We start from the raw sequence: 51,840 nt of genomic DNA on the forward strand, positions 1-51,840 counted from the left end.
GGAATCCGCGATGGGTGGCGGGGTTGCGGCGGGAGGAGGTCGCGATGTTGGCGTCGGTGAGTGTGGATCACTACACGCGGATGGAGCAGGGGCGGGTGGTGGTGGCGTCGGAGAACTTGCTGGCGGGGATTGCGCGGGCGCTGCGGCTCACGCGGGAAGAGCATGAGTATTTGCGGATGTTGGTGCAGCCGCGGCCGCGGTGTGGGCGGGGTGGGGAAGCGGAGGTCAGTGGGACGGTGCGGGATCTGCTCGCCGCGTTGACGGCTCCGGCGTTGGTGCTCGGGCCGTGCACCGAGGTGCTGGCGTGGAATGCGGGGGCGGCCGCGTTGTTCATGGATTTCGCGGAGATACCGGCGGCGCAGCGGGCGCTGGTGCGAATGGTGTTCCTGGAGCCTCGGATTCGCGGGTTGTTCGTGAATTGGGATCAGGTTGCCGCCGAAGCTGTTGACCGACTACGCATGGCCGCGGCGCGGACTCCGGGTGATCCGCGTCTGATGCAGTTGGTGGGGGAGTTGTCGGTGCACGACGCCGATTTCCGGCGCTGGTGGGCCGGGCACGGCGTGCGGACTCTCGCGGGCGGTCGCAAGCGCATGCGCCACCCCGTCGTGGGTGAGTTGGAGCTGGATTGGCAAGTGCTGCAGGTGCTTACGGCGAAGGATCAAACGCTGGTCACCTACACCGCGCCGGAGGGTTCACCGAGTCACGAGGCGCTGCGCATCCTGTGCTCCTGGAATTCCGATAACGCGGTGCGCTGGCCGGGGGCGGTCGAGCTCGATCACTGATTCGGGCAAATCACTACTACATCGTGTCGTTTTCGTCCTAGGATGGATCCATTGGGAGGATCCGCGTGAGCGAAGGGGACACAGCATGCGAGCCATCACCCGAATCTGGCACTACCTCAAGGCATTCCGCCGCGCCCGCCGCAATCAGACCGACCTGGCCGGTTGGCTCATCCGGCGGCCGCTACTGCTGATCAGCACGATGATCTACGAGACCATGCTGATGTTCTCCAACCGGCTGGACCCGCACCTCAAGGAGCTCGCCGAGCTCAAGACCGCCGCCCTGGTCAACTGCGAGTTCTGCCTGGACATCGGTTCGACGCTGGCGCACTTCGGCGGAGTCACCGAGGCGCAGGTCACCGAGCTGCCGAAGTATCGCGACAGCGATGCCTACAACGACCTGGAGAAGCTCGTCATCTCCTACGCCGAGGCCATCACCGTCACCCCGACGTCGCTGGACCTCGAGGACATCCGCACCCAGCTGCTCACCCGGATCAGCAAGGCCCAGCTGGCCGAGCTCGCCGCCGCCATCGCGTGGGAGAACCAGCGGGCGCGGGTGAATCAGGCACTGGGCGTACGCCCGACGGGCATGGCCGAGGGCATGGCCTGCGCCCTGCCCGAACCGCGGCGGGAGGACTGACGGATTTCCGGCGAGAATTGCGTTCGGGCAGCGGTGAATTCGGTGCGGTCGTACCGTCATTAGTGGTGTCCGCGTCGTTTACCGCTTGGAGTAGCCATGACCGCACCCGTCACCTCCGGAACCCTCGCCGTCCCGGACGGCACCATCTACTACGAGGTCCGCGGCAGCGGCCCGCTCATCTCCCTGATCGGCGCCCCGATGGAGTCGGGCCCGTTCGCGGCGGTGGCCGAGCTGCTCGCCACCGATTACACCGTGCTGTGCAGCGACCCGCGCGGGCACGGCCGCAGCATTCTCCATGACCCGAACCAGGATTCGACCCCCGAGCTGCGCGCCGACGATCTGGCCCGCGTCATCACCCACATCGGGCAGGGCCCCGCCACCGTGCTCGGCTCGAGCGGCGGCGCGATCACCGGCCTCGCGCTGGCCATCGCCCGCCCCGATCTGGTCCCCACCCTCATCGCCCACGAGCCGCCGCTGCGCGAACTGCTCGACGATCGCGACGAGATCCGCGCCCGGACCGAGGAGATCATCGCCGTCTACGAGACCGGCGACGTGCTCGGCGCGGTCCGCAAGTTCTTCGCCATGACCGGCCTGTTCATGCCCGAAGAAGTACTCCAGCAGATGTTCGGCGGTGAGCGCGACCCCCGCTCGATCGAATCCGACGACTTCTTCTACCGCCACGAACTGCGCACCACCTCCGGCTGGCAGCCCTCCCTCGACGCCCTGCGCAACACCCCGACGAACATCATCATCGGCATCGGCGACGAGTCCGCCGGCAAGTTCTGCGACCGCACCTCCCGTGCCCTCGGTCGCGAACTGAACATCGAGCCGACCCTGTTCCCCGGCGGCCACGCCGGCTTCCTGGAACAGCCGGACGCCTTCGCCAAGCGCCTGCGCGAGATCCTCGACTAGGGATTCGCTATTCGACCGGCGGGATTGCCCAGCGCGCGTAGGTGTTTTCCGGACTCACCGTGATGATGTCCGCGACTTGCACGATATCGTCGGGTATCCCGCCGCCGAAATGCGCGAGGCTGGGAATGATGACGGCATCGGCCTCGAGGCGGGAGAGCAGGGTGCGCACCCGCACATAGGGCCGATCGGTTTCGGGCCCGAAGACCAGCGTCTTGCACAGGTCATAGCCGAGCCGGCGAGCCAGATGCTGGATCTGAGCCTCGTCCCACTGCCGCTGTGCTCCCGATACGTCGTGCCGCAGGTATCCGATCGCTGCCGGTTGTGGCCGCATTGCCGTCGCTCTCTCGACTGTTCCGATTCGCGCCGATGTCAACGCTACGGCGAACGGGTCGCACGCATGGGCCGATCCGTCGAGAAACTGCTTGTCGCAAACGTGTCGCGATCCGGGTGTCCCACGTCACCACGGGCCCTGTCCGGCCGAAATTCCTTGGTATGCAATGCATTACCTAATTTCGGTGAGCCTTTCTTTGCTGGCGGGAATTCGTGTGAAGTATTACCGTTCCCCTGGTGAGGGACGATTTCGAGGGTTCGGTGGCCATTGCCCATCCGGCCGAACCGCATGCCGCAACGGGTTTGGCGACCCGTCTGAACTGGCTCCGCGCGGGAGTGCTGGGCGCCAATGATGGAATCGTCTCGGTGGCCGGCATTGTCGTGGGTGTGGCCGCCGCCACGAGCAATAGCACAGCCATCCTCACCGCGGGTGTGGCCGGTCTGGCCGCCGGCGCGGTCTCCATGGCCCTCGGCGAATACGTCTCGGTCAGCACCCAGCGCGACAGCGAACGCGCCCTGCTGGAAACCGAACGCCGCGAACTCGCCGAACAGCCCGAAGAAGAACTGGCCGAACTCGCGGCCATCTACCGTGCCAAGGGCCTGTCCGCCGCCACCGCCCAGGCGGTCGCCGAAGAACTCACCGCCCGAGACGCTTTCACCGCCCACGCCGAGGCCGAATTGGGCATCGACCCCGACGAACTGACAAACCCGCTGCACGCGGCCCTGTCCTCGGCCCTGTCGTTCACCCTCGGAGCCCTGCTCCCGCTGCTGGCGATCCTGACCCCGCACGCGCTCCGAGTCCCGCTGACCATGACCGCGGTCCTCGCGGCTCTGGCCCTCACCGGCGCGGTCGGCGCTCATCTGGGCCAGGCGCCCGTCGCCCGCGCCACCGTGCGCGTACTTGCAGGCGGTGCACTGGCCATGATCACCACCTATCTGATCGGTCACCTGGTGGGCATAGCCATCTGATCGAGAAACCGAAACGGGCCCGCGGCGCGAATTGCGCTGCGGGCCCGTCTCTCTGCCGATATCAGTGGGTGAGGCTGGCGGCGTTCTTTGCGAGGTCGAGCAGGGGTTGGGGGAAGATGCCGAGCACCAGGGTGGCCGCCGCGGTGATGGCGATGACCGTGCTCGTCATGGTGGGGTAGACGACCGTCGGCGGGGTTGCCGGCGGGTCGGTGAAGAACATCAGCACGATCACACGGATGTAGAAGAAGGCCGCGATGGCGCTCGAGATGACACCGACGATCACCAGCGTGGCCGCGTCACCGCCAGTGGCCGCGGCGAACACACCGAACTTGGCGATGAAGCCGCTGGTGAGCGGGATACCGGCAAAGGACAGCAGGAACAACGAGAAGATGGTCGCCAACCAGGGGGAGCGGCGACCCATTCCAGCCCAGTCGGGCAGAGCCGTTGCCTCGTCACCGTTTTCGTCCCGAACCAGGCTGACAACGGCGAAGGCGCCGAGCGTGCCCAGGCCGTAGACGGCGAGGTAGAACAGCGTGGACGAGACACCGGAGGTGGTGGCCGCCACGAGGGCGGTCAGGATGAAACCGGCGTGTGCGACAGAGGAATACGCGAGCATGCGCTTCATATCGGTCTGGGTGACCGCGAGGATCGCGCCCACGACCATGGTCGCGATGGCGACGGCGGCGAGCACCGGACGCCAATCGTTCTTCAGGTCCGGCACCGCGACATACAGCACGCGCAACATCGCACCCACTGCCGCAATCTTGGTGGCGGCGGCCATGAATGCGGTGATCGAGGTCGGCGCACCCTGGTAGACATCGGGAATCCAGGACTGGAACGGCACCGCGCCGATCTTGAAGAGCAGCCCGACCGCCAGCATCGCGACCCCGAGAGTGGCCAGGATGTGCGAGTTTCCGGCATCCCGGGTGACCGCTTCGGCGATCCCCTCCAGCCGGATGGTTCCGGCGTAGCCGTAGAGCAGCGCCATGCCGTAGAGGAAGAACGCCGACGAGAACGCGCCCAGCAGGAAGTACTTCAGCGCCGCTTCCTGCGAGAGCAGACGGCGACGCCGCGCCAGCCCGCACAGCAGATACAGCGGCAGCGAGAACACTTCCAGCGCCACGAACATGGTCAGCAGGTCGTTCGAGGCCGGGAAGAGCATGAGCCCGGCGATCGCGAACAACGTCAGCGGGAAGACCTCGGTGGTCGCGACTCCGGCCTTGGTGGCGGCGATTTCATCCGCACTGCCCGGCGTCGAGGCCGCCTGCGGGGTGAACCCGTCCACCCCGGCCCGCGAGGCGGTCAGACTCCAGGTGCCGGGCCCTTCGCGGCGCACCGGCATCCGGTCGGCCCGCCGCTCGGCGATGAACAGCAGCCCGAGAATGCCCACCACCAGAATCGTGCCCTGCAGGAACAGCGAAACCCCGTCGATGGCAACCGCTCCCACCACTGCGGTCTCCCGCACGTCACGCAGCCCGATCACCGCGCCCAGCGCCACGGCCAACCCGCCCAGCCCCAGCACCAGCTGGATGACGTACCGGAATCGCCGCGCCGCAAAGGCTTCCACCAGCACACCCGCGACCGCGACCCCGAACACGATCAGCATCGGGGACAGATCCCGGTACTCGATGCTCGGCGCGGGCACGGTCGCCGCGAGCAGTACACCTCCACTCATTTCTGGGCACCTCCGGTGTTCGTCTGGGCGGCTTCCGGCTGCACGGCCGGGGCCGGATTGTGCTGTCCGATGGTGGTGAGGGTCCGGGCGACGGCCGGATCGATCCGGTCCAGCGCCGGTTTCGGATACGCGCCCAGGAACAGCAGCGCGACGATCAGCGGCACCACGACGACCATCTCGCGCGGGAGCAGATCGTAGAGGCGCTCATTGCCCTCCTTGACCGGACCGGTCATCATCCGCTGGTACATCCACAGCACGTAGAGCGCGGCGAGCACCAGCGCCGAGGCCGCGAAGATCGCCGCCACCGGGTACCGGGTGAATGTGCCGATCAGGACCAGGAATTCACTGATGAACGGCGCGAGCCCGGGCAGCGAGAGCGTGGCCAGACCGGAGATGAAGAAGGTGCCCGCCAGAATCGGCGCGACCTTCTGCACTCCACCGAACGAGTCGATGAGCCGGGAACCCCGCCGCGACACCAGGAATCCGGCGATCAGGAACAGCGCCGCCGTCGAGATGCCGTGGTTGACCATGTACAGCGTCGCCCCGGTCCCGCCCTGTGTAGTGAGTGCGAAGATGCCGAGGATGATGAAACCGAAGTGCGAGATCGAGGTGTAGGCGATCAGCCGCATGACATCGGTCTGCCCGATGGCCAGCAAGGCCCCGTAGATGATCCCGATCACCGCGAGCACGCTGATCAACGGCGCGTAAGTCGATGTGGCCGAGGGGAACAGCAGCAGGCAGTACCGCAGCATGCCGAAGGTCCCGACCTTGTCGACCACCGCCATCATGAGCACCGCACTGGCGGGCGTCGCGGCGACCGCGGCATCGGGCAGCCAGGTGTGCAGCGGCCACAGCGGAGCCTTCACCGCGAACGCGAACATGAACCCGAGGAACAGCGCGTTCAAGACTCCCGGCGTCCCGCCGAGGTGACCGGAGTTGGCGGCCTCCATCACGGTCCGGAAGTCGAAGGTCCCGCCGCCCCCGCTGCCCAGCTTGTCCCGCGCGGTGATGACGTACAGCCCGATGACCGCCGCCAGCATGATGAGCCCGCCGAACAGGTTGTACAGCAGGAACTTCACCGCCGCGCGTGAGCGCTGCTGCCGCGCCGTCACATCCCCGGTCCGCGGGCCGAACCCGCCGATGAGGAAGTACATCGGGATGAGCATGACCTCGAAGAACACGTAGAACAGCAGAATGTCCAACGCGGTGAACGAGATCAGCACCATGGATTCGACGACCAGGGTGAGCGCCACATAGATGTGCGCGACCCGCGGCCCACTGCCGACTTCGCGCTCGTCCTGCCAGCCCGCGATGAGCAGCAGCGGCACCAGCCCGGCCGTCAGCAGAACCAGCACCAGCGCGATGCCGTCCATGCCCAGCGTGTAGCCCGCCCCGAAAGCCGGGATCCACTCGTGCTTTTCAACGAACTGGTACTGCTCGCCGCCGGTCTCGAACTGGGTGGCCAGCCAGATCCCGATGCCCAGGGTGCCGACCGATACCAACAATGCGAAACTCCGCACGCCGGTCCGCCACCCCGCCGGGAACATCAGCGACAGCGCCGCCCCGGCCAGAGGAACCGCCCACAATGTGGTGAGCCAAGGAAAGTCGCTCAAAACAACCTCACCGCCAGCAGGGCGGCGACCACCAGGGCCGCGCCGGTGAACATGGACAGGGCGTAGGAGCGCACGAATCCGGTCTGCACCCGCCGGATTCGGGCCGACAGTCCGCCGATAACGGCCGCGGTCGTATTGACCAGCCCGTCGATGCCGCGGTTGTCGACGAAGACCAGCGACCGGGTCAGGTGCTGGCCGGGACGCATGAACGCGGCCTCGTTGGCGGCATCGCCGTACAGGTCGCGGCGCGCGGCCTCCACGAGCGGCGTTGCGGCCGGGGCGGTTTCGGGGATCGGGCTGCTCGAGTACTGGTCGTAGGCCACCCAGATACCCGCCGCCACGACCGCCAGCGCGAAGAAGGTGATCGCCCAGGCCGGAATGAACGGCTCGCCGTGGTGCTCACCGACGACCGGGGCCAGCCAGTTGGTCAGCGACGACCCGTAGGCGAAGATCATGCCCGAGAACACCGATCCGAAGGCCAGCAGAATCATCGGCCCGGTCATCGAGGCGGGCGCCTCGTGCGGATGCGTGTCTTCCTTCCAGCGCTTCTCCCCGAAGAACGTGAAGATCATGACGCGGGTCATGTAGAACGCGGTGATACCCGCGCCGCACAGCGCCGCGATCCCGGTGACGATGCCGCCGAACCCGCCGTGCGCGAATGCCGCCTCGATGATCCGGTCCTTGGACCAGAATCCCGCGAACGGCGGAACACCGAGGATCGCAAGGTATCCGAGCCCGAAGGTGACGTAGGTGACCGGCAGCAGCTTGCGCAGCCCGCCGTAGCGCCGCATATCGGTCTCGTCGTTCATGGCGTGCATGACCGAGCCCGCGCCGAGGAACAGTCCGGCCTTGAAGAAGCCGTGGGTCAGCAGGTGCATGATCGCGGCCGCATAACCGACCGGCCCGAGTCCGGCGGCCAGCACCATGTACCCGATCTGGCTCATGGTCGAAGCGGCCAGGGCCTTCTTGATGTCATCCTTGGCGCAGCCGACGATCGCACCGAACAGCAATGTGACTGCACCGACTGCCATTACGGCAGCCTGTGCACCGGGCGCGAGATCGAAGATCGGATTGGACCGCGCGATCAGGTACACACCGGCGGTGACCATCGTTGCCGCGTGGATGAGCGCCGACACCGGGGTCGGACCCTCCATCGCGTCCCCGAGCCAGGACTGCAGCGGCACCTGAGCGGACTTACCGCACGCGCCCAACAGGAGCAGCAGCCCGATGGCCGTGAGGGTTCCGGTGCTCGCCTGTCCCGCAGCCCCGAAGACGGTCCCGAAGTCGATGGACCCGAAGGTGGCGAACATGATCATGAGCGCGATGGCCAGTCCCATGTCGCCGACCCGGTTCACCACGAACGCCTTCTTGGCCGCCGTTGCGGCGGAAGGCTTGTGGTACCAGAACCCGATCAGCAGGTAGGACGCCAGGCCGACGCCTTCCCAGCCCAGGTACAGCACCAGGTAGTTGCCCGCGAGGACCAGCACCAGCATGGCGGCCAGGAACAGGTTGAGGTAGGCGAAGAACCGCCGCCGCCCCGGATCGTGGGCCATGTACCCGATCGAATAGATGTGGATCAGCGACCCGACTCCGGTGATCAGCAGCGCGAAGCACATCGACAGCTGATCCAGTTGCAGCGCGAAGTCCACCTTCAACCCGGTGACCGGCACCCACTCGAACAGCGTGTAGTGCACGGCCCGTTCGGCATTCGACCGATCCAGCATCTCGCTGAACGCCCACACCGCCACCCCGAAGGAGCCCAGTGCCATCAGCGTTCCGACCGTATGCCCCCACTTGTCGCTGAACTTGCCGACCAGCAACAGGAACACGGCCCCGGCCAGCGGCAGCGCCGGCAGCAGCCACAGCATCATCTGCGCGGTATCCATATCAGTACCGCAGCAGGTTCGCGTCGTCGACCGAGGTCGAGCGGCGGGCACGGAAGATGCTCATGATGATGGCCAGTCCGACGACGACTTCGGCCGCGGCGACCACCATGGTGAAGAACGCGAACACCTGCCCGTCCAGATTGCCGTGCACCCGGGCGAAGGTGACGAAGGCCAGGTTCACCGCGTTGAGCATGAGCTCGATGCACATGAACACCACGATGGCGTTGCGCCGCACCAAGACTCCGGCCGCGCCGATGGTGAACAGCAGCGCCGAGAGATACAGATAGTTGTCCGGATTCACCGCAAGCCTTCCTCGTGGGAGTCGTTGCCGTTCGCGCCATTGCCGTTGTGGCCGTTGCCGTTCGGGGCCGGGTCGTCGCCGTTCCCGTTGCCGACGGTGAGCACCACGGCCTCGGTGTGGGCGCGATTGCGGCGGTGCCGCAGGATGGTGCTGACCGACAGCTCCTCGAACGACCCGTCCGGCAGCCGCGCGGGCGCGTCGACGGCATTGTGGCGGGCGTATACGCCGGGCGTAGGCAGCGGCGTGACCCGCGTGCCTTGCCGGAACCGTTCCTTCGACAATGTGCGCTGATCGGCAGGCGGCCCGAACTTTTCGCGGTGTGCCAGCACCATCGCGCCGATGGTCGCGGTGATGAGCAGCGACCCGGTCAGCTCGAACGCCCACACGTAGCGCACGAAGATGAGCTCGGCCAGCGCGCCGATGGTGTCGTTGCCGCCCAGGCCCGGCCCGGTCTCGGCGACGCTCTTGCCGGTCACCCCGCGCGCGATGCCGCCGATGAGCAGCATGCCGAATCCGATGCCCACGATGATCACCGCGAGCCGCTGCCCGCGCAGCGTCTCCCGCAGCGACTCGGCGGAATCCACGCCGACGAGCATGAGCACGAACAGGAACAGCATCATGACCGCGCCGGTGTAGACGACGATCTGCACGATCCCCAGGAACAGCGCGCTCTCGGCGATGTAGAACGCCGACAGCGTGATCATGGTGGCCGCCAGGCACAGTGCCGAGTGCACGGCCTTGCGCGCGCAGACCATGCCGAGCGCGCCGACCACCGCCACCACCGCGAGGATCCAGAACTGCACCGCCTCACCGGCGGAGGTGTGCGTCACGATCTGCTGGGTCTGCTGGGCCGTGAGGTCGATCATTTCTTCGTCCCTTCGGCTCCGGCGAGTTCGCTCGGCGCACCGGGAACCTCACCGCGGTAGTAGGACCCCTCGTCCGCGCCCGGGTACATGGCGTGCGGCGGGGCGACCATGCCCGGCTGCAGCGGGGCGAGCAGGTTCTGCTTCTCGTAGATGAGGTCCGCGCGATTGTCGTCGGCGAGCTCGTATTCGTTGGTCATGGTCAGCGCCCGCGTCGGGCACGCCTCGATGCACAGGCCGCAGCCGATGCAGCGCAGGTAGTTGATCTGGTAGACGCGGCCGTAGCGCTCACCGGGTGAGAACCGCTCGTCCTCGGTGTTGTCCGCGCCCTCGACGTAGATGGCGTCGGCCGGGCAGGCCCACGCGCAGAGCTCGCAGCCGATGCACTTCTCGAGGCCGTCCGGATGCCGGTTGAGCTGATGGCGGCCGTGATAGCGCGGCGCGGTCGGGGTCTTCACCTCGGGGTAGAGCTCGGTGTTGGGCTTCTTGAACATGGTGGCGCCGGTGACCAGGAACCCGCCGAGCGGTTCCAGCAGACCGGGTTTCGCCGTCGGCGCGGGCGGTTCCGCGGGCATCGGCGGCACCGGGAAATCGGAGTAGGCCCGGGTCGAATCCGGATCCGGCGATGCCTTGGTGCGGTCGTCACCGGCGTGCCCGGCGCGCAGCACCAATCCGATCAGCACCAGCGCGACCACGATCCCGCCGATCACCATGCCCGCCGTCTGGATGTGAGTTCCGTTGTCCTCCAGCACCTTCAGCGTCGCGACGTACATCACCCAGGCCAGTGAGACCGGGATCAGCAGCTTCCAGCCCAGGTTCATGAACTGGTCGTAGCGCAGTCGCGGCAGGGTGCCGCGCAGCCAGATGAACACGAACAGGAACGTCCACACCTTGGCGGTGAACCACAGCATGGGCCACCAGCCCGAGTTCGCGCCCGCCCACAGGCTGATCGGGAACGGCGCGTGCCAGCCGCCGAAGAACAGCGTGGTGGCCAGCGCGGAGACGGTCGCCATGTTGATGTACTCGGCCATCATGAACATGGCGAACTTGAGCGAGGAGTACTCGGTGTGGAAGCCGCCGACCAGCTCGCCCTCGGCCTCGGGGAGGTCGAAGGGCGCGCGGTTGGTCTCGCCGACCATGGACACCGCGTAGATCAGGAACGAGGGCAGCAGCAGGAAGACGTACCACGTTCCGTACTGCGCCTGCACGATTCCCGAGGTGGCCATGGTGCCCGAGAGCAGGAACACCGCCGCGAAGCACAGCGCCATGGCGATCTCGTAGGAGATGACCTGCGCGGTGGAGCGCAGCCCGCCCAGCAGCGGATAGGTCGAGCCCGACGCCCAGCCCGCCAGCACGATGCCGTACACGCCGACCGAGGCCATGGCCAGGATGTAGAGCACGCCCACCGGCATATCGGTCAGCTGCAGCTGGGTCTTATGCCCGAACATCGTGACCTGCGGACCGAACGGGATCACCGCGAACGCCATCACGGCCGGAATCAGCGAAATCACCGGCGCGAGAATGAAGATCGGCTTGTCCACGATGGCCGGGATGATGTCCTCCTTGAGGAGCATCTTCACGCCGTCGGCGATGGACTGCAGCGAGCCGCGCGGCCCGACCCGGTTGGGTCCGACGCGCATCTGCATGAAGGCGACGATCTTGCGTTCGGCGTACACCGCGAGCATCGGTGTCAGCAGCAGGAATACGAAGATGCCGATGGATTTCACCAGCACCAGCCACCACGGGTCGTGGCCGAACATGCTCAGGTCACTCACGGTGGTCCTCCCGACGGATGCGCACAAGGTGGCCGGGTGTGGTGCCGAGTTGCACCAGCACGTCCGACCCGGGGGAATTCATGGGCAGCCACACCACGCGATCGGGCATCTCGGTGATGACCAGGGGCAGGGTGATGTGGCCGTGATCGTTGCCGACCGTCACCGGATCGCCTGTGGTGGCGCCGATTTCGGCGGCGGTGTGGGGCGAGAGCCGCACCACGGGGGTGCGGGCGGTCCCGGCCAGATTGGGTTCGCCGTCCTGCAAGCGGCCGCGGTCGATGAGCATGCGCCACGACGACAGCACCGCGGTGCCCGGATTCGGCTGCGCGATCGGATGCGGGCGGTGCACCGGCGTCGCGGCGGCCGCGCCGTCCCACGCGCCCAGATCCGCCAATTCGGCGCGGGCACTGGCCGCGTCGGGCAGTCCGAGGCGAATGCCCATGTCCGCGGCGATAGCGTCGAGGACCCGGTATTCGGCCATCGGCGCGGGCTCGCGGCGCACGGTGGAATCGCGCAGGGCGGCATCGAACTGGCGGTGCCGGCCCTCCCAGGTGAGGAAGGTGCCCGCCTTCTCCATGGCCGAGGCCACCGGGAAGACGACATCCGCGCGGTCGCTGATATCGCTGCGCCGCAACTCCATCGACACCACGAAGCTGGCGGCGTCGATGGCCCGCAGCGCCGCATGCGGGTCGGGCATGTCGCCGACCTCGACACCGCCGATGAGCAGCGCGCCCAGTGTCGGTGCGGCGGCCAGGATCGCGGAGGTGTCCCGGCCCGGGGTCTGAGGCAGCTCCTCGCAGTTCCAGGCCTCCCGAACCTGGTGGCGCGCAACGGGATCCGCGACGGGCCGCCCGCCGGGCAGCAGGACCGGGAGAGCGCCCGCCTCCAGGGCGCCGCGTTCACCGGCCCGCCGGGGAATCCAGGCCAGCGCCGCCCCGGTCTCGTCGGAGAGGCGGGCCGCAGCGGACAATCCGCCCGGGATGCCGCCGAGCCGCTCACCCACGAGGATGATCGCGCCGGGCTCGCGCAGCAGCGAGGCCACCTCGCCCAGACGCGTGTAACCGGCTGTGGTCTCATCGGTTTCGCCGGTCCGAATGGATTCGAGCACGTGCGGCTCCGCGCCGGGCGCGGTGAGCAGCAGGGTGCCCGACATCCGCTGCAGACCCCGCGTCACATACGGGGCGAGCGAGTAGATCGGTGTCCCGTTCTTACGGGCCGCCTTGCGCAGCCGCAGGTACACGATCGGCGATTCCTCTTCGGCCTCGAAGCCGACCAGGAGCACGAACGGTGCCCGCTCCAGCGCCGCGTAATCGACGGTGATGCCTTGTCCGGCGATGCGGGCGGCCAGGAAGTCGGCTTCCTCGCCGGAGTGCTCGCGTGCCCGGAAGTCGATGTCGTTGGTGTTCAACGCGACTCGCGCGAACTTCGAGTAGGCGTAGGCGTCCTCGAGGGTGACGCGGCCGCCCAGCAGCACACCGGCATTGCCGCGCGCCGAGGCCAATCCGCGCGCGGCCGCGTTGATGGCCTCCGACCACGACGCGGGCTGCAGACTGCCGTCCCAGCTGCGGACCAGCGGCGTGGTGAGCCGGTCCCGCTCGGTGGCGTAGGCGAACGCGAAACGTCCCTTGTCGCAGTTCCATTCCTCATTGACCTGCGGATCGTCACCGGCGAGCCGCCGCATGACCTTGCCGCGCCGGTGGTCGGTGCGCTGCGCGCAACCGGACGCGCAGTGCTCGCACACCGCCGGGCTCGACACCAGGTCGAACGGCCGTGCCCGGAACCGGTAGGTGCTGCCGGTGAGCGCGCCGACCGGGCAGATCTGCACGGTGTTGCCGGAGAAGTAGGAGTCCATCGGCTCCCCGGCCGCGATGCCGACCTGTTGCAGCGCACCGCGATCCATCAATTCGATGAACGGATCACCGGCCACCTGCTGCGAAAACCGGGTGCAGCGCGCGCACAGCACACAACGCTCCCGATCCAGCAGAATGGCCGCCGACAGCGGAATCGGCTTGGGGTAGGTGCGCTTCTCGCCGTCGAAGCGGGATTCGGCGCGGCCATTGGACATGGCCTGGTTCTGCAGCGGGCACTCACCGCCCTTGTCGCACACCGGGCAGTCGAGGGGATGGTTGATGAGCAGCAGCTCCATCACCCCCTCCTGCGATTTGGCGGCGACGGGGGAGGACAGCTGGGTGTGGATCACCATGCCGTCGGCAACGACCTGGGTGCAGGAGGCGACGGGCTTGCGCTGCCCCTCGACCTCGACCAGGCACTGCCGGCACGCGCCGACCGGGTCCAATAGCGGGTGGTCGCAGAAGCGCGGGATCTGGGTGCCGATGAGCTCGGCGGCCCGGATCACCAGCGTCCCCGCGGGCACGGAAACCTCTGTGCCGTCGATGGTTACGGTCACCATGTCGGCGGGTGCCACCCCGCCGCCGGTTGTGGAGCTCACTGTCGAGGTCATCGCGCTCCTTGGGCCCAGACGGTGGACCGGGCCGGGTCGAACGGGCAGGCACCGAGGCGGATGTGCTCGGCGTACTCGTCGCGGAAGTACTTCAGGGAGGAGAAGATCGGGCTGGCCGCGCCGTCACCGAGGGCGCAGAAGGATTTGCCGTTGATGTTGTCGGCGATATCCGCCAGCTTGGCCAGATCGGTTTCGTGGCCCTGGCCGTTCTCCAGGCGCTGCAGCAGCTGGACCAGCCAGTAGGTGCCCTCGCGGCAGGGGGTGCACTTGCCGCAGGATTCGTGGGCGTAGAACTCGGTCCAGCGCAGCACCGCGCGCACGACACAGGTGGTGTCGTCGAAGATCTGGAGCGCCTTGGTGCCCAGCATCGACCCCGCCGCCGAGACACCCTCGTAGTCGAGGGCGACGTCGAGGTGCTCGTCGGTGAAGATCGGGGTGGAGGAGCCGCCCGGGGTCCAGAACTTCAGGCTGTGGCCCTTGCGGATGCCGCCCGCGTATTTCAGCAACTCCCGCAACGTGATTCCGAGGGGCGCTTCATACTGCCCCGGTCGCGTCACGTGACCCGAGAGCGAGTAAAGGGTGAACCCCGGCGACTTCTCGGTGCCGAAGGACCGGAACCAGTCCACGCCATTGGCGATGATGGACGGCACGGACGCAATGGATTCCACATTGTTGACCACGGTCGGGCAGGCGTAGAGACCCGCCACGGCCGGGAACGGGGGACGCAGGCGCGGCTGGCCGCGGCGACCCTCGAGCGAATCCAGCAGCGCGGTCTCCTCACCGCAGATGTACGCGCCCGCCCCGGCGTGCACCACGATCTCCAGGTCGTAGCCCGAGCCCTGGATGTTCTGCCCGAGATAGCCTGCTGCATAAGCCTGTTGGACCGCGGCCTGCAACCGGCGCAGCACATTCACGACTTCGCCCCGCACGTAGATGAACGCGTGCGAGGCGCGGATGGCGTAGGCGGCGATGATGACGCCCTCGATGAGGGTGTGCGGCGTCGCCAGCATGAGCGGAATGTCCTTGCAGGTACCGGGTTCCGACTCGTCGGCATTGACCACCAGGTAGTGCGGCTTGGTCGGCGCGCCCTCGGGTCCGGGGCCCTGCGGGATGAAGCCCCACTTCATGCCGGTCGGGAACCCCGCGCCGCCGCGGCCGCGCAGACCGGAGTCCTTGACCGTGGCGATGACCTCGTCCGGCTGCATCTTCAGCGCCTTGGGCAGCGCCCGGTAGCCGCCCTGGCGGCGATACGCCTCCAGGGTCCAGCCCTCGGGATCTGCCCAGTGCTTGGACAGGACGGGGGTGAGAGCGGTCGTCACTGAGCGCCTCCGTCGGTCGAATCCTGTTCGGCGACCTGCAGACCGGCGAGGGTCGCGGGCCCGGCCGCACCATCGGTGGCCCCGGGCCGCTGGTCTTCGTATCCGGCGAGGATGCGCGCGGTCTCGCGGAAGGTGCACAGCGGGATGCCGCTGCGCGATCCGGTCACCGGCTCGCCGCGCCGCAGCGAATTCACCAGTTCCTTGGCCGATTCCGGGGTCTGGTTGTCGAAGAACTCCCAGTTGACCATCACCACGGGCGCGTAATCGCAGGCGGCATTGCACTCGATGTGCTCGAGGGTGACCGCGCCGTCGGCGGTCGTCTCCCCGTGCTTGATCCCCAAGTGCTGCTTGAGTTCCGCGAGGATCTCGTCCCCGCCCATGACCGCACACAGTGTGTTCGTGCAGACACCGACGTGATAGTCACCGGTGGGCGTGCGCCGGTACATCGAATAGAAGGTGGCCACCGCGGTGACCTCGGCATCGGTCAATCCCAGCTGCTCGGCGCAGAATTCGATGCCGGTGCCCGACACGTACCCCTCCACCGATTGCACCAGGTGCAAAAGGGGAAGCAGTGCCGAACGCGACTGCGGGTAGCGCGCGATGATCTCCTGCGCCTCCACCTGCAGCCGGTCGTGCACCTTCTCCGGGTACGGGATCGGGCGCACGGTCAGGTTCAAAAGGATCTCGGTCAACGGTCGACACCACCCATCACCGGGTCGATGGAGGCGACGGAGGCGATCACGTCGGCGACCAGGCCGCCCTCGCACATCGCCGCCACCGCTTGCAGATTCGTGAAGGAGGGGTCGCGGTAGTGGACCCGATACGGCCGGGTGCCGCCGTCGGACACCATGTGCACGCCCAGCTCACCGCGCGGGGATTCCACCGCCACATAGACCTGACCGGGCGGGACGCGCAGCCCCTCGGTCACCAGCTTGAAGTGGTGGATGAGCGCCTCCATGGAGGTGCCCATGATCTTGCCGATGTGCTTGGGCGAGTTGCCGAGTCCGTCCGGCCCGAGCTGCAAGTCGGCAGGCCATGCAATCTTCTTGTCCTCCACCATGACCGGGCCCGGCCGCAGCTTGTCGAGGCACTGCTCGACGATCTTGACCGACTCCTTCATCTCGTTCACGCGGATGAGGTAGCGGCCGTAGCAGTCGCAGCCGGTGTCGACCTGGACGTCGAATTCGTAGTTCTCGTAACCGCAGTAGGGCTGGGACTTGCGCAGATCGTGCGGCAGCCCGGTGGCCCGCAGCACTGGTCCGGTGACGCCGAGCGCCATGCAGCCGGTCAGGTCCAGGTAGCCGACATTGCGGGTGCGGGCCTTCCAGATGGGGTTCTCGTTGAGCAGCAACTCCATGTCCCGCAACCGCTTCGGCAGCAGGTCCAGCAGCTCGCGCACCTTCTGCACGCCGTCATCGGGCAGATCCTGGGCGACGCCGCCGGGCCGGATGTAGGCGTGGTTCATGCGCAGGCCGGTGATGGTCTCGAACACGTCCAGGATGAGTTCGCGCTCGCGGAACCCGAACAGCATCGGGGTCAGCGCACCCAGCTCCATGCCGCCGGTGGCCAGCGCCACCAGATGCGAGGAGATGCGGTTGAGCTCCATGAGCATGACGCGAATGACATTGGCGCGCTCGGGAATATCGTCGGTGATGTCGAGCAGCTTCTCCACGCCCAGGCAGTACGCCGTCTCGTTGAAGAACGGCGACAGGTAGTCCATGCGGGTGACGAAGGTGGTGCCCTGCACCCACGGCCGGTACTCGAGGTTCTTCTCGATCCCGGTGTGCAGGTAGCCGATGCCGCAGCGCGCCTCGGTGACGGTCTCACCCTCGATTTCGAGAATGAGCCGCAGCACCCCGTGCGTGGAGGGGTGCTGCGGGCCCATGTTCACGACGATGCGTTCCTCGGCGACCCCGTCGAGGGCATTGCGAATCTCGTCCCAGTCATTGCCGACGACGGTGACCGCTCGTTCGGGTCGCTCCGCGGTGGCGGACTGGGACTTGGTGTCGATGTCGTTCATCAGGAGTACGACCTCCGCTCATCGGGCGGCGGGATGCGCGCGCCCTTGTATTCGACCGGGATTCCGCCGAGCGGATAGTCCTTGCGCTGCGGGTGGCCACGCCAGTCGTCGGGCATGGCGATGCGGGTCAGCGAAGGGTGACCGTCGAACAGGATGCCGAAGAAGTCGTAGGTCTCCCGCTCGTGCCAGTCGGTGGTCGGATAGACCGGGTACAGCGACGGGATGTGCGGATCGGCGTCGGGCACCGAGACTTCCAGCCGCACCCGGCGGTTGTGGGTGATGGAGTTCAGGGCGTAGACCGCGTGCAGTTCGCGGTCCTTGTCGTCGGGGTAGTGCGTCCCGCTGACGCCCAGGCACAGCTCGAAGCGCAGCGCCTCGTGGTCGCGCAGCGTCTTGGCCACCTCGAGCAGGTGCTCGCGGCGCACGTGCAGCGTGAGCTCGCCGCGGAAGACGATGATCCGCTCGATCGCCTCCTCGAAGCGGGCCGCGGTCAACGCGTTTCGCAGTTCCACCACGATCTCGTCGAGGTAGCCGCCGTAGGGCGGCGGGGTGCCGCCGGGCAGTTTGATGGTGCGCACCAGGCGGCCGTAGCCGGAGGTGTCGCCGGTGCCCGCGACGCCGAACATGCCGCGCCGCACCCCGATGACCTCATCGACGGGAGCGGCCGCAGCCGGTGATTCCGGTGCGGCAGCGGGGGTTTCGTCCGGCTCGTAGGGATGGGACGCATTGTCTTCACCGTGTGGTTTCACGGCATCCTCCGGGGGAGATTCCGTGCCTGTGGGTGAGTCGAAGCTCATCGCAGCAGCCCCTTCAGCTGAATGGTCGGGGTGCTGGCGAGCGCCGCGCGCTCGGCCTCGCGAATGGCTTCCTCGCGATTGACGCCCAGCGGCATTTCCTGAATCTTCTCGTGCAGCTTCAGGATCGCGTTCAACAGCATCTCCGGCCGCGGCGGGCAGCCGGGCAGGTAGATGTCGACCGGCACGATGTGGTCGACGCCCTGCACGATGGCGTAGTTGTTGAACATGCCGCCCGAGGATGCGCAGACGCCCATGGCCAGCACCCATTTCGGTTCGGTCATCTGGTCGTAGACCTGGCGCAGCACCGGGGCCATCTTCTGGCTCACCCGGCCCGCCACGATCATGAGATCGGCCTGGCGCGGGGAGGCGCGGAACGCCTCCATGCCGAAGCGGGCGATATCGAATCGCCCGCCGCCGGTGGCCATCATCTCGATCGCGCAGCACGCCAAGCCGAACGTCGCCGGCCACAGCGAACTCTTGCGCAGATAGCCGGCCAAATCTTCCACCGTGCTCAGCAGGAACCCGCTGGGCAGTTTCTCCTCGAGACCCATGTCGGACTACATCTCCCGGATCGGGACGCCCCGGCGAGTGCGGGGCGTCTTGTACGTGGATCGGCGCTTGTCATCGAACCAACCGGTGGCGCGATACCCGTTGTGCGCCAATCAGTCCCAGCTGAGCCCGCCGCGCCGCCACTCGTAGGCGTAGGCGACCGAGACGTTGAAGATGAACAACGCCATCGCCGCCAGTCCGAACACACCGAGCGCATCGAAGTGCACGGCCCACGGGTAGAGGAACACGATCTCGATGTCGAAGATGATGAACAGCATGGCGGTCAGGTAGTACTTGACCGGAAAGCGTTGGCCCGCTGCGTTTCCCGGCCCGCCGGCGACGGCGTGGGGCGTGGGTTCGATACCGCATTCGTAGGCTTCGAGCTTGGCCCGGTTGTAGCGCTTGGGGCCGATGAGGGCCGCCAGGAAGATCGAGAACACCCCGAACGCGGCGGCGACCGCACCGAGTACAAGGGTCGGCACTTCTATATTCACAACGGAACTACCCCTCCTGCGAGCTGGACAACGCACTTCGGATGGCAGCAGCGAGTGAGGCGGCGGTGTCATTGATTCGGTGTGATCGTCATTGATACCGATGCCCGCGCTCGTGTGAGCTACGGCACAGATTACAACCCGGACCAGAAGATACATGACGATTCGCGATTGCGTTTGATCGAATTCGGAACGGTCTTTTATGACCGAATCGACGCAATCGCGGATGTCACGTGACGTGGATATGCCCTGTTCGCCGGGCTGGCGAAGATCGGCCCCGAATCAGGGCCGCGAGGCTGGCGAGTCAGGCCGCGAAGCTACCGCCGAGCACACCGAGCACGGCATCGGTGAGCCGGATCGGGTCGATGGGATGCGAGACCGCGGCCTCGGCGCGCGACCAATTGGCCAGCCAGGCATCGTCGGGGCGGCCGGTCAGCACGACTATCGGTGGGCAGTCGACGATTTCGTCCTTGAGCTGCTTGGCCAGGCCCAGCCCGCCGGTGGGGGCCGACTCGCCGTCGAGGATCAGCAGATCCAGATCACCCGCGTCCATGCGCTCGATCACGACCGGTCCGGTGGCCACCTCGAGGTACTCGATGGGCGGCAACTCCGGATGCGGCCGTCTGCCCAGGGCCAGCATCACCTGGCTCCGGGTATCGGCGTCATTGCTGTAGACGAGGACCCGCACCGCGGCGGGGCGTTTGGCTTCGGCCACGTTCCGCATGCTACGTCGCTGGTGGGGGCGCGCGGGGCAGCTTCGCTCGAACTCGTGGGCGCGTCGCGGAATCGCCTGTCTCGCAATAAGTCGTTGGCAGGCTATCGGTAAGAGCTGACCGGTAGCATCCGGCAAATGAGGGGAGACATCACGCAACGCCTCATCGAAACCGACGTCTGGACCGATGAGTTGGTGGGGCAGGCCGGGATTCCGGTCCTCGATGTGCCGCTGGTGACGGTGGGGAGCGGGCTGGGGTCGTTCACGCTGTTCGACGCGTTGCGGATCTACGGGGTGCCGGGGGCGGCGATGGCGGTGCTGGGGCCGCAGGATGTCCCGTGGGCGTCCTACGAGTACCTGACCCGGATGTCGCAGATTCCGCGCGGGGAGCGGTTGCGCAGCGACTCGGGTGGGACGCCGGACAATTTGTGGGGGTTTCCGTCGTATGCGGTCAGAGAGGCGATAGCGGACAAATCGCTGAAACCGCTGTGGAATGTGCTGACCGAGCCGGTTCTGGTCGATTACTACACGCCGCGGGCGGGGCAGGTGTTCATGGCGCTGGAGCGGGAGTTCCAGCGGGTGGAGTTCGCGCGGTCCTTGCACAAGGGGCAAGTACGCATGGTGCGCAGAAGGTACGGGGGCGGGTACTACACCATCTTCACGCCGCCCGAGGGACGGTCGGCGACCAAGCGAATCGCGTTCCGCAGCAGCCATGTTCATATCGCGGTGGGGTATCCGGGGCTGCGGCTGCTGCCGGATCTGCAGGAGTATCGGGAGCGGTATCGCGATCCGACGCGGGTGGTGAACGCCTACGAGCCGCACGAGCACGTGTACGAGGCATTGCAGCGGCGGCCGGGGACGGTCATGGTGCGCGGCAGCGGGATCGTTGCCAGCCGGGTGCTGCAACGGCTGATCGATGACCGGGATCGGCTGCGGTTGAACACTCAGATCCTGCATCTGTTCCGGACCTATGTGTCCGGGCCGCACGGGCCCAGTGGATTGGCGCGGCGGGCGGGCGGCGACGGCTGGGCGTATCAGGCGTTCAATTTTCCCAAGGCCGCCTTCGGTGGACAGCTCAAGCAGAAGTTGCGCAAGCTCGAGGGGCGCGAGCGGGCCGAGGCGTTGAAGACCATGGGCGGCACCACGACTCCCAAGCGCGCGGCCTGGCAGGAGCAGCTGGCGCGGGGGCGGGCGCAGGGGTGGTATCAGGTGATGGTCGGGTCGGCGCGGAATCTGCGGCCGGATCGGACCCGGCCGGGGGTGGTGACGACGGTGTTGCCGGAATCGGATTCCGCGCTGCCGCTGCCGTCGCATCCGATCGACACCCATGCCGACTACATCATCGACTGCACCGGCCTGGAGGCCGATATTCGCGAGCATCGGCTGCTGGCCGATCTGCTCGATCATGCGGGGGCGCGGCGCAATCCGCTCGGGCGGCTGGATGTGGACCGGACCTTCGAGCTGATCGGGACGCGCAGCGGGAACGGACGCATCTATGCCTCGGGCAGCGCCACGCTGGGTGGTTATTTCGCCGCGGTGGACTCGTTCCTCGGGTTGCAGTACGCGGCGTTGGAGATCGCCGACGATCTGGCCGGGCTGGGGTTCTGCGGGCGGTTGACGCCCTGGCGGTCGGTGCGGCAGTGGTGGCTGTGGGTCAACGACCGGAAGATCGCGGCATGACTCCGACGCTGAACGGGCGCATACAGACTCGCGTGCTGGTGCTCGGCGTGATCGGGTTGCTGGTCGCGGCGGTGCTGACGCCACTGCTGCCGATGGGCAGGCTGTCGGTGGCGCAGGGTTACCGCGTGACCCTCACGGTGCTGACCGCGGTGATACTGGTCGGTGTGGGGTGGGAGTTGCTGTATCACGGGCTCCAGCAGTTCCGATGGGACAAGGACTGGCCGACGCTGTTCGGGCTGGTGACCATCGTGAACGAGGGTCTGCTGATGTGGATGCTGGTGCGCTACACGACGATCGTGCTGCCGCGGAATCTGCGGCCGGGCGCGCTCGCCTTCGGCATCGATTTCACGCTGACCTGGCTGGTGTTCTGGTCGTTCGTCAACGGTCCGATCCGGGTGCTGCTGCCGCGTTGGCGGTACAACGGGGGCCGGGTGATATGACCGGCCGTGTGGAGGTGGTGCCGGGGCGGCATCTGGTGGCCAGCCTGGACGGCGTGGTCGTGGTTGTGGCCCACCGCGATTCGCGGGCGCTGACCGCCGAGTCCGAGCCGGTCGCGGTGCTGGACAAGCTGCTCGAGATGGTCGTCGAGGCGGCCTCGCGGGAGACCCGGCGGACCGGGCGCACCTTCGCGCGCTTGGTGAGCACCTGGCTCATGGCGCGCGACGACGAGGAACGGGTCGAGTTCGGTGTACTCACGCCGGGCAATCGCGGACTGGCCGTATTCCTGCACGGGCGGGTCACCGCGGTACTCGAGGGCGAAGACCATCGCGAGGTATTGCACGGCCGCGACGCGGGATTCACCGTCGACCGCGTGGTCAGCCCCGCGCCGATGCGGGCGGCCGCGGTATTCGTGGACGAGGGGACACCACGCGAGGATCTGCCCCAGCCGGGTGTGTGGTCGCTGAACTCCGGCCGGATGCCGGGCTCGGGCGCTGTGCTGTGGCTGGGAGAGAAATCCGAAAAGCCCGCTCGCCGTGGCGGAGCCGGACTTCGCCGGGCGCGGGTGGATTCCGGCCCTCGCGTACGCGAGCCGGAACCGCGCAACGGCCAGCCCGAACCCGCTCGCCCGGAACCGAATTCCGGCAGCGCGCGCAAAGTCGCAACGCCCGCAACTCCGGCGGTGGGAACGCTGGTGCACGGATACAAATGCGCGAAAGGACATCTCAACGATCCGCGGGTGTCGTTCTGCGCGGTGTGCGGAATCCGCATGGAGCAGCTCACCCTGGTACTGACCGAGGGCATCCGCCCGCCGCTCGGCGTGCTGCTGCTCGACGATGGGACCTCTTATGTCCTGGACTCCGATCTGGTGATCGGCCGCGAACCCGAGCGCTCCAAGCAGGTGCGCCGCGGCGCACAGGCGATCCGCATCCCCGATGCCTCCGGAGGCATGTCACGCGTCCACGCCGAAATCCGCTTGGTCGAATGGGATGTCCTGGTAATGGACCGCGGCTCCGCCAACGGCACCCACATCCGCCCACCGGGCCGATCCGACTGGATCCGCGCCACCCCCGGCCACGCGACCGTGCTGGAGCCCGGCAGCCAATTGCTGCTGGGCGGGCGGGTCTTCACCTTCGACTCCCAGCACGGGCGATAGCGTCGTAGCGGGTCGCCGAACGAAGGAGAGCTAGTGCCAGCCGAATCCGTGGATGTCGTCGTCATCGGAATGGGACCGGGCGGTGAGGATCTGGCTACCCGGGTGGCTCGGGCCGGGCTCAACGTCGTGGGGGTCGAGGGGCGGCTGGTGGGCGGTGAATGTCCTTACTACGCCTGTGTTCCCACCAAGATCATGGTGCGGTCGGCGGGGCTGCTCGCCGAGGCACGGCGAGTGGATGGGATGGCGGGGGCGGCGGTCGTGACGGCCGATTGGGGGCCGGTAGCGAAGCGGATTCGCGAGGAGGCCACCGATGATTGGGACGATACGGTCGCGGTTGAGCGGTTCGAGAAGGCCGGTGGGACGTTCGTGCGCGGTTGGGGGAAGATCACCGCGCCCGGCGAGGTGACCGTGACGACCGATCAGGGGGATCGGGTGTTCCGAGCGGGGCGTGGGATCGTGCTGAATCCCGGGACGGCTCCGGCGGTTCCGCCCTTGGATGGGCTGGCTGGGACGCCGCATTGGACGAATCGGGAGGCGGTGACGGTTACCGAGGCGCCGGAGTCGTTGATCGTGCTCGGCGGGGGACCGGTGGGGGTGGAGTTCGCGCAGATCCTCGCGCGCTTCGGGACTCGGGTGAGTGTGGTGGGGCGGCTGCTGCCGCGGGATGAGCCCGAGGCGGGGGAGCTGCTGGCGAAGGTGTTCGAGCGGGAGGGCATCGACGTGCGCTCCGGTGTGCGCGGCAGCGCCGTTCGCCATGATGGCCGGGAGTTCACCCTCGAACTCGACAATGGTGAGTCGCTGCGCGCCGAACGCCTGCTGGTCGCCACGGGACGGCGAACCGATCTGGCGGCCTTGGGAATCGGGGCGGTCGGGCTGGACGAGAGTGCCAAGTCAATCCCCGTCGACAACCGGATGCGGGCGACCGACGGGGTCTGGGTCATCGGCGATATCGCGGGCGAGGGCGCTTTCACCCATGTGTCCATGTATCAGGCGCGGATCGCGGCGCAGGACATCCTCGGCCACGGAACCGAGGTGGCCCAGTATCGTGCCGTGCCGCGGGTGACGTTCACCGATCCGGAAGTCGGGGCGGTCGGTATGACCGAGGCGCAGGCCCGCGACGCCGGACTGCACATTCGCACCGGATGCACGGAAGTGCCTGCCTCCACGCGCGGTTGGATCCACAAAGCGGGCAATGACGGCTTCATCAAACTCGTCGAGGATGCCGACCGCGGTGTGCTCGTCGGCGCGACCTCGGCCGGGCCGCAGGGCGGAGAAGTGCTCAGCGCCTTGGCCGTCGCGGTCCACGCCGAGGTGCCGACGGCGACCCTGCGCCAGATGATCCTCGCCTATCCGACCTTCCACCGCGCCATCGAATCCGCCCTCGATGCTCTTGGTTCAAGTTAGGCATCCGTTCGTAATCGTTGCTGTTCACGCTCGGTCATCGGAGTCATCCTGGTAGCCGTTGGTAGTCCCGAGCGTTGGGCGGTGGACATATGCGAATCTCGGAAATTCTGCGCCGGAAGGGCAGCGGCGTAGTCACGATTGCACCGGATGCGACTGTGCGCGAACTGCTCAGAGTGCTGTCGGCGCACAATGTGGGCGCGGTGGTCGTCTCGGCCGACGACGTCAGCATCGCGGGCATCGTGTCCGAACGAGACATCGTGCGCCGCCTGCACACTCACGGCGCGGACCTCTTGGACGCGCCCGTCAGCTCGATCATGACCGCGGCGGTCCACACCTGCGCGCCCGATGACGATGTGGAGACCCTCAACGCCAGGATGACCGAGCACCGCATCCGCCATCTACCGGTCCTGCGGGACGGGCGGATGATCGGCGTGATCAGCATCGGCGACGTGGTCAAAAGCCAGATCTCCGAACTGGAAACCGAGCGTGAGGCCTTGGTTCGGTACATCCACGGTTAACATCCCACTGTGGAATTCGAAAACTCAACGGGCGATGACAGTCTCGCTGATTTCACCAAGCGAGTGATCAGTCTCGAGGGCGACGACAAGACCGTCTACGTCGCGGGCACCGGCCCCGCGGTGGTCATCATGCCCGAGATGCCCGGCATCAGCCCGGACGTGGCGCGCTTCGCCCGCTGGGTGCGCGACGCGGGATTCACCGTTTACATCCCGTCGCTGTTCGGCGTCGACGGCGCGTACCCGTCGGTCGAGCTCAGCGAGCCCATCATGCGGAAGGCGTGCGTCAGCAAGGAATTCCGCGCCTTCGCCGGCGGCGGCACCAGCCCGATCGCCGTCTGGCTGCGCGCCCTCGCCCGCTTGGCCCACGCCGAATCCGGTGGTCCCGGCGTCGGTGCGGTGGGCATGTGCTTCACCGGGAACTTCGCGCTCACCATGACTCTGGAACCGGCGGTTATCGCCCCGGTCATCAACCATCCGTCGCTTCCGCTCGACGATCCGGCGGGTCTGGAGTTGTCGCCCGAGGACGCGACGGCGATCGCGGAGCGGTTCGAACGCGACGACCTGCGCGCCCTGGCCTACCGGTTCGACAATGACAAGTGGTGCACCGGCCAGCGTTTCGCGGCCTACACCCAACTCCTAGGCGATCGATTCGACGGCCGGGTCATCTCCGGCGAGCATGCCAACCCCAAGCCCCCGCCCTTCTTCGAGCACATCGTCAAGACACCGCACAGCGTGGTGACCGCGCACCTGGTCGACGAAGACGGCCACCCCACTATCAAGGCCCGGGACGAGATCCTCGCCTATCTCCGCGACCGCTTGCAGCCAGCACCGACGGCGTAGCAACCCCCGCGGCTGCTAGCTTGGCGATGGTGGACCTCTTCTCGCAGTCGTGGACAGCATTGCGCACCGCGGTCGCCGACCTCTCGGACGAGGACTTCGCCCAGCCCTCCGGTTGTACCGGCTGGCTGGTGCGGGACCTGGTGTGCCACTTGATCATCGACGCACAGGACGTGCTGATCACCCTCGTCACGCCCGCCGAGGCCGAACCGACCCGCGACGCGGTGACGTATTGGGAGGTCGCCGCGAAACCGCCGACCGGCGACGACCCACTCGATGCGCTCACGGTCCGCCTGGCCGCCGCGTACGAGGACCCGGCCCTACTGAAATTCCATCTCGACGACGTCGGCTCGGCCGCGGGCCGCGCCGCCACACTGTGCGACCCGACCCTGCGGGTGAGCACCCGCGACCAAGTCCTCACCGCCGCCGACTATCTCGACGCCTACGTCCTGGAATGGACCCTGCACCACCTCGACCTGCGAGCACACCTGCCAGGGGTGCCGCACCCACCTGCCGAGAGCCTCTCCCGGACCCGCGAAATGCTGGAGCAGATCACCGGCACCGCATTCCCTCGAACCTTCTCCGACGAGGACGCGCTCCTCATCGGCACCGGCCGACGCAGCCCGTCCGCCGCGCAGCGAACCGACCTGGGCGCGAAACTGCCGTTCTCCGTCGGATAACACGCTGACTCGTCGCCGCCGACGGTCCAGGTATTCTTGTCGGCGGTGTCGCGTGACGCCGCCAAGTGGACGGCGGTCGGCATGGAGGCACCGTGATCGAGGAGGCTGCCATGGGTCCACACATCCGGGTCGTCTGACCCCGTTCCCCGCGCGTCTCCTACGCGCGTGAGCAGCACACCAATTCACCGGCAGCGCCGACCCTCTTTTTTCGCCAGCGGTCGAGCCGCGCCACCACTCCTCGATCAAAGGACCCCTCATGCCCCGAACCAACTCCCGCGCGGACCGCGCCCAAGCCCTCGGCCACGAACTAATCGAAGTCCACAACTGGCTTCGCACCGAACTATCCCGCCTCACAACCGAACTCGACGCCTACATCACCGGCGCCCCCTCCCGCCCCACCACCCTCCAAGCCCACTGCACAGCCTTCTGCCAAGCCCTCACCAACCACCACACCAGCGAAGACAACACCGCCTTCGCCGAACTATCCCGCCATTTCCCCGAACTAACCCCCGTCCTCTCCGAACTCCGCGAAGACCACGTCCTGGTAGCCAACATCATCCGCAAACTGGACACCCTCCTGACCACCCTCACCCCCGAAACCGCCCCCACCATCCAACGCGAACTATCCGGCCTCTCAGCAATCCTCGAATCCCACTTCCGCTGGGAAGAACGCCGAATAGTCGAAGCCCTCAACAACCTCACCCCACCACAACCCGCCGCAACCCTCTTCGGCCTCTCCGTCGAGCAGCGCTCGTGATCGATCGCGACGAGCCGTCGGGATCGATCGGCCGAATCAGTTGGCGCGCGGTGGTTCCGGTCGGCGGTAGAGGTCGCGGATCGCGTCTCGGATTCCTGCGGCGTCGGGCGGATCTCGGTGTTCGATGCCGGCTACCACCTCGGTGACTCGCCAGAGGTTGGAGGGGACCAGGCGGCCCGAGGTGACCGCGGTGAGGGTGACGTGGGCGGCCTCGTCGGGCTTGTTTGCCGCCACGAGCGCGAGGCCGAGATCGATGTTGGCCGTGGCGATTCGGCGGGGGCGAGTCGAGGCCGAGTCGGCCAGTTCGGTCAGGACGTGACGGGCGTAGGTTTCGGCGGCGGGGTCGCCGATCCAGGCCAGCGTGGTCGCCACGTAGGCGTCGGATTTAGCGGGGTCGTAGCGGAAGTGGTGTTCGGGTCGGTCGGGGACGCGGAGACCGGAGACGAGCCGGGCCACTCGACGCAGCACGTTGTAGGTGCCGGGCGCGTCGCCCAGGCGCGCCAGGGCTCGCCCCTCCTGCGCGGTTGCCTGGATGAAGGCCGAGGAGGTGGTCGGCGCGATCGCCTGGGCCGCTCGCGAAAGTTGCACCGCCGCTGGGAAATCCGCAGCGGTCAGGTGGCTCCAGGCCGAGGTTTCGAGGCACCAGGCCGCGATCTCGGGGTGGCCCGCCTCGTCGGCGATCTCACGCGCCAATCGCAGGCGCGCGGCTGCCGCCCGGGGTTGCCCCAGGTCGATCTGGCAGGTCCCGGCCAGCAGCGACATCCAACCCACCGCGACCATCAACCGCCGGTATTCGGTCAGGGTCTTCTTGCCCTCCATCATGCGCGCGGCCAGCCCGAGGTGCTGATCGACCTGTGCCAGTAGCTCTTCCGGACGCGTGGTCGGATAGGCGGCGGCGAGATCGTCCACCGTCGATTCCAATCGTTCGAGACTGCCCCCACCGATGTCGGACCCCGCCACGCGCTGCATCCACTCCAGCGCGGCGAGCCCTTCGTCGGTCGCCTCGGATCCGACCACCGCGTCGCGCCCGAGGGTCCGCTCATAGGCCGCCACCACCTCGGCCGTGACCGGCCGCCGCCCGGTCTCGATCAGGCTCAGGTACGAGGCGTTGAAATGCGTCCGCCGCGCCATTTCGCGCAGGCCGATCCCGGCCGCCTCCCGCGCCGCCCGCAACATCGACCCAAGTTCCATTGCGTCCCTCGTCGATTGAAAACACCTTGTCAACACCGTATCCGGGTCACAAATACCGCGCAGCCGTAGCGTCGACTACGAGATATTCCACCAGGTTCGACGCCTTCGGCTCCCGTGGAAACGCGTCGAATCCTTCCGGAACGCGAGAGGGGAATCAAATGGATCCCGGGGCGATCGGTTACTTGCGGCAGGATGTGTCGGGGGCGCGGCGGCAGTGGGATGAGGTGCAGATTCGGCGGTTGGCTGCGCGGTTGGGATACGACTTGCGGAAGGTGGCGGTGTTTGGGCCACATACCGATCGGCCGATTTATCGGTTGCGGGTGTTGGTGGCGAATTTGGGGGTGGATGCGGTCATCGTTCCGAGTCTCGAGCATTTCGAGAATGGTGGGGTGCCGGGGGATCTCGTGGAACGCGCTGACGTCATTACCGTGAGTCCGGAGCAGACATTCGCGCGGTGGTTGATTCCGCCCGACAGTGCGGCCGATATGGGTTCGCGGTGAACGGGTCAGGGGTGGAGTAGGGAGTCGAGCGCGCGGCGGGTCAGCGCGGTGGCGGTGTCGTCGCCCAGACGCAGGCAGACGTTGAGGGCGTTGAGGAGGGCGCTGGTCTGGAAAGCGGCTGTGTCGGGGTCGGTTTCGGGGATCTCACCGGCGTCGATTGCCCGGCGGAATTGGGTGGCGAGGGTGGTGAGCCAGGCGCGCTGCTGTTCCCGGAGCGCATCGCGCACCGGGCCGGGGCGGCTGTCGAATATCGGGAGGTTCGCGCCCCAGAAGCAGCCGCCGGGAAACAGTGGGGCCGTGGCGTATTCGATCCAATTGTCGATGAGGGCGCGGAGCCGGGAGAGCCCGGCGGGGGAGTCGAGGGCGGGGCGGATCACGGCGTCGACGAACGCCTCGCGCGCCGCCTCGGCGGTGGCCAGTTGAAGGGTTTCCTTCGTCCGGAACAGGGTTTGGATACCGGCCTTGCTGAGGCTGAGCTCGTCGGAGAGGCGGCCGAAGCTGAGGCCGTCCAGCCCGTCGAGGGACGCGATGTCGACCGCGCGGCGGGTCACCGCGCGCCGCGATCGGGCGCCTCGTTGTAGTCGGCCGTCGGTGGTTTCCGGAGTCGCCGCTGAGCCGGAGGTATCCATACAGTCGATCGTATGCCATCTTTTCGGCACGTCAAAGGCCATTGCAATTTACATACGGGCGACCGTATTGTTTTAATCGCAGCGGTCAGGATCGGCGCGATGCCGAGGCCGGTGCCGATTTGGAGGGAAGCCTGATGGATGGCACAGCAGCGACGGGGACAGCGACCACCGAAAGAGCGCCGGCGGTCCGCGACCACTCGACAGCGCTCATCTGGATCCTGTGTTCGGCCGCGTTCATGGCAATGCTGGACGTGTTCGTCGTGAACGTCGCCTTCACCGCGATCGGAGAGTCGTATCGGGGCTCGTCACTGGCGGATGTGAGCTGGGTGCTCAATGGATACGCGATCGTCTATGCGGCACTGCTCATTCCGGCCGGGCGGTTCTCGGACCGGTTCGGGCGCAAGGCCGGATTCCTGGTGGGCCTGGCCGTTTTCACGGTGGCGAGCCTGGCGTGCGCGGTCGCCCCGTCGCTCTGGGCGCTGGTGGCGTTCCGGGTGTCGCAGGCGGTCGGCGCGGCGGCGTTGACTCCGGCCAGTCTGGGATTGTTGCTCACGGTGCTACCGCCCGCGCGGGTGCCGGGTGCGGTGAAGATCTGGGCCACAACGTCTTCCTTCGCCGCGGCGGTGGGTCCCGTCGTCGGCGGGGCGCTGGTCGAGGCCTCGTGGCGTTGGGTGTTCCTGATCAATCTGCCGGTGGGCGTGGTGGCCGGGATCGCGGCACTGCGCCTGGTGCCGAATCTGCGCCAGCGGATTTCGGCTCGGGTGCCGGACCTGCTCGGGGTGACGCTGCTGATCGTGGCGATCGGGGCGTTGTCACTGGGATTGGTGAAGAGCAGCGAATGGTCTTGGGGCAGCGCCGCGACGCTGGGCGCATTGACTCTCGGAGCGGTCAGCATCGTGGCGTTCGTGGCGCGCATGCTGCGGCATTCGGATCCGGTGGTCTCGCCCACCCTGTTCTCGGTCCCGACCTTCGTGTGGGCCAATGCGACCGTGCTGGCATTCTGCACGGCCTTCGGCGCGTGGTTCCTCAGCATCGCCCTGTGGCTGGAGAACGCGGCTCACTTCAGCACCATCGAAACTGGTCTGGCCATCATGCCGGGGCCGCTCATGGTCCCGATCTTCGCCGCCGTCAGCCAGCGCCTGATCAAACAGATGCCGGTCGGTGTCGTTGTGGCGGTGGGGAATCTACTGCTCGCTCTCGGCGTGGTACTGGTCCTGGCCACGGCGTCCACGCCCGTGCACTACGCCACCGAGGTACTGCCGGGCTGGATGATCTCCGGCGTCGGGATCGGCCTCGCGCTGCCCAGCATGATCGCTTCCGCAGCGGTGGATCTGCCGCCGGACCAGTCCGCCACCGGTAGTGCCGTGGTGAACACCGCCCGGCAGCTCGGCTATGTGCTGGGTGTCGCCGTCTTGGTCGCGCTACTCGGATCGCTCGACGTTGCGGCCGACCGCATGGCGAGTGCCTTCCAGCACGGCTGGCTGTTCATCGCAGTCGTCGCAGTACTCAGCGCGGCAACAGCTTTCGGCATCACGCCGCGCACTCGTCGGTCGTAATCGAAATCAAGAAGGTGACCATGTCTATTCAAACCATGACCGAACAAACCGATCCGCTTTGCCAATCCGAATTGACCTCCGCCGCACTGCTGTTCGACGCGCCATGGCGACGATTCGGTGTGATCGGCGACAGCTTGTCCGCCGGAACCGGCGATCCGACGCCCGGATATGCGAACAAGGGCTGGTCCGATCGGGTCGCCGAGATACTGCGGCGGGTGCGTCCGGATCTGGAGTACCTCAACCTCTCCCGAATCGGGGTCACCACGGACGACACCGTCGCTCACCAACTCGACCCCATCACCGAGTTCCGGCCGAACCTGCTGCATTTGCCCTCCGGCGCGAACGACATCTTCCGGCGCACTCCGGACTTCGAGCGGATCGAGAAGGCGACGCGTCTCATGTATGACCGGGCGGCGGGCACCCGCGCGCTGTTGACGACCTTCATCCCGGGCCGGGCCTTCGTCGTGCCGTCAATCGCGGACTGGGACAGACGAATTCGCGAAATGAACGCCATCACCAGGCGGGTAGCCGCCGAGTACGACGCCCTCGTCATCGATTTCTGGGACCACCCGGTCAACGACCGCGAGAATCTCCTGAGCGCGGACCGAATCCACTTCTCGACCTCGGGTCAAGCCGTCATCGCGACCGAGGTGGTGCGCCGGCTCGCGCATGTCCTGTCGACACGGCGGTGAACAGTCGCACGCAGCGGTCGGTCATGTCCTCGGGCGTGTTCTCCGGGTGGTCGCCCCACCAGGACACCGTGGTGGAGACGATGCTGAACCACAGCGTCAGCAGCAGGGAATGGTCGTCCGGGCTGAGGATTCCGGCGTCGGCGAGGATCTCGGCGACGCCTGCGGATCCCATGGTGTTGAGGGCGTCTTGGTAGTGGCGGGCCGTCTCGAACGCGGCACCGGGCCTGGGCAGGGTGCTGTCGTAGATGATTCGCCAATTCTGAGTGCGCCCGTCGAGCGCCCGAAAGATCGCGGTCAGGGTCGCGAGGGCCTTGCCGTGCGCGCCCTGCGCGGCCTGGGCCTCGGCGACGGCGGCCACCAGCGCCTTGCCCGCGCGATGCACGCACGCGGCATGGAGCTCGTCGCGGGAGCCGAAGTAGGCGTAGACCAGGGGTTTGGAAACCCCTGCCGCGGAGACGATCTCGGCAAGCGAGGCATTGACGTAGCCGCGGTTGCCGAACTCGAGGGTCGCGATATCGAGCAGCTGCTGTTCACGCTGCTCGCGCGGAACACCCTTGGTTCCGGCGCGACTCGCGGCGGCACCGGTCATCGCGGTGCCTCGTCGCGATCGATCAGGACACCCGGGTTCAGGATGAAAGCCGGATCGAGAGCGGCCTTCGTCGCGCGCAGCGCGCGGGCGAAGGGTTCCGGCCGCTGCCGGTCATACCAGGGCCTGTGGTCGCGGCCCACCGCGTGGTGGTGGGTGATGGTGCCGCCCGTGCTCGCCAAGGCTTGCGACACAGCGGCTTTGATCTCGTCCCACTGTTCGACGGTCCGACCCCAGGTGCCCGCGGCGTAGATTCCGAAATACGGCGCGGGCCCGTCCGGGTAGACATGGGTGAACCGGCAGGTCACCACGCCCGTGATGCCCAGCCCGGCGAACGCGGCCTGCGCGGCGTCCAGGACAGCGGCACGCAGCTGCTCGAATCGATCCCAGGTACAAGCGGTTTCGAAGGTCTCCACGATCATCGACTGCGCGGCGAGCGCATCACGCTGATACGGCATCCGTAGGAACGACGACCGCCAGGTCCCGGCCGCACCGCCGCGCGTCGAGTTCTCCTCCGAGTCGGTCGTCGCGACGCCTTCGGGCGCTTTGCCGCCGAAGTCCCCGCAGATCTCCAATGCCCGGCGCATGGGCTCGTCCACCGGATGGTCGGCGGATTCGAAACCCAGCACGAGCACGCCGCCGGAGCTCGCGGTCCCGGCATTGAGGAAGGCCTCGGCGGGATCGAGCAGGCGGCAGTTGGTCGGGAACAATCCCGACTGCGCGATCACGCGGGTCGCGTTGACAGCCGAGTCGTAGTCGTCGAAGAGAACGGATGCGGTTGCGCGCCAACGGGGTCGATCCTGCAGCCGCATCCAGGCCTCGGTGATCACACCGAGAGTGCCCTCGGAACCGAGGAACATGCGGTCCGGTGACGGCCCCGCACCGGAACCGGGCAACCGCCGCGATTCGCTGATCCCCGTCGGCGTCACGACCCGCATCGACTCGACCATGTCATCGATATGGGTGTAGACGGTCGCGAAGTGCCCGCCCGCCCGGGTGGCCAGCCAGCCGCCGAGCGTCGAGAACTCGAACGACTGCGGAAAGTGCCGCAGGGTCAAGCCTTCCGGCCGCAGCGCGTCCTCCAGTGCGGGCCCGAGCATCCCCGCTTGGATCCGCGCCGCCCGGCTGGTGCGATCGACCTCGACAACCCGATTCAATCGGCCCAGATCCAGCGACACCACCCCGGCGTAGCCGTCCAGGCCCCGGGGTTCGACGCCACCCACCACCGATGTGCCTCCGCCGAACGGAATCACGGCGATTCCCGCGCCCGTGCACCAATCCAGGACATCGACGACATCCTGTTCGGTCCCCGGCCTAACCACCAGGTCGGGCACATTCTCGACGCGGCCGAGCAGATTGCGCACCACATCCCGGAACGCTTGCCCGGTGCCGTGCGATACGCGGTCGGCGAGACCGTGGGATGCCAACGCGGCCAACGCATCCGGTGCCTGGATCCGCGGCGCGGGGACCGACAGCGACTCCAGCGCGGGCGGTTCGTGCGCGGTCAGATCCGCATCCGGCATCATCGCCGCGACCCGCTGGGTCAGCTTGGCCCGCTCGGATCCGGTCACGGCGTCCTCGACATTGCCCCAACCCCACCATGACCGCGCCATCGCGCTCTCCTTCGAGCAAAACAATTGAACGCCCCGTAATTTACTTCGGAGTCAATTCAATGTCCATGGGTGTGAAAGCCCCACGCACGCAGCGTGATTACTACTGGTCGAGAGCCTCGATGAGGGTGTTCAACCCGGACTTGACGGCCGCGCGCTGTTCCGGCGTGAGGTGTTCCATGGCACCGGCGAACCGCTGGATCCGGGCCGAGGTGAGCCCGGTGACCAGGTCGTGGGCCGCCGCGGTGGCCGTGAGCAGCTGCGCCCGCCCGTCCTCCGGATCCGCGTCCCGGGTCAGGAACCCGCCCTTCTCGAGCCCGGTCACGATCCGCGACATCGTCGGGGCGCTGACCCGCTCGATACCGGCCAGGTCGCCGAGCCGCAGCGGACCCTGGCGGGCGAGGGATGCCAGGGCCGACGCCGCACCGGGGCTCAACGACCCGAGGTCGCCGGACTGGCGCAACAGGCGCAGCAGGCGGCCGATGGCGTGGTAGAGCTCGGCGGCCTCGGTTAGCTGGCCGGGGTCGGCGACGCTCGTCGGCTCGGGCAGCGTGATCTCCTCCGTCTCAGATTCCCTCGCGGGCGGCTTCCCGGAGCTCGGCAGCCTCGTCCGCAACGGTCGGGCTACCGGCGAACCAGGAGGCCACCGCACCGATCAGCATCATAATCGCGGCGCCCAGGAAGACCACGACGAGACCCGAGTGGAAGGGTCCGGAGATCAAGTGCGGGAAGAACTCCTGACCGGTGAGCACGTCCTTGTGCACGCCCGGATGGTCGAGGATGCCGGTCGGGCCGAGCAGCGCCTCGATCGGATTCACGCCCAGGAAGGCCGCGAACAGACTGCCGACCGGAGGCAGACCGGAGATGTTCTGCGCGACATCGGCGGGCACACCCTGCTGCTGCAGACCCGAATTCATGGCGCCCGGCAACGAATTGGACAAGCCGATGATCATGAGCGAGAAGAACACACCGATCGACAGCGCCATACCGCCATTGAGCAGCGTGCCGCGCATGCCGGAGGCGACACCGCGCTGCGAGGCCGGCACCGCCGACATCACCTCGGCGGTATTGGGGGAGGCGAACATGCCCGAGCCCAGCCCGTTGAGCGCGATGACCACCGCGAACGCCCAGTAGGAGAAGTCGACCGGCAGCACCACCAGCAGCACGAACGTGACCGCGGTGATCGCCATGCCCAGCGTCGCGAACAGTCGCGGCCCGTAGCGGTCGGACAGCCTGCCCGAAACCGGTCCCGCCACAAGGAATCCCACCGTCAACGGCAGCAGATAGATGCCCGCCCACAGCGGCGTCGACTCGAAATCGAACCCGTGCAGCGGCAACCAGATGCCCTGCAGCCAGATGATCAGCATGAACTGCAGGCCACCACGCCCCAGCGACGACATCAGCCCCGCCAGATTGCCCAGTCCGAACGCCCGATTCTTCAGCAGCGACAGATGGAACATCGGCTGCTCCACCCTGGTCTCGATCCAGCAGAACAGCGCCAGCACCGCGATACCGCCGAACACCGCGGCCAGCACCCACGGGTTGGACCATCCGGTATTCGAATCCCCGTACGGCTGAATGCCATAGGTGATGCCGGTCAGCAGCGCGGTCAGACCAACGGCGAAGGTAATGGTGCCCGGCAGGTCCAGCGAGCCCGGATTCCGCTGCCCATTGTCATGCAGCGACCGATACGACCACACCGTCCCGAGAATGCCGAACGGCACGCTCACCCAGAACACAGCCTTCCAATCCCACTGCGCCAGCAACCCGCCCAGCAGCAGCCCCAGGAACGAACCCGCCACCGCCGCAACCTGATTGATCCCCAGCGCGAACCCGCGCTGCTCGGCCGGAAACGCATCGGTGAGGATGGCGGCCGCATTGGCCATCAGCATCGCGCCGCCCACGCCTTGCAGCACCCGCCACCCGATCAACCACACCGCACCACCCCCGTGCGTGAACGGATCGAACGACAACGCGATCGCCGTGACCGTGAAGATCACGAACCCGTAGTTGTAGATCTTCACCCGCCCGAGCATGTCCCCGAGCCGCCCGAACATCACCACCAGCACCGCGGATGCGAGCAGAAAGCCCATCATCATCCACAGCAGATAGCTCACGTTTCCCGCCGCCAGCGGATTCAAATCGATCCCCCGGAAGATGTCCGGCAGCGAGATGATCACGATCGACGAGTTGATCGTCACCATGAGCATCCCCAACGTCGTATTCGACAGGGCCACCCACTTGTAATGCGGGTGATCATGCTCGATCCGGAGCCGCCTCCGAATGGTCTGGACATCACCGGTATCTATCTCGGTGGTAGGGGCCGCAGCCATCAGAGCCTCCCGCAAGTCAACGAACCAACAACCCGCCCAAATATAGTTGCATGTCGCTAACTAACGAAATGGTGATGAGGCCCACTCACCGGACCCTCGCCCCCTCTCCGCCCTCCCACCAGCCCAGATATCAAGATCAGGGAGCTCTCAGTGCTCGAAATCGGACAGATTCCAACGCTGACAGCCCCCTGATCTTGAAGGCGGGTGTGGGCTGCGACATGCGTCCGTGGGGTACGCGGCGCTCAGGGCAGGAGGAGGGTTTTGATGGCTCGGCGTTCGTCCATGGCGGCGTAGCCTTCGGCGACCTCGCTGAGGGGCAGGGTCAGGTCGAAGACCTTTCCGGGAGTGATGTGGCCGTCGAGGACGCGGCCGATCAGGTCCGCGAGGAACCGGCGGACGGGAGCTGGGCCGCCGCGGAGGCCCACGTGGGTGCGGAAGAGGTCTTCGCCGGAGATTTGGATGCCGTGGGGGACGCCCACGAAGCCGACGGTGCCGCCGACTCGGGTGGAGTGGCGTGCCTGGGTCATGGATTCGGCGGTGCCTACGCATTCGAGGACGGCGTCGGCGCCTATGCCGTTGGTGAGTTCCTTGATGCGGGCTACGCCGTCGTCGCCGCGTTCGGTGACGATGTCGGTGGCGCCGAAGTCGAGGGCGAGCTTTTGGCGGGCTTCGTGGCGACTCATGGCGATGATACGTTCGGCACCAAGCTCTTTCGCGGCCAGGACGCCGCACAGGCCGACCGCGCCGTCGCCGACGACGGCCACCGTTGAACCCTGCCTGACCTCGGCGGCCACCGCCGCGTACCAGCCGGTGCCCATCACATCGGACAGGGTCAGCAGGCTCGGCACCAGGTCGGCATCCGGCTGCTCGGGCAGGGCGACCAGGGTGCCGCCGGCCTGCGGGATCCGGATCAGTTCGGCCTGGCAGGTGCCCATGAATCCGCCGTTCACGCACGCGGATTGGATGCCATAGCGGCAGTTGGGGCAGGTGTTGTCGGAGTAGGCGAAGCCGCCGACCACGAACTGGCCCGGCCGCGGCGCGGTGACGTCGGCCCCGACCTCCTCGACGATTCCGACGTACTCGTGCCCCATTGGCCGCGGCTCGGGGACCGGGTTGATGCCGCGATAGGGCCACAGGTCCGAGCCGCAGACACAGGTGGCGACGGTGCGGATGATCGCGTCGGTCGGCTGCTCGATGCGCGGATCGGGTCGCTCTTCGAACCGGATGTCGAAGGGCGCGTGTAAGACGGTGCCTCGCATGAGATCTCCTGTTCGCCGAAAAGCGCCGGAAGATACACCTCACGCCATGGTAGCCACCGATTCGCTAACTCTGCGCTTGCGGGGGACCGGGTGGAATGACAGGCTGATCCACATGCCTCAATTGCCTTGGACCAGCGGTGTTTACGAGCCCGAGGACGGGGCGGAGCTGCATGTGCTCACCTCCGAACTGTCTTTGAAGCGGTACGCCGACATACCCCGATTCCTGTGCTGGACGCTGAAGATCCGCACCCAGTTGAAGGACGCCCCCGGCTGCGCGGGCTACAGCCTCGACGCCCTGCTCACCTCGAAGACCTTCCGGACCCTGTCGGCCTGGTCGGACAAGGAGGCGATGGAGGCCTTCGTCCGCGCCGGATCCCACGCCGAAATGCTCGCGGATATGGCTGGGCGCGTGGGCAACCCGAAGTTCGTCGAGTCGAAGGAGACTGGCAAGAACCTGCCGCGTCCTGGGCGGAAGCCCGCGCTCGCCTCACCGCCACGGGCGACTGACAGGCACCGACGAGGTCAGTGAAAGGGATACTCGGCCAGAATCCCGTTGATATGGGTGAGCGTGCGCCCGCCCCACTCGGGATGCACGGCCGACACCAGCCGATGCCATTCCGGGAACCAGATCCGCCGGGCATCGTGCGTCGGCGGCCGCGCCGCATGCTGGTGCACGGTGTCGAGGGCGATCTGACGGGCCATATGGTCCACCACCCAGTACGAGAGCTCGTCGGGTGAGGTCGTGGGCTTGTCGAGGATCTGCTTGTTGCGCTCCCACGCCTCGAAACTCAGTCGGTCGGGCGTTACACGGAAGAACGGCTCGGCGAAGTCCAGGTGACCGTGGTGGCCCGCGATCATGGGCGGGACGTGGGCGGCTGGGCGGGGCGCGACCCGGTGGAGGCGGTCGACCCACAGCAGCACCGACTGCTGGATTTCCTCGGGGTCGAATGGCACCGGACAATCTTGCCTGAAGTTGATCTTGCTATTACACATGGGGTGGGGCCTGCGAGTCGCTGACCAGCTCAGACGCCGGATTCCCGCAGACGTCGTTCGCCTCAGCCAGATGCCTCAGACCCCGCGGAACGCCTTGTCACCGACCCGGTCCGGATCGGTGATGTGGGAGAGGAACAGCCGGGCGGTGGGCGTCGGGGTGCGGGTGGTGACGACGTGCCACGGGCGATTCAAGGGCGTGCCGTCCACCGACAGCACCTCGAGCTGCCCGGCATTCAGATCGGTGACGATGGCATCGGAGTGGATGAGGGTGATGCCCAGACCCTCTCGCGCGGCGGCCAAGGCCGCGCCGTGCGTGCCGAGAGTCAGTGTGGGCGGCCGGATTTGCAACCGATCGAACAGCGCGAGGGTGGTGTCGCGAGTCCCGGATCCTTTGCCGCGCAATAGCCAGGTGGCCTCGCACGGGTCGGGCCAGAGCTTCGGCGCACCGACCACGACCAGCTGGCACGGCCGTCGCGCCCGGGTGACCAGTCCGGTATCCCGCGGCGGCCGCCCCGCGACCACGAGATCGGTCTCGTGGTGGGTCAATTCGAGGAAGAGCACATCGCGCGGCTGGATCGAGAGCCCCAATTCGATACTGGGATAGCGGTTGTGGAACGAGGCCAGCAGCCGCAGCAGCACGTACTCCCCGGCGGTCGCCACCACCCCGATACGCAACCGACCGGTCTCGGCCTCGCGCACCGCCGCGTGCGCCTCCTTCATCAGCCCGAGAATGCTGCGGCAGTAGTCCGCGTACACCCGCCCCGCCTCGGTGAGCGCGATGCCCCGCCCGGATTTGGTCACGAGTTTGGCCCCGAGTTGTTTCTCGATGTGTGCCACGGCCGCCGACGCCGCGGCCTCGGTGATGTGCAACTGCGCGGCGGCGCGGCGAATGCTGGAGTGCTTGGCAACGGCGAGAAAGGTTTCCATGCGCACCGCGCTCACCGTACCCATACTCAACGGTAGCAAACCTGACGAAAAGGTTGAGCGAGAACAGAAACAATCGAATTGTTTGTCGTTAACAGCCCCGTCATCCTGGGAATCGCAAGCAGCTCAACCCGGTTCACAGGAGGAAAGATGGCGGGATCTGACGATGATCGGCGCGGCCGGTGGGATCCGGGTGTGCAGTCGTACGCGTCGATGGGATACTACGCCCCCGACTATCAGCCCAAGGACACCGATGTGCTGGCGGTTTTCCGGGTGACCCCGCAAAAGGGCGTGGACCCGGTCGAGGCGTCGGCCGCGGTGGCCGGCGAATCCTCCACCGCGACATGGACGGTCGTCTGGACCGACCGGCTCACCGCGCACAACCGCTACCAGGGCAAGTGCTACCGGGTGGACGAGGTGCCGGGCCGCCCGGGCGAGTACTTCGCCTACATCGCCTACGATCTCGACCTGTTCGAGGAGGGCTCGATCACCAATCTCACCTCCTCGGTCATCGGCAATGTCTTCGGTTTCAAGCCATTACAAGCATTGCGCCTGGAGGACATGCGTATTCCCGTCGCATATGTCAAGACCTTTCAGGGTCCCGCGCACGGAATCGTTATGGAGCGCGAATATCTCAACAAATACGGACGCCCACTCCTCGGCGCCACGGTGAAACCGAAATTGGGTCTCTCCGCGCGCAACTACGGTCGCGTGGTGTACGAGGCCTGCAAGGGCGGTCTCGATTTCACCAAGGATGACGAGAACATCAACTCGCAGCCGTTCATGCGCTGGCGCGATCGTTTCCTGTTCGCCATGGAGGGCGTCAACCGGGCGATCGCCGAAACCGGTGAATTGAAAGGCCATTACCTCAATGTCACCGCCGCGGACATGGAGGACATGTACGAGCGGGCCGAGTTCGCCAAGTCGCTGGGCAGCTGCATCATCATGATGGACCTGACCGTCGGCTACACGGCCATGCAATCGATGGCCAAGTGGGCGCGCCGCAATGGCATGTTGCTGCACCTGCACCGGGCCGGGCATTCCACCTACACCAGGCAGAAGACGCACGGCGTGAGTTTCCGGGTGCTGGCCAAGTGGTGCCGGTTGATCGGCGTCGATCACGTGCACGCGGGCACCGTCGTGGGCAAGCTGGAAGGCGACCCGCACACGGTCCGCGGCTTCTACGACACCCTGCGCGACGGCCACGTTCCCATGAATCCGGCCAATGGCATCTTCTTCGACCAGGATTGGGCCAGCCTGCCCGGTGTCATGCCGGTGGCCTCGGGCGGTATTCACGCCGGCCAGATGCATCAGCTGCTGGACCTGTTCGGCGATGACGTGATCCTGCAATTCGGCGGCGGCACCATCGGCCACCCGATGGGCATCGCCGCGGGCGCCGAGGCCAATCGGGTCGCGCTCGAGGCGGTCGTCAAGGCGCGCAACGAGGGTCGCGATCTGCTCAAGGAGGGCCCGGACGTGCTGCGCCGCGCCGCCGAGATCAACCGGCCGCTCGATGTCGCCCTCGCGACCTGGGGTGATGTCACCTTCGACTACACCTCCACCGACGCCCCCGACGCCGTCCCCACGGCCACGCGCTGAAAGCCGAGGACCACCAATGCATTTGCGCCAGGGCACCTTCTCGCACCTGCCGGATCTCGACGACACCGAAATCGCCGCCCAGGTCCGCTACGCGCTGCTCAACAACTGGCCGGTGTCGATCGAGTACACCGACGATCCGCATCCGCGCAACAACTACTGGGAGATGTGGGGCCTGCCGCTGTTCGATCTGGACGAACCCGACGGTGTGCTCGCCGAGATCAATGCCTGCCGGGCGACGTTCCCGCGCCACTACATTCGTGTGAACGCCTACGACGCCTCCTACGGCCGCCAGACCACGGCATTGAGCTTCATCGTGCAGCGCCCCGAGCGCGAGCCGGGCTTCCGCCTGGATCGCACCGAATCAGACGACCGTCGCCAGCACTACGGCTTCCACGCCTATGCCACCGACGATCGTCCGGGCGAAAGGTATGGCGGCTGAAGACGTTTCGGGACGGGAGGTTATCGTGAGCGCGGAACGCCCCGCGGTTCCGGACGGCCGGCAGCCTGCAGCCGGCCGTCCGGCGGGCGGGTTCCAGATGCATCGACCCGGGGTCACGAGCCCCGTTCCGGTGCGCGGTACGGCCGCCGAGGGCCCTCCCGGACCGGAGGATTCGGCGGCCGACCACCTGAGTCCGCTCGCTGATGACGCGCTGCTGGACTTGTCGACCGACATCGCGGGCAAGGACGTCGAGGACACCCTCACCCGCCTGGACGCCGAACTGGTCGGCCTGGCGAATGTCAAACGGCGAGTGCGGGAAATCGCGGCCCTGCTGCTCATCGATCGCGCCCGTCAGCGCTTCGGCCTCCAGGCTACCCGCCCGACCATGCACATGAGCTTCACCGGCGGGCCCGGCACCGGCAAGACCACGGTCGCCCTGCGCATGGCCGAGATGCTGCACGCCCTCGGGTACATCCGCAAACCCAAGGTGCACACCGTCACTCGCGATGACCTGGTCGGCCAGTTCATCGGCCACACCGCGCCCAAGACCAAGGAGGCGCTGGCCAAGGCCGCCGGGGGAGTGCTGTTCATCGACGAGGCCTACTACCTGTTCCGCCCGGAGAACGAGCGCGACTACGGGCAGGAGGTCATCGAAATCCTGTTGCAGGAGATGGAGAACGAGCGCACCAGCCTGGTGGTCATCTTCGCCGGTTATCCCGACCGCATGGAGACCTTCTTCTCCGCCAATCCGGGCCTGTCCTCCCGGGTCGCCCACCACATCGAGTTCCCCGACTACACCCACGACGAACTCATGGCCATCGCCGAACTCATGGTGCGCCAGGAGAACTTCCGCTTCGATCCCGCTGCCGCCGAGGCCTTCTCGCGATACCTGCTGCTGCGCATGGCCCGCCCCCGCTTCGCCAATGCCCGCAGCGTGCGCAATGCCCTCGACCGCTGCCGGTTACGCCAGGCCAAGCGCCTGGTGGAGCTGCATCGGCCGGTCGGCCGCGCGGATCTCATCACGCTGACCGACAGCGATGTCCTGGGCAGCAGCGTGTTCGCGGACGCCCCTACCGACTCGAACGGGTCTGCTGACGAAGGGGCCCCTCCATGACGAATTGAGAGCGATTGTGCCCGAAGGACTGAAGACCCTCACCCGCTACACCATCGAGTCGGAGCACCGCCAGCCCGGCGCGTCCGGGGAGTTCTCGGCGCTGCTCAATGTGCTCGCCACCGCCACCAAGATCATCGCGAACCAGGTCACCCGGGGAGCCATCATCGGCTCGCTGGGTGCGACCGGTGCCGAGAACCTGCCGTTCACCGTGCACCGCAAGATGGATGCCATCGCCAATGACGTGATGGTGGCCGAGAGTCAGTGGACCGGGCCGCTCTCGGCGCTGGTGTCGGAGCAGATGCGCGATTGCCATCCGGTGCCGAGCGAGTACCGGCGCGGGAAGTATCTGCTGGCCTTCGATCCGCTGGACGGCTCCAGCAATATCGATGTGAATCTGCCGGTGGGAACGATCTTCAGCGTGCTGCGGGCGCCGGAGGACGGGCGCGAGGCGACCGGTGCGGACTTCCTGCAGCCGGGCGTGCAGCAGGTGTGCGCGGGCTTCACGCTCTACGGTCCGGCCACGATGCTGGTGCTGACCACCGGCAACGGGGTGGACGGATTCACCCTCGACCGTGAGGTGGGCGCGTTCGTGCTCACCCATCCGCGCATGCGAATTCCGGACGACACTTCGGGTTTCGCGATCAATGCCGCCAATGAGCGGTTCTGGGAGCGGCCGGTGCGCCGCTATGTCCACGAATGCCTCGAGGGCGTCGACGGACCGCGCGGGCGGGATTTCAATATGCGCTGGGTCGCCTCCCTGGTGGCCGACACCTTCCACATCCTCACCCGCGGCGGGCTCTACATGTATCCGCGCGACACCCGGCATCCGGATCGTCCGGGCCGGGTCGCGCTGCTGTACGGGGCGAATCCGATCGCCTTCATCGTCGAACAGGCCGGGGGCGCGGCGACCACCGGGCACGAGCGGGTGCTGGATGTGCGTCCGGAGGAACTGCATCAGCGGGTCCCGTTCATCTTCGGGTCCCGCAACGAGGTCGAGCGGATCGAGCGCTATCACCGCGAACCGGAGGAGGGGCCGAGTTTCGATGCCTCCCTGTTCGGTTCGCGCTCGCTGTTCCGGTCGGCCCGCCACTGAGTTTCGCGCATGCGCGAAATCTGTTGTCCGGCAATCGAGGAGGTGCCATGTCGGTCAAACATCCCGTGGTCGCGATCACCGGGTCGTCCGGTGCGGGGACGACCAGCGTCACGCGAACCTTCCAGGAGATCTTCCGCCGCGAGGGAATCAACGCGGCCATCGTGGAAGGGGATTCGTTCCATCGCTACGACCGCAACGAGATGAAGCTGGCCATGGCCGAGGCCGAACAGCAGCGCAATCTGACCTTCTCACATTTCGGGCCGGAGGCGAATCTGCTCAGCGAGCTGGAAGCGCTGTTCCGCGAATACGGGGAGACCGGGGTCGGCTCGGTGCGGCGGTATCTGCACGATGACGATGAGGCCAAACCCTTCGGGCAGCCCGCGGGCACGTTCACGCCGTGGGAGGAACTCGCGCCGGGCAGCGATCTGCTGTTCTACGAGGGTCTGCACGGCGCGGCGGTCGGCGAGGACGTCGATGTGGCGCGCTACGCGGATCTGCTGGTCGGCGTGGTGCCCATCATCAATCTGGAGTGGATTCAGAAGGTGCACCGCGACAAGACCGAACGCGGATACTCCAGCGAGGCCATCATCGACACCATCCTGCGGCGCATGCCCGACTACGTGAAGCACATCTGCCCGCAGTTCTCGCGGACCTATGTGAACTTCCAGCGGGTGCCGACGGTCGACACCTCGAATCCGTTCACCGCCCGGACCATTCCGACCGCGGACGAGAGTTTCGTGGTGATCCGCTTCGCCGATCCGAAGGTGATCGACTTCCCGTATCTGCTGTCCATGCTGCACGATTCGTTCATGTCGCGGCCCAACAGCATCGTGGTGCCCGGCGGCAAGATGGATCTGGCCATGCAGCTGATCTTCACGCCGCTGATCCTGCGGCTGATGGACAAGCGGCCCAAACGGCTGCGCTGAGAATTCTTGTGGTGCAACAGAAACGGCGGCCGCCCCGAAGGACGACCGCCGTGGATGGTTGTCGCGAGCCGTGAGCCCTCGAAGGCTCAGAGTCCCGCGGGGACCTTCTTGGCGCGGCTCTTCACCTGGAAGGCCGTGATCACCTCGAAGACACCGATGGCGATCAGCCAGCAGCCCACCACGATGACCAGCGCGCCGATGGAGCGGAAGGGCTCCACGATCAGCAGGCCGCCACCGACGATGAGCAGCACGCCGAACAGGACCTGCCAGCCCCGGCCCGGCAGCGCGACATCGGACATCGCGGCCACCAGGGTGGCGGTGCCGCGGAAGATCCAGGTGATGCCGATCCACAGCGCCAGCAGGCCGATGGCCTGGAACTCATTGCGGAAGCAGAAGAAACCCAGAACGAAGGACAGGATCGCGGTGATGAACGACAGCACCCGCATCCAGGTGCTGACGTGCAGACCGAATGCCGCGATCAGCTGGAAGACACCGGACACGAGCAGGTAGATACCGAACAGGACGCCGGCGACGACCAGGGTGGGCCCGGGCCAGACGAGAATCAGGATGCCCAGCACCACCGAGAGAAGACCGGTGACCAGGATCGACTGCCACGCACTGCGGGCCAGTGCTTGGACCGGCCCCTCGTAAACTCCCTCTTTGCTGGTTGTCATGTTCGCCAGAATATGACCAGATAGGACGAATATCGCTCAATTAGCTATGTGTTGCGAGGCTGTGACGTATCTCAGCCTTCGTCGGCGGAGAGTCGCATGTTCCGGCGCACCCACCGAATGTCCGCGCGCCAGGTGTAGGCGGCCACGATCAATGAGCCGAGAAAAGCCGCGTTGAGCATGTAATACCCGTCGATCACCAGGGATACGAGACCACCGATGAGCGCGCCGAGTGCGAACGAAAAATATTGCGTCGCATAGCCGAGCCAGTTGCGGGCATCGCCCTCACCGGCAATATGGCGTTCCAGGCCCTGCGCGAATTTCACCAAGGTGCCGGTCACATAACTGACCGGGATGGATACCTCTCCGTTCTTCACGAACGAGGTGTTGAGCGCGCCCATGCCGAAGGCCACGAAAAGGATCGGGACCAAGCCGATTCCGCGCTCTTCCAGGAAGAAGTCGACCACGGCCGCGCCCAGTAGCGCGCCAGTGGTGAGCATGGTCGCGCCGTGCGGATGGTTCGTCCACCAGTGGCGGCGGCAGATCGAAGCCACGAAGACCCCGGCCAGGAAGCAGACGATGATGGCGGCCGCACCGGCGGCGAGGACCTCGTCGCCGGAGAAATTGCCCAGGATCGCACGTTCGGTATTGCCGGTCATGAAGGTGACGAAGTAGCCCGCGGAATGGGTGTACGCGGCCGCGCCGATGAATCCCGCCAGGACCGACAGCACCGCGGACAGCCGCATTTCGAGGTCCCAGAAGGGTTCGGGGTTGCGCTTGCGCGTCGAAGTCACAGCAACAGGCTAGCAATCCGAATCACGGTGTCCGGGAGGCGAAAATCCGGGCGGCTGTCGGCGCGCCCCGCGGTGCGGTACAGTGCGTATGTTAACCGGAATTCACATCCGGCTCGTCCAGTGGGAACAAGGAGAAGTCATGACCTCCGCCGTCATCGTCGACGCCGTCCGCACCCCTTCCGGTAAGGGGAAAATCGGTGGCGGCCTGTCGGAAGTGCATCCGGCGACACTGCTGTCCGGGGTGCTGCAGAGCCTGGTCGAGCGCACCGGAATCGATCCGGCACTGGTCGATGATGTGATCGGCGGTTGCGTAACCCAGAGCGGTGAGCAGGCGTTCAATATCTCGCGGACCGCGGTGCTGGCGGCCGGATTTCCGGAGTCCGTACCCGCCACAACGGTGGATCGGCAGTGTGGATCCTCACAGCAGGCGGCGCATTTCGCGGCGCAGGGCGTGATCGCGGGGGCCTACGACATCGCCATCGCCTGCGGTGTGGAATCCATGTCGCGGGTGCCGATGTTCTCCAACGCCCAGGGCAAGGACGCCAACCGTGGCCCGATCGCGCACCGGTACCCGGACGGGCTTGTGCAGCAGGGCATTTCGGCGGAGGTGATCGCGGCCCGCTGGAAGTTCGACCGGACCGCCCTGGACGAATTCGCGGCGCGCTCGCACCAATTGGCCGCGGCCACCGCCGCATCCGGCGGCTTCGACAACGAATTGGTCGCCGCTGGCAGCCTCACCGCCGACGAGACCATCCGGCCCAGCACCACCGTCGAGGGCCTGGCCGGCCTGAAGCCCGCGTTCGTCGACGCCGAATTCAAGGCCCGCTTCCCGGAAATCGAGTGGTCCATCACCCCGGGCAACTCCTCGCCGCTCACCGACGGCGCGTCCGCGGCACTCATCATGAGCGAGGAGAAGGCCACCCAGCTGGGCCTGAAGCCCCGCGCCCGCTTCCACTCCTTCGCCGTCACCGGCGACGACCCGCTGCTCATGCTGACCGCCGTCATCCCCGCCACCCGCAAGGTCCTCGCCCGAGCGGGCCTGTCCATCAACGACATCGACGCCTACGAGGTCAACGAGGCCTTCGCCCCCGTCCCCCTGGTCTGGGCCCACGAACTGGCCGCCGACCCGGCCAAACTCAACCCCCGCGGCGGCGCCATCGCCCTCGGCCACCCCCTCGGCGCCTCCGGCACCCGCATCCTCACCACCATGCTCAACCATCTCGAGCAGACCGGCGGCCGCTACGGCCTCATGACCATGTGCGAGGCCGGCGGCCTCGCCAACGCCACCATCATCGAACGCCTCTGAGCTCCGCCGGGTCCGGTGGCGTAGGGGGCCGCCGGACCCGGCTGATTTTCCACGCGCTCGGCCCCACGCCCTGGAGAACGCGGATCGTGTCGGGGAGCGGTTCTAAGCTGAGGTCGGTTGTGCGGCCGCGGCGGACAGGTGGAGGCGTTGTGAAGGTTTCGTGGGATCAGGTGTTCAGCTGGCGGGTGCGGCGGCAGTTCGTTGATCCGCGGACCAAGGGTGATGTGCTGGCCGTGGTCGAGCGGCTGTGCGGGGTGCAGGCGCAGGTCACCTCGGCGGCGGAAACCGCTGTGGCACTGCGGCGGTCGGCCGGTAAGCCGGGGGCGGTCGTCGAGGCGTTGGGGGAGGGGACCCTGATGAAGACGTGGGCCATGCGGGGGACATTGCATGCCCTCACGCCGGAGATCGGAGCCGCGGCTCTGTCGCTGATGGCGTCGGCGCGGACGTGGGAGAAGCCGGCGTGGACGAAGGCGGCCGGGGCCACGCCGGAGGATGTCGCCGCGATGGTGAAGGCGGTCGGTGAGATTCTCGACGGCAGGGTGCTCACGCGTGACGAGTTGGTCGGGGAGCTCATCGCCGAACCTCGGTTCCAGCCGTTGGAGGCGCATCTGCGGTCGGGGTGGGGGTCGATGCTCAAGCCGCTGGCCTGGCAGGGGGCGCTCTGTTACGGATCGAGTCGCGGAACCTCGGTGACGTTCAGCAATCCGGCCCACGTGATTCCCGGCTGGTCCGGCATTCCGGATCCGGACGCGGCCGCGCCGCTTGTCATCCGCACCTACCTGGGCGCGTACGGTCCCGCGACGCCGGAGATCTTCAACAACTGGCTGACTCGCGGGTTCCTGAGCAAAACGACTGTGCGGCGCTGGTTTTCGGCGCTCGGCGATGAGCTCACCGAAATCGAGGTCGAGGGCCGCACCGGCTACTTCCTCACCGAACACCTCGACGAACTACGAAAGACCAAGCCGTCCTCCGCGGTTCACCTCCTCGGCCAGTTCGACCAGTACGTCCTGGGGCCCGGAACCGGCGACACCGCCCTGCTTCCCGGCGACCATCGCGCCAAGGTCAGCCGTACCGCGGGTTGGATCTCGCCCCTGGTCCTGGTCGGCGGCCGCATCGCCGGAACCTGGGACCTCGACAAGGGCGATCTGGTGGTCTCCATGTTCGACGGCGCACCCGTTCCGACCGCGCCGATCACCGCCGAACTACCCCGCATCGCGGCGGCCATCGGCCAGCCGGTGAACGCAGTCCGCGCCGCCTGAATCGGTCGCCGGTCTCTCTACTTTCGGCTGGGCAGCAGGTCCGGGTCGTGCGCGCCCGGGCCGAGTTGCAGGCGAAGGTCCTTCGCGGTGAGGTGATCGCCGCATTCCGAGCACACGGGCTGGACGGTCATGACGTGGTCGCAGGCCTTGTGGACGGCCTCGATCGGCGGCCCGTCCGGGGCGGCCCATTCATCACCCCACTGCCGCATGGCGGCCACGATCGTCCAGAGTGAACGGCCCTTGTCGGTGAGCACGTAGTCGTAGCGGACGGGGTTGTCCTGGTACGGGGTCTTCTCCAGAATGCCCTGCGCCACAAGGTGTTCCAGGCGCTGAGTGAGGACATTGCGGGCGATTCCGAGCCGCGAGCGGAAGTCGTCGAAGCGGGTGATGCCGAACAGGGCGTCCCGGACGATGAGCAGGGTCCACCATTCGCCCACCACCTCCAGGCATTGGGCGATGGAGCAGTTCATGTCCTCGAAGCTGGTTCGCCGCATGCACACAGCATAGTCGGTTGCTTCAAGAGACTCACTGGCCTATGGTCCGTCCTATGAAGAAACTCACTGGGATCGGTTGTCGACCGGGCGGGGGAGATCGATGAGTACGGCTGTCGCGCAAGAGGAACGGCGGGCGGTGGATCCGCGGCTGGTGCTGGGCATCGTCGCGGTGGCCGTGGTGCTGTCGAGCCTGGATCTGTTCATCGTGAATGTGGCACTGCCGCGGATCGCCGAGGATTTCTCCGGGGCGCGCATCTCGGGGCTGTCGTGGGTGCTGAACGCGTATTCGATCGTCTACGCGGCGCTGCTGGTGCCCGCCGGGCGGCTCGGCGACCGGAACGGGAACAAGACCACCTTCCTGGCCGGGCTCGGCATCTTCGTGCTGGGATCGGCGCTGTGCGCGGTCGCGTGGAATACCGGTGCGCTGGTGGCATTCCGGGTCGCCCAGGCGGCGGGCGCGGCGCTGCTGACACCCTCGTCACTGGGCCTGCTGATGGCTGCCACGCCGCCCGAGAAGCGGGCCACGGCCGTGCGATTGTGGGTCGCCTTCGGCGGACTGGGTGCCGCGCTGGGGCCCGTGATCGGCGGGGTGCTCGTCGAATTCCATTGGCGCTGGGTATTTCTGGTGAATGTGCCGATCGGCGTGATCGCGCTGGTGGTCGGGCTGCGGCTGCTGCCCAGGCCCGCGGGTTCGGGCGGCGCGCTGCCGGACGGGCTCGGGGCGCTCACGCTGATCGCGTCGGTGGCCTCGCTGATCCTGGCCCTGGTCAAGGGGCCGGACTGGGGTTGGGGTTCGGCGGGCGTGCTCGGCGCGTTCGTGGCGGCGGTCGTGTTCGGGGTGGTGTTCGTCGTCTCGTCGCTGCGCCATCACAGTCCGGTCGTGGATCCCGGATTGCTGCGGGTGCCGAATTTCGCGCTCATGATGGGCAATTCGCTGCTGTTCAATATCGCGTTCGCGGGGATGCTGCTGTCGGTGGTGTTGTGGATGCAGAACGTCTGGGGCTGGTCGGCGCTGAAGACCGGGCTGGCGATCGCGCCCGGCCCGCTGATGGTGCCCTTCGTCGCGGTGTCGGCGGGCAAGCTCATCGCCCGGGTGGGCGCGGGGCCGGTGCTGGCGCTGGGCGGAGTCTCCTTCGCGGCCGGACTCGTGTGGTGGGCGCAGGCGGTCACGCTGCATCCGAACTACGCGGCGGGATTGCTCGGCGGCATGCTGGTGACCGGCCTCGGCGTCGGACTGACCATGCCGACCAGCGTCGCGGCGGGCACGGCCGGACTGCCGCCCCAGCGATTCGCGACCGGTTCGGCGGTGCTGAGCATGGCCCGGCAGATCGGAATGGCCGTGGGCGTGGCGGTTTTCGTGGCGGTGCTCGGTTCACCCGACGGCCCGCACGCCACTCTCGAAGCGTTCCAACACGGTTGGTATGCCATCGCGGCCGCATCCGTGGTGGCGGGTGTGCTCGGCCTGGCCGCGCGAATCGCCAGACCCGCACCGGTCTCCGGGTAGCTTCTCAGGGGCGGTTTCAGGGGTTGTCCGGATGTTCGGCGCCCCGGCCGTCCCTACCGTCGGAGTATGCGAATCGGGCTGATGGTGACAGCGCTGGTGGCGGTGGGCGCAGCGGGGTGCGCGACGGTGGCCACCACGACACCGCAGCCGGTGTCCACCACCCCGATGGCGGTGTCGCCCAAGCGAGTCGACCGCATCCGCACCGATATCGACGCCCTGGTGCGCGACGGCACCACGGGCGTGATCGCCACCCTTACCGAGAACGGCCAGACGGTGACCCTCACCGCCGGGGTCGCCGATCGCGCCACCAAGGCCCCGATCCCCATGGCCCCGCCACAGCAGGTCCGGATCGGCAGCGTCTCCAAAACCTTTGCGGCGGCGCTCATCCTGCAGCTGGTATCGGAGGGCAGGCTGCGCCTGGACGAGCCCGTCGACACCTATCTACCGGGCCTGCTGAGCGGCAACGGCGTGGACGGCCACGCGATCACCGTGCGGCAGATCCTCCAACACCGCAGCGGCCTACCGGAACTGTCCGAGGACCCGGAAATCGACGAGGTGAAGGCCGCGGCCACCGGCCGCACCTTCACGCCGGCCGAGGAGGTTGCCATAGCGCTGCGCCGACCCGCGCAGTTCGCGCCGGGGGAGCGGTTCAAGTACACCAACACCAACTTCATCGTCGCCGGAATGCTGGTCGAAAAGGTCACCGGCCGAACGTATTCCGAGGAGCTCGCCGGCCGCATCACCACCCCGAACCAGCTCCCCGACACCTCCCTCCCAGCCCCGGGCGACACCGCCATCCGCGGCCC

General features: G+C 67.1%; 52 protein-coding genes and 1 pseudogene. 25 read left to right on the top strand and 28 right to left on the bottom strand.

Annotation, left to right across the window (positions count from 1 at the left end; translation table 11 throughout):
- The 3 genes from ACAM49_RS12250 to ACAM49_RS12260 form a co-directional block, all read left to right on the top strand.
- Positions 1–782, top strand: a 782-nt coding sequence (locus tag ACAM49_RS12250) for a helix-turn-helix transcriptional regulator (protein ID WP_369635589.1), incomplete at its 5' end; no start/stop codon positions are given.
- A gap of 85 nt (positions 783–867) precedes the next feature.
- Positions 868–1,419, top strand: coding sequence for a carboxymuconolactone decarboxylase family protein (locus ACAM49_RS12255; RefSeq protein ID WP_369635590.1), 552 nt, complete (start codon positions 868–870; stop codon positions 1,417–1,419).
- A gap of 96 nt (positions 1,420–1,515) precedes the next feature.
- A complete protein-coding gene (locus ACAM49_RS12260) occupies positions 1,516–2,331 on the top strand; it encodes an alpha/beta fold hydrolase (protein WP_369635591.1) in 816 nt (271 codons plus the stop codon).
- Positions 2,332–2,338: 7 nt separating this feature from the next.
- Here the strand turns inward: ACAM49_RS12260 and ACAM49_RS12265 are convergent, their stop codons facing one another.
- Positions 2,339–2,662 carry a hypothetical protein gene (locus ACAM49_RS12265; RefSeq protein ID WP_369635592.1) on the bottom strand — a complete coding sequence of 108 codons (324 nt, stop codon included), beginning with the start codon at positions 2,660–2,662 and terminating at the stop codon, positions 2,339–2,341.
- 236 nt (positions 2,663–2,898) lie between these two features.
- Between ACAM49_RS12265 and ACAM49_RS12270 the strand changes: the two genes are divergently transcribed.
- Entirely contained in the window at positions 2,899–3,630 is a 732-nt protein-coding gene (locus ACAM49_RS12270; RefSeq protein WP_369635593.1) for a VIT family protein, read from the top strand.
- A gap of 61 nt (positions 3,631–3,691) precedes the next feature.
- Here the strand turns inward: ACAM49_RS12270 and nuoN are convergent, their stop codons facing one another.
- The 15 genes and pseudogenes from nuoN to ACAM49_RS12345 form a co-directional block, all read right to left on the bottom strand.
- A complete protein-coding gene (gene nuoN, locus ACAM49_RS12275) occupies positions 3,692–5,305 on the bottom strand; it encodes an NADH-quinone oxidoreductase subunit NuoN (RefSeq protein WP_369635594.1) in 1,614 nt (537 codons plus the stop codon).
- Positions 5,302–6,918 (bottom strand): NADH-quinone oxidoreductase subunit M, encoded by a 1,617-nt coding sequence (locus ACAM49_RS12280; protein WP_369635595.1) that lies wholly within the window; start codon positions 6,916–6,918, stop codon positions 5,302–5,304. Before ACAM49_RS12280 ends, nuoN begins: the two co-directional genes overlap by 4 nt.
- Positions 6,915–8,786, bottom strand: coding sequence for an NADH-quinone oxidoreductase subunit L (gene nuoL / locus ACAM49_RS12285; RefSeq protein WP_369635633.1), 1,872 nt, complete (start codon positions 8,784–8,786; stop codon positions 6,915–6,917). Before nuoL ends, ACAM49_RS12280 begins: the two co-directional genes overlap by 4 nt.
- Before the next feature lie 19 nt (positions 8,787–8,805).
- Positions 8,806–9,105 carry an NADH-quinone oxidoreductase subunit NuoK gene (gene nuoK / locus ACAM49_RS12290; RefSeq protein ID WP_040808323.1) on the bottom strand — a complete coding sequence of 100 codons (300 nt, stop codon included), beginning with the start codon at positions 9,103–9,105 and terminating at the stop codon, positions 8,806–8,808.
- Positions 9,102–9,971 (bottom strand): NADH-quinone oxidoreductase subunit J, encoded by an 870-nt coding sequence (locus ACAM49_RS12295; protein ID WP_369635596.1) that lies wholly within the window; start codon positions 9,969–9,971, stop codon positions 9,102–9,104. The genes nuoK and ACAM49_RS12295 overlap by 4 nt, the downstream gene beginning before the upstream one ends.
- Positions 9,968–10,504 (bottom strand): NADH-quinone oxidoreductase subunit NuoI, encoded by a 537-nt coding sequence (gene nuoI, locus ACAM49_RS12300; RefSeq protein ID WP_369635634.1) that lies wholly within the window; start codon positions 10,502–10,504, stop codon positions 9,968–9,970. The genes ACAM49_RS12295 and nuoI overlap by 4 nt, the downstream gene beginning before the upstream one ends.
- Positions 10,423–11,728: pseudogene (gene nuoH, locus ACAM49_RS12305) on the bottom strand (NADH-quinone oxidoreductase subunit NuoH). The gene nuoI and the pseudogene nuoH overlap by 82 nt, the downstream one beginning before the upstream one ends.
- Before the next feature lie 7 nt (positions 11,729–11,735).
- Positions 11,736–14,204 (bottom strand): NADH-quinone oxidoreductase subunit G, encoded by a 2,469-nt coding sequence (locus ACAM49_RS12310; RefSeq protein ID WP_369635597.1) that lies wholly within the window; start codon positions 14,202–14,204, stop codon positions 11,736–11,738.
- Positions 14,201–15,523 carry an NADH-quinone oxidoreductase subunit NuoF gene (gene nuoF, locus ACAM49_RS12315; protein WP_369635598.1) on the bottom strand — a complete coding sequence of 441 codons (1,323 nt, stop codon included), beginning with the start codon at positions 15,521–15,523 and terminating at the stop codon, positions 14,201–14,203. The genes ACAM49_RS12310 and nuoF overlap by 4 nt, the downstream gene beginning before the upstream one ends.
- Positions 15,520–16,215 carry an NADH-quinone oxidoreductase subunit NuoE gene (gene nuoE, locus ACAM49_RS12320; protein WP_040808327.1) on the bottom strand — a complete coding sequence of 232 codons (696 nt, stop codon included), beginning with the start codon at positions 16,213–16,215 and terminating at the stop codon, positions 15,520–15,522. The genes nuoF and nuoE overlap by 4 nt, the downstream gene beginning before the upstream one ends.
- Positions 16,212–17,543, bottom strand: coding sequence for an NADH dehydrogenase (quinone) subunit D (nuoD, locus tag ACAM49_RS12325; RefSeq protein ID WP_369635599.1), 1,332 nt, complete (start codon positions 17,541–17,543; stop codon positions 16,212–16,214). Before nuoD ends, nuoE begins: the two co-directional genes overlap by 4 nt.
- Positions 17,543–18,292 carry an NADH-quinone oxidoreductase subunit C gene (locus ACAM49_RS12330; protein WP_369635600.1) on the bottom strand — a complete coding sequence of 250 codons (750 nt, stop codon included), beginning with the start codon at positions 18,290–18,292 and terminating at the stop codon, positions 17,543–17,545. The genes nuoD and ACAM49_RS12330 overlap by 1 nt, the downstream gene beginning before the upstream one ends.
- Before the next feature lie 44 nt (positions 18,293–18,336).
- On the bottom strand, positions 18,337–18,891 hold the full coding sequence (locus tag ACAM49_RS12335) for an NADH-quinone oxidoreductase subunit B family protein (protein ID WP_036549132.1): 555 nt from the start codon (positions 18,889–18,891) through the stop codon (positions 18,337–18,339).
- A gap of 111 nt (positions 18,892–19,002) precedes the next feature.
- On the bottom strand, positions 19,003–19,383 hold the full coding sequence (locus ACAM49_RS12340) for an NADH-quinone oxidoreductase subunit A (RefSeq protein WP_033090134.1): 381 nt from the start codon (positions 19,381–19,383) through the stop codon (positions 19,003–19,005).
- Positions 19,384–19,684: 301 nt separating this feature from the next.
- Complete coding sequence (locus ACAM49_RS12345; protein WP_369635601.1) at positions 19,685–20,104, bottom strand: hypothetical protein; 420 nt, start codon at positions 20,102–20,104, stop codon at positions 19,685–19,687.
- 126 nt (positions 20,105–20,230) lie between these two features.
- On the opposite strand from ACAM49_RS12345, the gene ACAM49_RS12350 reads away from it, so the two are divergent.
- The 8 genes from ACAM49_RS12350 (at position 20,231) to ACAM49_RS12385 (ending at position 27,562) form a co-directional block, all read left to right on the top strand.
- Positions 20,231–21,772 (top strand): hypothetical protein, encoded by a 1,542-nt coding sequence (locus ACAM49_RS12350; protein WP_369635602.1) that lies wholly within the window; start codon positions 20,231–20,233, stop codon positions 21,770–21,772.
- A complete protein-coding gene (locus ACAM49_RS12355; RefSeq protein ID WP_369635603.1) occupies positions 21,769–22,212 on the top strand; it encodes a hypothetical protein in 444 nt (147 codons plus the stop codon). Before ACAM49_RS12350 ends, ACAM49_RS12355 begins: the two co-directional genes overlap by 4 nt.
- Positions 22,209–23,366: an FHA domain-containing protein gene (locus tag ACAM49_RS12360; protein ID WP_369635604.1), complete on the top strand. Its 1,158-nt coding sequence runs from the start codon at positions 22,209–22,211 to the stop codon at positions 23,364–23,366. The genes ACAM49_RS12355 and ACAM49_RS12360 overlap by 4 nt, the downstream gene beginning before the upstream one ends.
- Before the next feature lie 33 nt (positions 23,367–23,399).
- A complete protein-coding gene (locus tag ACAM49_RS12365) occupies positions 23,400–24,770 on the top strand; it encodes an NAD(P)/FAD-dependent oxidoreductase (protein ID WP_369635605.1) in 1,371 nt (456 codons plus the stop codon).
- Between the two features lie 89 nt (positions 24,771–24,859).
- Positions 24,860–25,288, top strand: a complete 429-nt coding sequence (locus tag ACAM49_RS12370) for a CBS domain-containing protein (RefSeq protein WP_369635606.1) — start codon at positions 24,860–24,862, stop codon at positions 25,286–25,288.
- Between the two features lie 9 nt (positions 25,289–25,297).
- Positions 25,298–26,128 (top strand): dienelactone hydrolase family protein, encoded by an 831-nt coding sequence (locus ACAM49_RS12375; RefSeq protein ID WP_369635607.1) that lies wholly within the window; start codon positions 25,298–25,300, stop codon positions 26,126–26,128.
- A 29-nt stretch (positions 26,129–26,157) separates the two neighbouring features.
- Entirely contained in the window at positions 26,158–26,805 is a 648-nt protein-coding gene (locus ACAM49_RS12380) for a maleylpyruvate isomerase N-terminal domain-containing protein (RefSeq protein WP_369635608.1), read from the top strand.
- A gap of 256 nt (positions 26,806–27,061) precedes the next feature.
- Complete coding sequence (locus tag ACAM49_RS12385) at positions 27,062–27,562, top strand: hemerythrin domain-containing protein (RefSeq protein WP_369635609.1); 501 nt, start codon at positions 27,062–27,064, stop codon at positions 27,560–27,562.
- Positions 27,563–27,598: 36 nt separating this feature from the next.
- On the opposite strand, the gene ACAM49_RS12390 is transcribed toward ACAM49_RS12385, so the two are convergent.
- On the bottom strand, positions 27,599–28,753 hold the full coding sequence (locus tag ACAM49_RS12390; protein ID WP_369635610.1) for a helix-turn-helix domain-containing protein: 1,155 nt from the start codon (positions 28,751–28,753) through the stop codon (positions 27,599–27,601).
- A gap of 158 nt (positions 28,754–28,911) precedes the next feature.
- Between ACAM49_RS12390 and ACAM49_RS12395 the strand changes: the two genes are divergently transcribed.
- Positions 28,912–29,253: a hypothetical protein gene (locus ACAM49_RS12395; RefSeq protein ID WP_369635611.1), complete on the top strand. Its 342-nt coding sequence runs from the start codon at positions 28,912–28,914 to the stop codon at positions 29,251–29,253.
- Between the two features lie 5 nt (positions 29,254–29,258).
- Here the strand turns inward: ACAM49_RS12395 and ACAM49_RS12400 are convergent, their stop codons facing one another.
- Complete coding sequence (locus ACAM49_RS12400; protein ID WP_369635612.1) at positions 29,259–29,882, bottom strand: TetR/AcrR family transcriptional regulator; 624 nt, start codon at positions 29,880–29,882, stop codon at positions 29,259–29,261.
- Positions 29,883–30,016: 134 nt separating this feature from the next.
- Between ACAM49_RS12400 and ACAM49_RS12405 the strand changes: the two genes are divergently transcribed.
- Positions 30,017–31,438 (top strand): DHA2 family efflux MFS transporter permease subunit, encoded by a 1,422-nt coding sequence (locus ACAM49_RS12405; protein WP_369635613.1) that lies wholly within the window; start codon positions 30,017–30,019, stop codon positions 31,436–31,438.
- Positions 31,439–31,458: 20 nt separating this feature from the next.
- Positions 31,459–32,130 carry an SGNH/GDSL hydrolase family protein gene (locus ACAM49_RS12410; protein ID WP_369635614.1) on the top strand — a complete coding sequence of 224 codons (672 nt, stop codon included), beginning with the start codon at positions 31,459–31,461 and terminating at the stop codon, positions 32,128–32,130.
- Here ACAM49_RS12410 and ACAM49_RS12415 read toward each other — a convergent pair.
- The 5 genes from ACAM49_RS12415 to ACAM49_RS12435 all read right to left on the bottom strand — a co-directional run bounded on the left by ACAM49_RS12415 (position 32,075) and on the right by ACAM49_RS12435 (position 37,918).
- Positions 32,075–32,719: a TetR/AcrR family transcriptional regulator gene (locus tag ACAM49_RS12415; protein WP_369635615.1), complete on the bottom strand. Its 645-nt coding sequence runs from the start codon at positions 32,717–32,719 to the stop codon at positions 32,075–32,077. The two genes, ACAM49_RS12410 and ACAM49_RS12415, sit on opposite strands and share 56 nt — an antisense overlap.
- Positions 32,716–34,329, bottom strand: a complete 1,614-nt coding sequence (locus ACAM49_RS12420) for an FAD-binding oxidoreductase (RefSeq protein ID WP_369635616.1) — start codon at positions 34,327–34,329, stop codon at positions 32,716–32,718. The genes ACAM49_RS12415 and ACAM49_RS12420 overlap by 4 nt, the downstream gene beginning before the upstream one ends.
- 100 nt (positions 34,330–34,429) lie before the next feature.
- Positions 34,430–34,942 carry a MarR family winged helix-turn-helix transcriptional regulator gene (locus ACAM49_RS12425; RefSeq protein WP_369635617.1) on the bottom strand — a complete coding sequence of 171 codons (513 nt, stop codon included), beginning with the start codon at positions 34,940–34,942 and terminating at the stop codon, positions 34,430–34,432.
- Positions 34,893–36,659 (bottom strand): MFS transporter, encoded by a 1,767-nt coding sequence (locus ACAM49_RS12430; RefSeq protein ID WP_369635618.1) that lies wholly within the window; start codon positions 36,657–36,659, stop codon positions 34,893–34,895. The genes ACAM49_RS12425 and ACAM49_RS12430 overlap by 50 nt, the downstream gene beginning before the upstream one ends.
- Positions 36,660–36,901: 242 nt before the next feature.
- Positions 36,902–37,918 (bottom strand): zinc-dependent alcohol dehydrogenase family protein, encoded by a 1,017-nt coding sequence (locus tag ACAM49_RS12435; RefSeq protein WP_369635619.1) that lies wholly within the window; start codon positions 37,916–37,918, stop codon positions 36,902–36,904.
- A gap of 112 nt (positions 37,919–38,030) precedes the next feature.
- On the opposite strand from ACAM49_RS12435, the gene ACAM49_RS12440 reads away from it, so the two are divergent.
- The gene (locus ACAM49_RS12440; RefSeq protein WP_369635620.1) at positions 38,031–38,447 is read left to right on the top strand and encodes a hypothetical protein; all 417 of its coding nucleotides are present in this window, start codon (positions 38,031–38,033) and stop codon (positions 38,445–38,447) included.
- Here ACAM49_RS12440 and ACAM49_RS12445 read toward each other — a convergent pair.
- Together ACAM49_RS12445 and ACAM49_RS12450 are read right to left on the bottom strand one after the other, a co-directional pair.
- Positions 38,441–38,872 carry an Imm63 family immunity protein gene (locus ACAM49_RS12445; protein WP_369635621.1) on the bottom strand — a complete coding sequence of 144 codons (432 nt, stop codon included), beginning with the start codon at positions 38,870–38,872 and terminating at the stop codon, positions 38,441–38,443. The two genes, ACAM49_RS12440 and ACAM49_RS12445, sit on opposite strands and share 7 nt — an antisense overlap.
- 114 nt (positions 38,873–38,986) lie before the next feature.
- Positions 38,987–39,862 (bottom strand): LysR family transcriptional regulator, encoded by an 876-nt coding sequence (locus tag ACAM49_RS12450; protein WP_369635635.1) that lies wholly within the window; start codon positions 39,860–39,862, stop codon positions 38,987–38,989.
- 123 nt (positions 39,863–39,985) lie between these two features.
- Here ACAM49_RS12450 and ACAM49_RS12455 point away from each other — a divergent pair, with 123 nt between their 5' ends.
- From ACAM49_RS12455 to ACAM49_RS12475, 5 genes are read left to right on the top strand one after another with little or no spacing between them, the layout of a single operon-like run.
- Positions 39,986–41,434 carry a form I ribulose bisphosphate carboxylase large subunit gene (locus ACAM49_RS12455; RefSeq protein WP_369635622.1) on the top strand — a complete coding sequence of 483 codons (1,449 nt, stop codon included), beginning with the start codon at positions 39,986–39,988 and terminating at the stop codon, positions 41,432–41,434.
- A 16-nt stretch (positions 41,435–41,450) separates the two neighbouring features.
- Entirely contained in the window at positions 41,451–41,873 is a 423-nt protein-coding gene (locus tag ACAM49_RS12460) for a ribulose bisphosphate carboxylase small subunit (protein WP_369635623.1), read from the top strand.
- A gap of 25 nt (positions 41,874–41,898) precedes the next feature.
- Positions 41,899–42,987, top strand: a complete 1,089-nt coding sequence (locus ACAM49_RS12465) for an AAA family ATPase (protein WP_369635624.1) — start codon at positions 41,899–41,901, stop codon at positions 42,985–42,987.
- Positions 42,988–43,003: 16 nt separating this feature from the next.
- Entirely contained in the window at positions 43,004–44,080 is a 1,077-nt protein-coding gene (locus tag ACAM49_RS12470; protein ID WP_369635625.1) for a class 1 fructose-bisphosphatase, read from the top strand.
- Between the two features lie 47 nt (positions 44,081–44,127).
- A complete protein-coding gene (locus ACAM49_RS12475; RefSeq protein ID WP_369635626.1) occupies positions 44,128–45,006 on the top strand; it encodes a phosphoribulokinase in 879 nt (292 codons plus the stop codon).
- A gap of 86 nt (positions 45,007–45,092) precedes the next feature.
- Here the strand turns inward: ACAM49_RS12475 and ACAM49_RS12480 are convergent, their stop codons facing one another.
- Together ACAM49_RS12480 and ACAM49_RS12485 are read right to left on the bottom strand one after the other, a co-directional pair.
- Entirely contained in the window at positions 45,093–45,680 is a 588-nt protein-coding gene (locus ACAM49_RS12480) for an HdeD family acid-resistance protein (protein WP_369635627.1), read from the bottom strand.
- Positions 45,681–45,751: 71 nt separating this feature from the next.
- Complete coding sequence (locus ACAM49_RS12485) at positions 45,752–46,423, bottom strand: YoaK family protein (RefSeq protein ID WP_369635636.1); 672 nt, start codon at positions 46,421–46,423, stop codon at positions 45,752–45,754.
- Positions 46,424–46,610: 187 nt separating this feature from the next.
- Between ACAM49_RS12485 and ACAM49_RS12490 the strand changes: the two genes are divergently transcribed.
- Together ACAM49_RS12490 and ACAM49_RS12495 are read left to right on the top strand one after the other, a co-directional pair.
- Positions 46,611–47,777 (top strand): acetyl-CoA C-acyltransferase, encoded by a 1,167-nt coding sequence (locus ACAM49_RS12490; RefSeq protein ID WP_369635628.1) that lies wholly within the window; start codon positions 46,611–46,613, stop codon positions 47,775–47,777.
- A gap of 149 nt (positions 47,778–47,926) precedes the next feature.
- Positions 47,927–49,036, top strand: a complete 1,110-nt coding sequence (locus ACAM49_RS12495) for a winged helix DNA-binding domain-containing protein (RefSeq protein WP_369635629.1) — start codon at positions 47,927–47,929, stop codon at positions 49,034–49,036.
- 17 nt (positions 49,037–49,053) lie between these two features.
- On the opposite strand, the gene ACAM49_RS12500 is transcribed toward ACAM49_RS12495, so the two are convergent.
- A complete protein-coding gene (locus ACAM49_RS12500) occupies positions 49,054–49,530 on the bottom strand; it encodes a winged helix-turn-helix transcriptional regulator (protein ID WP_369635630.1) in 477 nt (158 codons plus the stop codon).
- A 100-nt stretch (positions 49,531–49,630) separates the two neighbouring features.
- Between ACAM49_RS12500 and ACAM49_RS12505 the strand changes: the two genes are divergently transcribed.
- Positions 49,631–51,034 (top strand): MFS transporter, encoded by a 1,404-nt coding sequence (locus ACAM49_RS12505; RefSeq protein ID WP_369635631.1) that lies wholly within the window; start codon positions 49,631–49,633, stop codon positions 51,032–51,034.
- A 66-nt stretch (positions 51,035–51,100) separates the two neighbouring features.
- On the top strand, positions 51,101–51,840 hold a 740-nt coding region (locus tag ACAM49_RS12510; RefSeq protein WP_369635632.1), incomplete at its 3' end, for a serine hydrolase domain-containing protein.

The organism is Nocardia sp. JMUB6875, from assembly GCF_041154655.1.
GTDB lineage: Bacteria > Actinomycetota > Actinomycetes > Mycobacteriales > Mycobacteriaceae > Nocardia.

Bases quoted from the DNA above. Each gene is read 5' to 3' on its own strand.
- ACAM49_RS12255 (WP_369635590.1), top strand. From the start codon at position 868: ATGCGAGCCATCACCCGAATCTGGCACTACCTCAAGGCATTCCGCCGC.
- ACAM49_RS12260 (WP_369635591.1), top strand. From the start codon at position 1,516: ATGACCGCACCCGTCACCTCCGGAACCCTCGCCGTCCCGGACGGCACC.
- ACAM49_RS12265 (WP_369635592.1), bottom strand. From the start codon at position 2,662: ATGCGGCCACAACCGGCAGCGATCGGATACCTGCGGCACGACGTATCG.
- nuoN (WP_369635594.1), bottom strand. From the start codon at position 5,305: ATGAGTGGAGGTGTACTGCTCGCGGCGACCGTGCCCGCGCCGAGCATC.
- nuoL (WP_369635633.1), bottom strand. From the start codon at position 8,786: ATGCTGTGGCTGCTGCCGGCGCTGCCGCTGGCCGGGGCCGTGTTCCTG.
- ACAM49_RS12295 (WP_369635596.1), bottom strand. From the start codon at position 9,971: ATGATCGACCTCACGGCCCAGCAGACCCAGCAGATCGTGACGCACACC.
- ACAM49_RS12310 (WP_369635597.1), bottom strand. From the start codon at position 14,204: ATGACCTCGACAGTGAGCTCCACAACCGGCGGCGGGGTGGCACCCGCC.
- nuoD (WP_369635599.1), bottom strand. From the start codon at position 17,543: ATGAACGACATCGACACCAAGTCCCAGTCCGCCACCGCGGAGCGACCC.
- ACAM49_RS12335 (WP_036549132.1), bottom strand. From the start codon at position 18,891: ATGGGTCTCGAGGAGAAACTGCCCAGCGGGTTCCTGCTGAGCACGGTG.
- ACAM49_RS12345 (WP_369635601.1), bottom strand. From the start codon at position 20,104: ATGCGGAACGTGGCCGAAGCCAAACGCCCCGCCGCGGTGCGGGTCCTC.
- ACAM49_RS12350 (WP_369635602.1), top strand. From the start codon at position 20,231: ATGAGGGGAGACATCACGCAACGCCTCATCGAAACCGACGTCTGGACC.
- ACAM49_RS12355 (WP_369635603.1), top strand. From the start codon at position 21,769: ATGACTCCGACGCTGAACGGGCGCATACAGACTCGCGTGCTGGTGCTC.
- ACAM49_RS12360 (WP_369635604.1), top strand. From the start codon at position 22,209: ATGACCGGCCGTGTGGAGGTGGTGCCGGGGCGGCATCTGGTGGCCAGC.
- ACAM49_RS12370 (WP_369635606.1), top strand. From the start codon at position 24,860: ATGCGAATCTCGGAAATTCTGCGCCGGAAGGGCAGCGGCGTAGTCACG.
- ACAM49_RS12385 (WP_369635609.1), top strand. From the start codon at position 27,062: ATGCCCCGAACCAACTCCCGCGCGGACCGCGCCCAAGCCCTCGGCCAC.
- ACAM49_RS12390 (WP_369635610.1), bottom strand. From the start codon at position 28,753: ATGGAACTTGGGTCGATGTTGCGGGCGGCGCGGGAGGCGGCCGGGATC.
- ACAM49_RS12395 (WP_369635611.1), top strand. From the start codon at position 28,912: ATGGATCCCGGGGCGATCGGTTACTTGCGGCAGGATGTGTCGGGGGCG.
- ACAM49_RS12400 (WP_369635612.1), bottom strand. From the start codon at position 29,882: ATGGATACCTCCGGCTCAGCGGCGACTCCGGAAACCACCGACGGCCGA.
- ACAM49_RS12405 (WP_369635613.1), top strand. From the start codon at position 30,017: ATGGATGGCACAGCAGCGACGGGGACAGCGACCACCGAAAGAGCGCCG.
- ACAM49_RS12410 (WP_369635614.1), top strand. From the start codon at position 31,459: ATGTCTATTCAAACCATGACCGAACAAACCGATCCGCTTTGCCAATCC.
- ACAM49_RS12415 (WP_369635615.1), bottom strand. From the start codon at position 32,719: ATGACCGGTGCCGCCGCGAGTCGCGCCGGAACCAAGGGTGTTCCGCGC.
- ACAM49_RS12420 (WP_369635616.1), bottom strand. From the start codon at position 34,329: ATGGCGCGGTCATGGTGGGGTTGGGGCAATGTCGAGGACGCCGTGACC.
- ACAM49_RS12430 (WP_369635618.1), bottom strand. From the start codon at position 36,659: ATGGCTGCGGCCCCTACCACCGAGATAGATACCGGTGATGTCCAGACC.
- ACAM49_RS12435 (WP_369635619.1), bottom strand. From the start codon at position 37,918: ATGCGAGGCACCGTCTTACACGCGCCCTTCGACATCCGGTTCGAAGAG.
- ACAM49_RS12440 (WP_369635620.1), top strand. From the start codon at position 38,031: ATGCCTCAATTGCCTTGGACCAGCGGTGTTTACGAGCCCGAGGACGGG.
- ACAM49_RS12450 (WP_369635635.1), bottom strand. From the start codon at position 39,862: ATGGGTACGGTGAGCGCGGTGCGCATGGAAACCTTTCTCGCCGTTGCC.
- ACAM49_RS12455 (WP_369635622.1), top strand. From the start codon at position 39,986: ATGGCGGGATCTGACGATGATCGGCGCGGCCGGTGGGATCCGGGTGTG.
- ACAM49_RS12460 (WP_369635623.1), top strand. From the start codon at position 41,451: ATGCATTTGCGCCAGGGCACCTTCTCGCACCTGCCGGATCTCGACGAC.
- ACAM49_RS12475 (WP_369635626.1), top strand. From the start codon at position 44,128: ATGTCGGTCAAACATCCCGTGGTCGCGATCACCGGGTCGTCCGGTGCG.
- ACAM49_RS12480 (WP_369635627.1), bottom strand. From the start codon at position 45,680: ATGACAACCAGCAAAGAGGGAGTTTACGAGGGGCCGGTCCAAGCACTG.
- ACAM49_RS12485 (WP_369635636.1), bottom strand. From the start codon at position 46,423: ATGCGGCTGTCCGCGGTGCTGTCGGTCCTGGCGGGATTCATCGGCGCG.
- ACAM49_RS12490 (WP_369635628.1), top strand. From the start codon at position 46,611: ATGACCTCCGCCGTCATCGTCGACGCCGTCCGCACCCCTTCCGGTAAG.
- ACAM49_RS12500 (WP_369635630.1), bottom strand. From the start codon at position 49,530: ATGCGGCGAACCAGCTTCGAGGACATGAACTGCTCCATCGCCCAATGC.
- ACAM49_RS12505 (WP_369635631.1), top strand. From the start codon at position 49,631: ATGAGTACGGCTGTCGCGCAAGAGGAACGGCGGGCGGTGGATCCGCGG.